This window comes from Kosakonia sp. BYX6 (genome assembly GCF_038449125.1).
Taxonomy (GTDB): Bacteria; Pseudomonadota; Gammaproteobacteria; order Enterobacterales; family Enterobacteriaceae; genus Kosakonia; species Kosakonia calanthes.
Genome location: NZ_CP151800.1, coordinates 57,672 through 115,342 on the forward strand (window position 1 = coordinate 57,672; position 57,671 = coordinate 115,342).

Genomic DNA, 57,671 nt, shown 5'->3' on the forward strand with positions numbered 1-57,671 from the left:
GTCAGCAACGTGGTGATGAACCAGACCGGCAACCGCTACCTGAACGGCATCGGCTCTGATCTTGCGCAGATGCAATACCTGATGGATAACGCCGCGAACGCGCAGCAAGCGCTGGGCCTGCAATTCGGCGTTGCCCTTTCCGCCGATCAAATCGCCGCGCTCGACCACAGCATCCTGTGGTGGGAAAGTGCGACGATCAACGGCGAAACGGTGCTGATCCCCAAAGTCTACCTGTCGCCAAAAGATGTCACCGTCAATAACGGCAGCGTGATCGCCGGGAACAACGTCAGCCTTGATGGCGGCAGTGTAACCAACAGCGGCAGCACCTTGCTGGCGAAAAACGATCTCAGCGTCAGCAGCGCGTCGCAAATTATCAACACCAACGATGCCCTGCTAAAAGCGGGCGGCAATGTCGATCTCAGCGCCGTTGGCGATATCAACAACCTCAGCTCCACCATCAGCGGCAAAACGGTGGCGCTGGAAAGCCTCGACGGCAGCATCAATAACATCACGCTGGCTGACCAGTATTCGCTGGAGACGCAGAGCAAACGCGGTTCGGTGAGCCTGCAGGACACCACGCTTGGCAGCATTGCCAGCATTACCGCGCAGGATGGGCTTTCGCTCACAGCCGGAAAAGATATCACCCTCACCGGCTCGACGCTGGCAGCGGGCGGCGATCTGCTAATGGACGCCAGCGGCAATATCGCCGTTAACGCCATTGAGAATAACGACGCGTACAGCCAGTCGGGCTTTAAACGCCAGACCGCGACCAGCAATGCCAGTGTGACTTATCAGGGCAGCGCCATCAGTGCAGGCGGTGGCTTGGCGATGCTGGCGGGTAACGATCTGACGCTCAGCGCCAGCGATGTGAGCGCGGGCAAAAACGCGCAGCTTTCTGCCGGTAATGATCTCAACCTGAACGCAGAACAAACCCGGCAGAACAGCCGCAACGGCAACAGTGAAAGCCACAGCACGGGGCTGGATCGCACCACCGTCAGCGCGGGCGGCAACCTGACGCTAACGGCAGGCCAGGACATCAATACGCAGGCCGCCGGGCTGGCGGCAGAGCAGCAGGTGGGCATGCAGGCAGGCCGCGATGTGAATCTGCTGGCTGAAGAGACCACCACTGGCGACAGCTATAAGGCCAGCAAAAAAACGGTGATTAACGAGCAGGTGCGCCAGCAGGGCACGGAGATTGCCAGCGGCGCGGGCACGACCATTATCGCCGGGCGCGATATGAACGCCGAAGCGGCGCAGGTCAATGCGCAGGGCGATATTGGCGTGCAGGCCGGGCGGGATATCAACCTGACGACCGCCACCGAGAGCGATTACCACTTTAAAGAAGAGACCAAAACCAAAAGTGGTTTTCTGAGTAAAACGAAAACGCACACTCTTTCCGAGCAGAGCGCGACGCGCGAGTCCGGAACGTTGCTGAGCGGCGATAACGTCACCCTGAAATCCGGCAACGACCTGCTGGTGAAAGGCTCGGCGGTGGTGGGCGACGGCGATGTGGCGCTGAACGCCGGGCATAACGTCAGCATCGAAGCGGCCACCAACACCGACTCCAGTTGGCAGTTCAAAGAGAAGAAAAAAAGCGGCCTGATGAGCTCCGGCGGTATCGGCTTTTCCATCGGCACCAGCAAAACTACCCAGGACCTGAAAGAGAAAGGCACCACCCAGAGCCAGAGTATGAGCACCGTTGGCAGCAACGGCGGCAATGTCACCCTCACGGCGAGCGAGCAACTGCATGTCGGCGGCGCGGATCTGGTGGCGAACAAAGATCTCACGCTAAGCGGCGACAGCGTGGTTATCGAGCCGGGCCACGATAAACGCACCAGCGACCAGACCTTTGAGCAGAAGAGCAGCGGCCTGACCGTGGCGCTCTCCGGTGCGGTTGGGGATGTGGTGAATACCGCCGCCACAACGGCAATGGAAGCAAAAGCGCAGAGCGACGGGCGGCTCGCCGCGTTGCAGGCCACCAAAGCCGTGCTGTCAGGTGTTCAGGCCGGGCAGGCGGGCCGCCTGGCGGAGGCCACGAGTGGCGGCGATATGACCCGGAACGGCGCCTTCGGCGTGATGGCCTCCATTGGCGGGCAGTCGTCCAAATCCACCTCACATTCGGAGCAGGACACCACCACCGGCAGCACGCTCAATGCGGGCAGTAACCTCAGCATTACCGCCACCGGCAAAGGCCAGACGGCGAACAGCGGCGATATCGCAATTGCCGGCAGCCAGCTGAAAGCCGGGAAAGATCTCACCCTGGACGCAGCGCGGGATATCACCCTGACCGGCGCGGCCGATACGCAGCAAACCACCGGCAGCAACTCCAGCAAGGGCGGTTCGCTTGGCGTTGGCATCACCGCCGGGCCAAATGGCGCCGGGTTCAGCGTCTCTGCCAGCGTTAACTCAGCGAAAGGCGGTGAGAAAGGTAACGGCACCTCCTGGAATGAGACCACGCTGGACGCCGGGCAGAACGTCAGCCTGACCAGCGGGCGCGACACGCTGTTGCAGGGCGCGCAGGTTAATGGCGACAAAGTGACGGCGGATGTCGGGCGTGACCTGACATTAAGCAGTCTGCAGGACAGCGACGATTACAACAGCAGGCAGCAGAGTGCGAGCGGCGGGCTGAGTTACACCTTTGGCGGCGGCGGAGCGGGTGCCAGCTTCAGCTACAGCCGCGACAAAATGAACAGCAACTACGATTCCGTGCAGGAGCAGACCGGCATCTTCGCCGGAACGGGCGGCTTTGACGTGACGGTCGGCAGCCATACGCAACTGGACGGCGCGGTGATTGCCAGCCGGGCGGATGCCGACAAAAACCGGCTCGACACCGGTACGCTCGGTTTCACGGACATCAGCAATAAAGCGGATTACAAGGTAGAGCACCAGGGCGCAGGGTTCAGCACCGGCGGCAGCGTCGCCGGCAATGTGATTGGCAATATGGCGAGTACCCTGCTGACGGGGCTTGGCGGCAGCGGTCACGCCGAAGGCACCACGCAGTCCGCCGTGGCCGACGGCACGATTATTGTGCGCGACAGCGCGACCCAGCAGCAGGACGTCGGCACGCTCAGCCGCGACACCGAACACGCCAACGGCAGCATCGACCCGATCTTCAACAAGGAAAAAGAGCAACAACGCCTGCAGACCGCGCAACTGATTGGCGAGATTGGCAACCAGGTGGCGGATATTGCGCGCACGCAAGGGAAAATCGCCAGAGAGAAGGCGATGAAAGACCCTGCGGCACTGAAAGCGGCGAAAGAGACACTGGCAGGACTTGGCAAGCTTGCACCAACGGATAAGGAGATTGCCGAACAGGCGGGCAGAACCGCAGAAGCACAGTATGGAACAGGAAGTGCACTTCAGCGTGGCATCGCCGCTGCAACAACGGCGGTGCAGGCGCTGTCAGGCGGTGATTTTAAATCTGCGCTTGCAGGGGCGGCGGCACCGGAAATCGCCTATCTCATCGGGCAGAACGTCAAGGATGACGCCGCAAAAGTGATTGCTCATGCGGTGGTCAACGCCGCGCTGGCGGCAGCTACCGGGAAGAACGCTGTGGCAGCGGCTGCCGGTGCGGCAACCGGTGAGATTACGGGCAAACTAGCGCTCGAGCTGTACGACAAACAAGTCGGAGACCTAAGCGAGGAGCAAAAACAGACGGTGAGCGTCTTGGCGACACTGGCATCGGGACTTGCTGGTGGTCTGGTGGGTGACAGTGGTGCGAATGCTGTAGCAGGTGCGCAGGCCGGGAAGAATGTGGCTGAGAATAACTCGCTTGCTCATGTCCTCGCAGCTGCTGAAAAACAGAAGCCGGGAACTATAGACAATTTCATTGAGGCTAGAAAAGCGGCATGTGAGCGATCTCCAGATATGTGTCAAAAGGCTGGAGCAGTCTTGATTGCTGGAACAGAATTTTTGCCGATAGGGGGAACAATTCTGAGTCTTGCAGAGGCTGAATCTGCTCTTGATTACCTAAATGTTGCTGCCTCAATGATTCCTGGCGAGAAAATTGTATCGGGCATCCTAAAAAACGCTGAAAAAGCAATAGCTAAAGGAGATGTTGCTGAGGCGTCAAGCCTTATCAAGAAAGCCAGTGATGAAATCTCAGCAAAAACACCTACTGGTTCAAAAGGTAATCCGCTAAACGTTATTGATGGTTCGAATAAACCAATGACTATTAACAATCGTGATTATTCAAGCCATTCCTTAGATCGTATGCAACGTCAAGGCATTACACCAACCGTAGTAGAAAATACAATTCGACCTGAAAATGCGGTGGCAGGAAAAAGAATAGGTACAACAGCTTATTACGATAGCAAAAATAATATCACTATAATCACAGATACCAAAAGCGGAACTGTGGTTACTGTTGATTATGGGAAAATTAAACAATGAGTTCACTTTCTGATATGACCCTAAATGAATATGATCAACGTCAGCTTTCTTTGATGGAAGAAATGTTGTGCTCATATTCGTCGGGTAAGATAACGCTTAAACAATTGATTGATAACCTAGAAGGATTGCTGTTTTTTTTGCAATCCGTTGATGTTGAATGGAAAAATGATTTTCATGAGCATTGGTTTGTTTTAGAGCAGGTCTATGCAGTTGCATTATTTAGAAATGAAAGCATTGATCCTGACGATCCGGATATACAAGAGTCGTTAAAGCAATTGAGAAGATTATTAAAATATTAATTTCATGGCCCGATTAGTGAGGCTGGATTGTAATTATTAACCATCACCGGGATATTGACTGTGCTGTTAAGCGTTCCCGGAAAAGTCTTGATCCGCGGGCTAATCTCTTTCTTGTTGACGATCTCACCCTGGACGCAGCGCGGGATATCACCCTGACCGGCGCGGCCGATACGCAGCAAACCACCGGCAGCAACTCCAGCAAGGGCGGTTCGCTTGGGGTTGGCATCACCGCCGGGCCAAATGGCGCCGGGTTCAGCGTCTCTGCCAGCGTTAACTCAGCGAAAGGCGGTGAGAAAGGTAACGGCACCTCCTGGAATGAGACCACGCTGGACGCCGGGCAGAACGTCAGTCTGACCAGCGGGCGCGACACGCTGTTGCAGGGCGCGCAGGTTAACGGCGGGAAAGTGACGGCGGATGTCGGGCGTGACCTGACATTAAGCAGTCTGCAGGACAGCGACGATTACAACAGCAGGCAGCAGAGCGCGAGTGGCGGGCTGAGTTACACCTTCGGCGGCGGCGGAGCAGGTGCCAGCTTCAGCTACAGCCGCGACAAAATGAACAGCAACTACGATTCCGTGCAGGAGCAGACCGGCATTTTCGCCGGAACAGGCGGCTTTGACGTAACGGTCGGCAGCCATACGCAACTGGACGGCGCGGTGATTGCCAGCCGGGCGGATGCCGGAAAAAACCGGCTCGACACCGGTACGCTCGGCTTCACGGACATCAGCAATAAAGCGGATTACAAAGTCGAGCACCAGGGCGCAGGGTTCAGCACCGGCGGCAGCGTCGCCGGCAATGTGATTGGCAATATGGCGAGTACCCTGCTGACGGGGCTTGGCGGCAGCGGTCACGCCGAAGGCACCACGCAGTCCGCCGTGGCCGACGGCACGATTATTGTGCGCGACAGCGCGAACCAGCAGCAGGACATCGGCACGCTCAGCCGCGACACCGAACACGCCAACGGCAGCATCGACCCGATCTTCAACAAGGAAAAAGAGCAACAACGCCTGCAGACCGCGCAGCTGATTGGCGAGATTGGCAATCAGGTGGCGGATATTGCGCGCACGGACGCGAAGATCACGGCAACGGAAAAAGCCAGAGCGCACATGGAAACCGCGACGGCAAAAGACCGCGCAGATGCCATCAGCCAGCTGAAAAAAGAGGGGAAAGCGGTCACAGATGAGGCCATCAGTGACCAGATGTATCAGACCTTCTATAACGCTGAATTTGAGAAAACGAAACAGGGGACGGGCGGAAGTGTTCAGCGAGCCATCACGGCTGCAACCGCCGCCGCGCAGGCACTGGCGGGCGGCGATATCAAATCCGCCATTGCCGGTGGCGCAGCGCCTTACCTGGCGAATGAAATTGCCCGGCTGATACCGGAGACTGACCCGACCGGGCGCATTCTGGCGCATGCCGCCATCAATGCCGCGCTGGCGGCCGCCAGCGGAAAAGATGCGGCTTCGGCAGCGGCGGGAGCCGCAACGGGTGAGCTGGCGGGCATGATTGCTGCCGATGCATACCATAAAAACGTCAGCGAACTGAGCGAGGAAGAAAAACAGACCGTATCCGCGCTGGCAACCCTGGCGTCCGGGCTGGCGGGTGGTCTGGTGGGGAACAGCGGCGCGAATGCGGTCGCTGCGGCGCAGGCCGGGAAAACCACGGTGGAGAATAATGTACTGAGCGTGATAGCGGCGGAAGCAGCGGCTAATACGGCAGCAGCAGTGGCTGGAGCAGCTGGAAATGCCAGCAAAGGTACTGTAAATGGTGATGACTGGGATGCCGGTGGTGGCTGCGAAGGCAGCCGTGAGCAGTGCGCCGTGCGTGACGGAACTCGTGGGCCGGGTCATGTAATGAATGGTAATGGTTCGGAAGAGAACGACCAGCCTAATATTGCCAAAGATCTGACTGCTGACGAGAAAGCTGAGCTGGGTGGTACTGGCTCGGGAACGGGTACGCCTCCTCCACCAGAAAATGATCCCAGGCAGCAAAATGGGAAGCCTGTAGAAAAACTTAATCAGAAGCAAGAAAGTGCTATCAAAAAGATTGATAACACTATAAAAAATGCTCTGAAAGATCATGATATAACTGGAACTATCAAGGATATGGATGGTAATCCAATTCCCAAAGAGAATGGGGGGTATTGGGATCACATGCAGGAAATGCAAAATACTCTCAGAGGGTTGAGAAATCATGCGGATACGTTGAAAAATGTGAATAACCCTGAAGCACAGGCTGCATATGGCAGGGCAACCGATGCCATTAATAAAATAGAATCAGCTTTAAAAGGACATGGAATATGATGACCTTTCGTAAATTGATAGGAAATATCAATGTAACGAAGGAACCAAGCCAGCAATCTTCGCTTGAACAATGGTTCGAACGTATCATTGATATACCTATCGAAGAATTGACAGTGGAAGATCTTTGTCGTGCTATTCGCCAGGAATTATGCATTGCTCAGCTTATGCCAAGAGTGTTGGAAGTTATGATTGATGATCCATTGGCTGGAGAATATTACGATGGAGAACTAATAGCCGCCTTGTCGACGATAAAAGAAAGTGATCTGAAGGATCAGAGAAATACTTTTATCCAAATTCAGCAGGTTATAAATCAACTGTCGTCTTCAGATGTTAATGATGATCTAAAAAAAGACATATTAAAAATCAATCAGATAGTCTCATGATAAATTTCGGTCATTGAGCCAGGGTTTTTACTTTACCGGTCAGGACTTGCCCCGCTTCAGGCAGTCATAGCGGGCTACTTCCGCCGGATAACCGGAATATCGGCGGTATAGTTCAGCGCCCCCGGAAAGTCCTTGATCCACTGGTTCATCTTCTTTTTGCTGAAATAGGTGACGCTTAACCCTTCTGCGCAGCCCCACAGCTCGCGGCTGTTTTGGGTGGTGATAACGATACAGTCGGGCATCACCCTGATCTTAATCGCCATACCCGGCGTAAAGCCCGCCTGCGAAATCCATGCGCCCTGTAGCGGCAGATAGTCATACCAGACCACGCTGGACGCCGGGCAAACGTCAGCCTGACCAGCGGTCGCGACACTGTTGCAGGGCGCGCAGGTTAATGGCGACAAAGTGACGGCGGATGTCGGGCGTGACCTGACATTAAGCAGTCTGCAGGACAGCGACGATTACAACAGCAGGCAGCAGAGTGCGAGTGGCGGGCTGAGTTACACCTTCGGCGGCGGCGGAGCGGGTGCCAGCTTCAGCTACAGCCGCGACAAAATGAACAGCAACTACGATTCCGTGCAGGAGCAGACCGGCATCTTCGCCGGAATATTATCGGCGCTTCTTTGGCTGGCCTTAGCGACGCGCAGGCGACAAATATCCTCAATCCACCACCGCAGCGCGGGTTGTAAGCCGCTTTGCCAAAATCAATCATTGCTTAGCTGTAACTTTGCTAAGGATTTATCGCTATAAGCCATACATTTTCGTTGTTAGACAGGGTGGGACGCGGCTCTTATCTTTCGTCATGATTTGTAAATTTCACGCAATCATTTGATGAGGGAGCAATTTTGGCCAGGTTACTGAATCGCTTAACAACAACACCCACGCATTTCACCCTTGCTCTGAAAATTGCTCTGCTCAGCAGCGTAGTCGCTTTTTCGGGTGCCGCTTTCGCCGATGAACCCCTAAAAGAGGGCATTACGCCCGCGACGGACGCCAGCCAAGTCCCGGCGGCGGCGAAGCTGCGTAAAGACACGGTGGTGGCGGGTATTTCTGAACCGCAGGGGATTTTTAACCCCTACTTCTTCGTCAATGGTTGGGATGAAAACGTCACCAACGTCATCTTCTCGCGCCTGATTGACTGGGACAGCCACGGCAAGCTGGTGCCGGGCCTGGCGGAAAGCTGGACGGTCAGCCCGGACAACAAAGTCTATACCATCAAGCTGCGCCCCAATTTGACCTTCAGCGACGGCTCGCCGCTCACCGCCGAAGATGTCGCTTTCACTCTAACCGTGCTGTACGACCCGAAATATGACGGCGATACCGATATCACCCTCGCCAATATCGCGGGCGGTGCGGAATACAAAGCCGGAAAAGCCGACAGCGTCAGCGGCCTGAAAGTGATCGACCCGCTGACCCTGCAAGTCACCACTACCCAACCGGGCGCGACCACGCTGTCTAAAATCGGCGGGCCGGTACTCTCCAAAGCGTATTACGGCAAAGATTACCAGCGCGGGAACCTTGATTATCTGCGCACGCTGCACGGCAAGCCGCTCGGTAACGGGCCGTATGTCTACGAAAAATACATTCCCGGCCAGGAAATCCGTTTCCACGCCAACACCCATTTTTATCGTGGTACCCCGCCCACACCGCGCTTTATTTACCGCGTGACCAACCCCTCGACCAACTTCCAATTATTCCAGACTGGCGAAACAGATTATGACGCCTTCACCTCGCGCCCGGATGATATCGAACAACTGAAATTGCTCGGCTTCGCCAACATCAATCTGTATGGCTCCAGCGACTACAGCCAAGTGGAGTTCAACGTGCGCCGCCCGGCCTTGCAAGACGTGAAAGTGCGCCAGGCGCTGATTTACGGCCTCGATCGCCAGAAACTGATTGATGTGGTGTATCAGGGCTACGGCAAAGTGGCGATTGAGCCGATTGCGCCGATCTCCTGGGCGTATAACGCCGACGGCGTGAACCCGTACAAATTCGACCCTACACAGGCGAAGAGATTGCTGGATGAAGCAGGCTGGAAACCGGGGCCGGACGGCATCCGCGTGAAAGACGGTAAACGGCTGGAACTGACGCTGCTGGCAAGCAAAAAAGTGCTCAATGACGCATTAATCCCGATTGCCAAAGAGAACTGGCAACAGATTGGCGTGCTGCTAAAACCGCAAGTTGTCGACTTCAACGCGCTGATGGCGCAGCGCAAATCGGGCAATTATGACCTCGCGTCTTTCAGCACCAGCACGCTGAACGATCCGCATGATGGCGTGTGGGATTTTTACAGTACGGAAGCGAAAGAGTCCGGCTATAACAATCCACAGGTCGACAAGCTGATTAACGACGGCAATGCGGTGCTGGATATCGAAAAACGCAAACCGATTTATCACCAACTCTACACCGTGTTGGCGGAGGATCCGCCGGTAATTTTCCTCGGTTATCGCCAGATTTTGTCGGCGAGCAGCGCCCGCGTCACCGGCTTTAAGCCGGATATTTACAACGGGCTGACCGGCAGCCTGCCGAATGTGAAAATCGTTAAGTAACACCGTTATAACTGCCGGGTTTTCCCGGCAGTTGCCATGAGAAAGCCATGCGAAATTTTATCCTCAGGCGACTGCTGCAAACCGTGCCAATGCTGCTGCTCGCGTCGCTGATCATCTTTATGCTGTTCGCGAAAACGCCCGGCGATTTTATCGACGGCAATATCACGCTGACCGCCGCCCGCGCGGCGGAACTGAAAGCCATTTACGGCCTCGACCAACCGCTGTTCACCCGCTACCTGCACTGGCTCGGTCAGTTGTTGCGCGGCGATCTCGGTTTCTCGCTGCAATACCAAATCCCGGTCAGCCAGTTGCTTAACCAATACATCTGGAACTCGTTTTTACTGGCAAGCGTCGCGTTAGTCTTTTATTGGGGAATTGGCCTGGCGGTAGGCATTGCGTCGGCGCTGAAACCCAATTCGTTATTCGATCACCTGGTCAGCGTCGCGGTGTTTGCCGCCATGTCGTTTCCGACCTTTTTTCTCTGCCTGCTGCTCATCAAATGGTTCGCGGTGGATTTGCATTGGCTGCCCGTTGGCGGCATGACCAACACCGGCAGCGACGACAGCGGCTTGGCGTGGATGATGCAGGTCGCGGCACACCTGGTGCTGCCGGTGATGGCGCTGGTGATGTTGCAGGCGGGCAGCCTGACGCGCTATTTCCGCGCCAGTATGTTGGACGTGGTGAAGATGGATTTTATCCGCACCGCGCGCGCCAAAGGGCTGCGCGAACGCACGGTGATTTTCAAACATGCGCTGCGCAATGCACTGTTGCCGATTATCACCCTGCTCGGTTTTGAACTGCCGGGGCTGTTTTCTGGCGCGATCATCACCGAAAAGGTGTTCAACTGGCCGGGCGCGGGGCATATCCATATCGATTCGCTGGCGGCGCGTGATTACCCGGTGCTAATGGGCTTCACCCTGTTTCTGGCGGTATTAACTATTCTCGGTAATTTGCTGGCCGATGTGTTGTACGCGTGGGCCGACCCGCGTATTCGGGTGAGGTCGTGATGCTCGGTTCTCTGTTCTCCACCCATCGCCGCCTGCGCAAAGCGGACATCCCGGCGTTGGCGCAGGCCACGCCTTCGCCCTGGCGACAGGCATGGAAAGCGTTGCGCCACAATCAGCTGGCGATGCTGTGCCTGGTGTTGCTGGTGGCGATGGCGCTCTGGTGCATGCTGGGGCCAATCTGGTCGCCGTGGAAAGATGACGCCACCGACGCGCTGATGATCAACAAACCGCCCGGCGCCGAACACTGGCTGGGCACGGATTTTCTCGGCCGCGATGTTTACACCCGGCTGCTGCTGGCGGGGCGCATTTCGCTGATTATTGGCCTGCTCACCATGCTGCTGTCGGTGGCGCTCGGCTATTTGCTCGGCGCGGTGTCAGGTTATGCGGGCGGCTGGACCGACAAACTGATTATGCGGCTGGCGGATCTGGTGATGACCATCCCGAGCTTGCCGTTGCTGATTGTTGCTGGCGCCATGCTCTCAGAGCTGGATTTCTCCGCAGAATCGCGCATCTACATGGTGGTTATCATGCTGAGCCTGTTGGAGTGGCCAAAGCTGGCGCGGCTGGTGCGCGGGCAAATTTTGTCCCTGCGCGAGCGCGATTTTATGCTGGCAACAAAGGTGCTTGGCCTGTCGGCGCGCCGCCGCCTGTTTGGTCATTTGCTGCCGAACACGGTGCCGATTCTGGTGGTGATGGCGACGATGGCGGTGGCAAACGCCATTTTGATGGAATCCGCGCTGAGCTACCTTGGTCTGGGCGTTGTTCCGCCGACGCCATCGTGGGGCAATATGATGGACGCCGCCAACAGTCTGATCGATTTTCAGCGCCGCCCGTGGCTGTGGATGCCGCCGGGCATCGCCATTTTTATCACCGTGATTGCCATCAATGTGTTGGGTGACGGCCTGCGCGATGCGCTCGATCCGAAAATGAAACGGAGCCTGAAATGAGCGAACCGCTGGTCGCTTTCAACCAATTATCGGTCTCCTTTGCCGCCGAACAGGGTCGGGTGCGGGCGGTGCAGGAGGTGTCGTTCATCATCAATGCCGGGCAGACCATTGGCGTGGTTGGTGAATCCGGCTGCGGCAAAAGCGTCACCGCCCTGTCATTGATGGGGTTGTTGCCCCCGCAGGCGGCACGCATCGACGGCGGGCAAATTCTCTTTCAGGGCAATGATTTGTTGCGCCTGAAACCCGCGAAGATGGCCGATCTGCGTGGCAATCAACTGGCGATGATTTTCCAGGAGCCGATGACGGCGTTAAATCCGGTGCTGACCATTGGCGAGCAGCTTTGCGAACCGCTGATCCGCCATCGCGGTGAAACACCGAAAGCGGCCTGGCAGCATGCCACGCAATTGATTCACGAGGTCGGGCTGGCGCGCGCGGAAAGCCTGATGAGCAGTTATCCGCATCAGCTTTCCGGCGGCATGTTGCAACGTATCATGATTGCCATGGCGTTGAGCTGCCAGCCAAAACTGCTGATTGCCGACGAACCGACCACCGCGCTGGATGTCACCGTGCAGGCGCAAATCTTGCGGCTGCTGCGCGATCAGGCGCGGGCGCAGCAGATGGCGTTAATGCTCATCACCCACGATTTAGGCGTGATTGCGCAGATGGCGGAACATGTGGTGGTGATGTACGCCGGGCGCGTTGTTGAGCAGGGGCCGACCGCCGAGGTGCTGCGTAACCCGCTGCATCCGTATACCAAAGGGCTGATTGCCTCGCGCCCGGTGCCGGGCGAGCGGCGACGTCGGCTTTATTCCATTCCCGGCCAGGTGCCCGATCTCGCCGCGTTGCCGCCGTATTGCGCCTTTTACGATCGCTGCGAACGCGCCACGGCGCAGTGCCGTCGCGGGGTTCCGCCGTTGATCGGCCAGACCCGGCAGGCGGCCTGTATTCACAGTGAATTCGCGGAGCCGGTCGCATGAGCCACCCTTATGTTATTGAAGTTGACGGGCTGAAAAAGCACTTCCCTCTGCGTGAGGGGGTGTTTGGACAGGAAACCGGGCAGTTACGCGCAGTAGATGGCGTCAGTTTCAAGATTCGTCAGGGCACCATTTTCGGGCTGGTGGGCGAATCCGGCAGCGGAAAAACCACCGTCGGGCGCACGCTGCTGGGGCTGTACGATAAAACTGCCGGCAGCGTGAAATACCGGGGCCAGGAGCTGCATGATTTGTCGCCGAAAGCGCTGCGCGCCCTGCGCCCGAAAATCCAGTTGGTGTTTCAGGATCCGTACAGTTCGCTGAATCCGCGGATTCGCATTGGCGATGCGATTGGCGAAGCGATGCTCGAACACAAGCTGTGCAGCCGCGCCGAGTTGTACGACAAGGTGATTGCGGTGATGAAAATCTGTGGGCTGTCGCCACAGCATTACAACCGTTTTCCCCATGAGTTTTCCGGCGGCCAGCGTCAGCGCATCGGCATTGCTCGCGCGCTTATCCTCAACCCGGATTTTATTATTGCCGACGAGCCGATTTCGGCGCTGGATGTCTCTATTCAGGCGCAGATTATCAACCTGTTCGCCGATCTGCGTGACGACCTCGGCGTCACCTTTCTGTTTATCTCGCACGATCTTGGCGTGGTGGAGCATCTGTGCGATGACGTGGCGGTGATGTATCTCGGACAACTGGTGGAAACCGCCAGCCGCGATGCACTGTTCAGCCAGCCGCTGCATCCTTACACCCAGGCGCTGCTGGCGGCGGTGCCAACACTGGATCCCCTGCGCGAGCCGGTTGCCGTGGTGCAGGGCGAAATTCCTGACCCGTCACGTCCCCCGTCGGGTTGCCGGTTTTCGTCTCGCTGCCCGCTGGCAACCGCGCAATGCCGTCAGGATGTTCCGGTGCTGCGTGAAGTCGCGCCCGGACACCGTGTGGCCTGTCATTTGGTGGATTAACTGCGTCACATATTCACCGCTCGAATGTGTGATCGCGTCCGGAGAACGCTTATGATAAGCCCATAAAAAGCAGGCTTATTACGAGGAATGCCGGTGGAACTTCATCAGCTCAGGTGTTTTATCGCCGTGGCGGACGAGCTGCATTTTGGCCACGCGGCGCAAAAGCTGGATATGCTGCCTTCCGCGCTTGGCCGTTACATTAAGTTGCTGGAAGAGGATCTCGGCACGCGTTTACTGACGCGTTCAACACGCAATGTTGCTTTAACCGCGCACGGCACGCTGTTTTTACCGGAAGCGCGGGAACTGATTGAGCGCGCTGATGATATACAAAAACGTTTTCAGAAACTGGCGCGGCAAAATGCCGGTCGCTTGCGCATCGGCGCGATCGACAGCGCGGCTGTCAGCCTGATCCCCCATGTGCTGCACCATTTTCGCGAGCAATGGCCAGAGGTAGAACTGAGTTTTCTGGAAGATAAATCGTCGCGCCTGTTGCCGAAGTTAAAAACCGGCAGGCTGGATCTGATATTCATTCGCCCGCAAAGCCTGATGGACAGTGCGCTGTTCAGCCAGTTCTTATTTTACGAAGATGTGGTGCTGGCGATTTCTGAAAAGCATCCGCTGGCGAACCGCACAGAAATAAATGTCGAAGACCTGCGCGATATTCCTCTGATCGTGCCGGAAAAACGCGTGCGTCCGCACAGCTACGATTTAACGCTGAGCCTGTTTGATCATGCGGGCTTTAAGCCGAATCTGATGCAGATTGCTGATGAAAAACAAACCATCATTAATATGGTGGCGGCGGAACTTGGCGCGGCGGTAATGCCGCGTTGGGTAATGCGCATGGCGTCGCTAAATATTAAATTTCTGCCGATTGGCCAGGGCTACGAAAATATCCGCAGCAAGTTACCGATGTCGGCCGTGTGGGTAAAAGGGGCGCGGGACGATGCGCGGGACAATATGATGAAAATCGTCATGGACGAATTGCCGGTAATTGCGGGTCTGTATTAGAGCTGTAGGTCGGATAAGATTTGTAGGCCGGGTAAGCGTTAGCGCCACCCGGCGATATTGCCGGATGGCGGCTTCGCCTTATCCGGCCTACAGACGATAAACGGCGCTACGCCATTGCGTTCGACAAGGCGGTCACCCGGTTTACCAGGCGGCCAATTTTGCCGATTTCCACTTCGATAACGTCGCCTTCTTGCATAAACAACGGCGGCGTTCGTTTCTTTCCCACTCCGCCCGGCGAGCCGGTAATAATCACATCACCTGCCTGTAGCGGGCTAAAACGGGAGATGTACTCCACCAGTACCGCGACGGAATTGATCATATTGTGGGTCGAATCGTTCTGCACCCGGTTGCCATTTAACCAGGTGCTGATGGCGAGATCTTGCGGGTCATTGATCTCATCGCGGGTCACCATCCACGGCCCGAACGCGCCGGTTTTTCGCCAGTTTTTGCCAGACGTGAACCAGGTATACTGCATATCACGAACCGATCCGTCCATAAAACAGCTGTAACCGGCGACATGCTCTAACGCCTTGTCACGGCTCACATTGTCCGTTGGCTTGCCGATCACCACCGCCAGTTCACCTTCGTAATCAAACTCATTGCTGCTGTCGGGTTTGCACACCGCTTCGCCATGGGCGCAGAGGGTATCCGGGAAGCGAACAAACAGGGTCGGCGCATCGATAGTTTGTTCAAACTCGATCCGCTTTTCCATGTAGTTCATGCCTACGCAGAAAATCTTATTGGGGTTTTCAATCACTGGCAAAAAGTGAATTTCGTCGGCGTGAAAATCGGCCTGCGCCGGAATAATAGACGCTAATTCCGCCAGCGCATTACCGGCAATCGCCGATTTCAGATCCGGGAAATACGCCGATAAGCGTTTACCTAAATCAAAAACCTGCTCGCCGTCGATGCAGCCCCATGTTTTTTCACCGGATGTCGGATTAACAAAACTGAGTAACTTCATGATAATACCTGTGCCTGAACGGCGATTTATTTAATAAATTTAATCTGCTGATTAATCTCTTCAATAATCGGCAGCTTTCGCGCGTTATAAATCTTCTTATTCTCTTCGAATAAATTATTGCCTTCACAGTCGATGGAAATAATTAACGGACCGAACTCTTTGACCTTATTCACCCACAGGGTTTCCGGCATGCCGAGATCGCGCCACTGAGCATCTTCGATTTTCTCCACGCAGGTGGCGGCCAGCACCGCGCAGCCGCCAGGGAACACCGCATGTACCGCTTTATGCGTGCGGCAACCTTCTTCAGTGTTCGGCCCCATGCCGCCTTTGCCGACAATCAGCTTCACGCCGGTTTGCTCGATAAACTCTTTCTCGAACTTCTCCATGCGCATGCTGGTGGTCGGGCCGATAGAGATCATCTCGAACTCGTTTTCCCCTTTTTCCACCACGATCGGGCCTGCGTGGAAAATCGCCAGGCCGTTCAGATCCACCGGCAACTCGCGTTTTAGCTCAATCAGACGGCGGTGCGCCACGTCACGGCAGGTCACCAGCGTCCCGGTCAGATAGACGATTTCACCCGGCTTCAGCGCCAGCAAATCTTCGTCTTTGATTGGCGTGGTCAGCACTTTTTTCATAATACAGCCCCCTGATGGGAAAGAATTTCGTAAGAGAGATCGGCGCTAAAGCGGATGGCGCCGCGACGGTGCGCCCAGCAACCGGTCGAAACTGCGACGCCAATGGTCGATGGATGGCGCGCGGACGATTCAATATTTACCCCCATCACCGAGGCTTTACCGCCCATGCCCTGCGGCCCCAGCCCAACTTTGTTCAGCCCCTCTTCCAGCAGCGCCTCCATTTTGGCGGCGTCCGGGTTTGGGTGTGTGGAGTCGACCGGGCGCAAAATCGCTTTCTTCGACAGACGCGCGGCGGTTTCTACCGATGTCGACACTCCAACGCCTACCAGCAGCGGCGGGCAGGCGTTCACGCCGTAAGAGGTGATAACGTCAAAAACAAACTGGTTCACGCCTTCATAGCCCTGGCCCGGCATCAGCACTTTCGCCGCGCCCGGCAGCGAGCAACCGCCGCCGGCCATATAAACTTCAATGGTGCAGCTGTCGTCATCGGGAATGATGTCCCAGTCCAGCCAGGGAATGCGCGAGCCGGTATTGGTGCCGGTGTTTTTCTCGATAAAGGTTTCCACCGCGTTATGGCGCAGCGGCGCTTTTTTGGTGGCTTCCAGCGTGGCGGTTTTGAGGATCGATTCCAGGCCGCTCAGGTACGGGAATTTCGCCCCGCAGGTGATGAAATACTGAATCACGCCGGTGTCCTGGCAACATGGGCGATCCAGCTCGTCGGCCCGTTTTTGGTTTTCGAACATTGAGTCGTAAACCGCCATTGCCAGCGGCGCGTCCTCTTCGGCACGCAGTGCTTCAAGTTTTTTCATAACATCGGTCGGCAGGCGTTTGCCAACATACCCGGTAAAGCGGGTCATCACGTCAGTTAATGACGAAATTGCTTCAGATGTGCTCACAATATGCTCCATTTCTTTTTTCAGGCTAATGCGTTTTTCATTGCCTTGCGTTTACGGCTGATTTCGATAGAGAGGGTCAAAACAGCGGAGACCACCAACATGCCCGCCACGCAGTAAAGGGCGAGGGAGAAGTCGCCGGTGGTCTCTTTCAGCCAGCCGATGACCGCCGGGCCAGCAAAGCCGCCGAGGTTGCCAATTGAGTTGATTGCCGCCAGGCCAGCCGCAGCGGCCGGGCCATTCAGGAACAGCGACGGAATGCTCCACAGCGGCGGTTTGCAGGAAGAGATGCCGACGTTCGCCATTACCAGTGCGAATATCGCCAGCGGCAGGCTGTGAACCGAACCGGCCAGCACAAAGCCCAGGCAAGCGAACAGACACGCGCTGACAACGTGCCAGGTGCGCTCTTTGGTTTTATCGGAATGCTTCGCCCACAGGATCATCGCGACAATCGACAGCGCGGCGGGAATCGCGTTAATAAAGCCGATTTGGAAAGTACTTAAGCCAAAAGATTTAATGAATTGTGGCGACCAGATATTCAGGGAATAAAGGCCTGCGGAGGTGCCGAAATAGACCACGGCCAGCGTCAGCACGCGGATGTCAGTCAGCCCTTTCCAGATACTGGTTTTGGCCTGGCCTGCTTTGTTCTGATTTTCGTCCGCCAGTGTCGTAATCAGCCACTGGGTCTCTTCTTTATTCAGCCAGCGGTTTTTCTCCGGGCGATCGTTTAAGTAGAAAAAGGTGAAAATGCCGAGCAGGACTGCGGCCACAGAATCCAGCATAAACATCAGCTGCCAGCCTTTCAGACCGAATGCGCCATGCATGCTCAAAATCGTGCCCGCCAGCGGGGAACCGAGCATCGAAGAGATCGGTGCGGCGGCCATAAAAAAGGCAATCACCTGCGCACGGCGTTTAATGGGAAACCAGGTGCTCAAATAGAGAATAATGCCGGAGAAAAATCCTGCTTCGGCAACGCCTAATAAAAAACGCAGAATATAAAACCCTGTCGAGGTTTCAACAAGCATCATGCAAGCGGCAATAATTCCCCAGCTCACCATAATGCGCGCCAGCCAAATACGCGGCCCGACTTTTAGCAGAATAACGTTTGACGGAATATCCGTTAAGAAATAACCAATAAAAAACATGCCCGCGCCAATACCAAAAACCGTGGATGAAAATCCCAGATCTTGATTCATAGTCAGGGCGGCAAAACCGATATTTATACGATCAAAAAATGCAATAAAATACGCGAACATCACGAAGGGTACGATCCGCCAGGATATTTTCCTGAGCGTGACCTGTTCAGTTGTAGAGTTCATAACATTGTTTTCCAGCAGTTAAAATAATAATGACAGGCAACGTTAAGGAATAAAAATGCGACCTGCTGACGGGCTTACTATGGGAGGAATAAAAGCGGGGATCATCCGAGGTCGATTATATAAAAAATGCGAATAATCACGGCGTAATAAAAAACAGCGGCAGAAATACCCGCTGCGATCAATAAAACCCTAAAAACCGTGTGATTATTAACAGGAATGGGTGAGAGTTTTTACTTTAAAGAAACATGTCCCGCAGAGCGGAAAAGAAGGGATATGTGATACGGCTCAAAAATCGAAACGATAAAAAACCCGGCGAACCGGGCTTTCAGGCATGTTTTAGCTCTTCAAAGAGTTCTGGGTGCTTATCCAGTGCTTTGAACAACAAGACTAATGGTTTAGGGGGGGCAACACGGCCGGTTTCATAACGACTGAAGGCGTTAGCTCCGCCACCAAAAATCTCAGCCGCCTGGCGCTGATCCAGGTTGAAACGCTTACGTATCGTAGCGATAAAATTTGGGTCTACCTCATCAGCGTTAACTTTTCGCACAAATGCGGCGACCTGTTTTGAGTAGAGTTCACCATTAAGACGATCAAAGATGATTTCCCCACATGCGTCGCAATAGTCGCCAGTAACCTTGGTAATCATTGTTATGTGGCCTTTGTACCCGTATTTAACGTCGCGGGTTTCGTGTTTGAGTTCCGCGCCGCCACAAATAGGACATTTCATGTTACCTCTCCTTAAAGGATACGATCAGCACGTCGTTAGACACGATCAATTTCAGATACAACTGCTGTCCATTCCAGGTAGGACGATAAACATCATGCCAAACAGTGTGATCCGCATACGCTGTCATGCTTTTAAAAAAATCTTTTAAACTCAAAGCTAAAATCACAGCACACATTTCATCAAAAGGTGGTGAAGTGAAGCCCAACTCGATTGCCCCAGCAACGGCACTGGCCGTTGTTTTGACTTTTCCATCCATGACCATCTGCTTAACGATGTGTAAGCGGATGTGGGGAGTTCCTTTCTCCATAGTGTTAACCTAAAAGCAAAATTATGCAAATAGGGTAAATTTAAAGTACGTGATTCGAGTGGTCAAAGCCTCAAAGATAGAATTGCGAGCGAAGCAAAATTTTGGATGTAAATCCGATGTAAGCAATAAAAAACCCGGCGAACCGGGCTTTCAGGCTTAGATAAAGGTAAAAATCTCGTCGCGCGGCAGGCGGGATTTTGGCAGTGCGGCGTTGAAGTCCTGCTCGCTGCGATAACCCAGCGACACCAGCACTACGCTGGTCAGCCCTTTTTCACGCAGGCCCAGCGAAAGATCCAGCGCGCGCGAGTCAAATCCTTCCATTGGCGTTGCGTCAATGCCGAGCATCGCGGCGCCGAGCAGCAAACCGCCGAGCGACAGGTAAACCTGTTTTTCCATCCACTGCGGCATATCGCGCTGTTCATAGCGGTGAAGATCAACATAGGAGCGACGGCTCTTGTCCTGGCCCGCTTGCGCGCCTTCTGCGACAAAACGGCCATCTTTTTGCTCTTGCGCCAACACATTTTGCAGATGTTGCTCATCAAGATCGCTACGCATGCAGAGCGCAATCACATGCGAGGCATTCAAAATTTTCGGTTCGTTATAGGCGAATGTGTTGGTGGCGGCTTTCGCCATCGCAGCGCGGCCTTCTGCTGTTGAGGCGACAACAAAGTGCCACGGCTGGGAGTTAACGGAAGAGGGGCTGTTTTGCAGAACGTTCAGCAGCGTGTCGATTTTATCCTGCGGCAGCGTCTTGCCGGGTTCGAAGGCTTTCACGGTATGGCGGGCAATTACGGCATCATCAAGGGTCATCGTATTTCTCCTGGCGCAAAATAAAGAAGTGTGTCGAGAATAAACGCAAAACTCAGCCAGATAAATCGTTGTAAAAAGGCAACACTTTCACTCAATAAGTGAAAATGCGGTTTGCCTGCGCGGCGATTTCTGGCACAACAGAGTCGCCATATTTATTACCTTCGGAGAAACCATGATTCGGCTGGAAGATATCACGCTGTTCGTTCGCTCGGCGGTGCTGGGCAGTTTTTCAAATGCCGCGCGCGAAGCGGGGTTGCTGCCGGGCCAGGTCAGCGCCGCGGTTCACCGGCTGGAGCGGGATCTGGATAAACGCCTGTTTGTGCGCTCGACGCGCAGCCTGCGCCTGACCGCCGAGGGTGAAAAATACCTGCCTTTCGCGCAAGAGATGCTGGCGGTAGTGCAAGCCGGCGCGGAAAGCCTGCACAGCGGCGATAACGAACCGCAGGGCGAATTGCGCGTCGCCATGCCGTCTGATTTGGGCCGCAACGTGTTGCTGCCGCTGATTACCCGCTTTTGCGAGCAGTACCCGAAAGTGTCGCTGCGCCTCTCGCTTTCCGATCAGATCAGCGATGTGTTTCGCGACCCGGTGGATATCGCGATCCGCTACGGCGTACTGGATAACAGCAGCTATGTCGCGCTGCCGATCGCCGAGGATAACCGCCGCGTGCTGGCTGCGTCGCCGGGCTACCTGGCAACGCATGGCCGGCCGCAAACGCTGGACGAGGTCGTGAATCACCACTGTTTGTTGTTCACCATGAACAGCCAGGTGTATGACAAATGGAGCTTTCCGGAAAACGGCATGCGCCGCCAGCTTATCGTCAAAAGCCGCATGCTGTGCGATGACGCCGATGTTGCTCGCCGCTGGGCGCTGGAGGGCATGGGCATTGTTTATAAATCGTGGATTGATATCAGCGCCGATGTGCTGGCCGGGCGGCTGGAAGTGCTGCTGCCACAGCACCCTGGCGAGGCCGCGCCGCTGAACTTAATTTGCCCGCACCGCAAGCAGTTTTCCCCGGCGATCCGCCATCTGCACGGCGTCTTGCGCGAGCACTTGCAACCCACCACCGCGCTGCTTCATAACGCTTCAATTTTTAAACCGCACATATGAACAAAAAGTGTACATTTATTCGGACCAGGATTAAGCCTCTGTCTTACAAAGGAAAAACTGGCTATGACTTTGCGTTCATTAGGTACGACGGGTTTACAGATTCCCTCATTGGTGTTTGGCGGTAACGTTTTTGGCTGGACCGTTGATGAAAAACAGAGCTTCAGCTTGCTGGATGCGCTGCTGGAAAGGGGCTTCAACGCCATTGATACCGCCGATGTTTATTCGGCGTGGGCGCCGGGTAATCAAGGTGGTGAATCGGAAACCATTATTGGTAAATGGCTGGCCGCGCACCCCGGCAATCGCGAGAAAATCACGCTATTTACCAAAGTCGGTTCTGACCTCGGCGAACCCGGCAAGAAAGGCCTTTCCGCCCGCTGGATAGCACAGGCCGTTGAAGATTCGCTGCGCCGCCTGCAAACCGACTATATCGATCTCTATTTCTCTCACTGGCCGGATAGCAAAACGCCGTACGATGAAACGCTGGGTGCGTATGAAAAACTGCTGAAGGCCGGGAAAATCCGCGCGATTGGCGCGTCCAACCTCAATGCTGAACAGTTGGCGGAATCGTTGAAAGTGGCCGACGCGAAAGGTCTGCCGCGTTACCAGGTGCTGCAACCGGAATATAACCTCTACGATCGTTCCAGCTTCGAAGGCGCGTTGCAGGACTTAACGGTGCGGGAGAATATCGGCGTGGTGACCTATTACAGCCTCGCGTCCGGCTTCCTTTCCGGCAAATACCGCAGTGAAAAAGACCTCAGCCAAAGCCAGCGCGGCAACGGTATTGCCAAATACCTGAACCCGCGCGGTTTTGCCCTTATCGACGCACTGGAAACCGTGGCGGCGAACCATAATGTGAAACCCGCCGAAGTGGCGCTGGCCTGGCTTATCCGACAACCGGGCGTCACCGCACCGATCGCCAGCGCAACGAAAATCGCCCACGTCGACAGCTTCGTCACGGCGGTATCGTTAACACTCTCCTCAGACGAGATTGCCGCGCTGAATAAAGCGGGCGCGTAAGCTTGAGATGCCCGGAAATAACGCCGGGCTTTTAATAATATTTAAATGCTCATTCTTTGAATCTTGCCTATAAAAAGGTGTGATGTTCGCGATAAATTATTCAGGAACTCATTTCAATGGATATGTGAAAAAAGATGAAACGGACACATCAGCATAAGCCCCTTATACCGAGGGTTTTTCGCCTCTCATCAACAGTTGGAGAGTGTGGTTTTAACGATCCTGATGATGTTAAAGCGCTTCAGATACAAATCAAAAATGCAGGCTATTCGCAAGCGACAGGACGTACCATTAATACTGATGGTCAATGCATAGCAGATACTTTAGAAGCGATACGCTGGTTTCAGCAGTTGGTTGGTATGCCTGCTTCGGGGCTTGTATACCCTACTGACATGTGGTTTATGGAGGCGTTAGAAAATGCGACGTCTTTGCGCTGGCGGGAAAGACACATTGGTGGACCTTTGCAGGTGCCAGAAGGTCAGTTAACTTTTGACTATGAAGGGGTTGATTATGTTACTGCCGTTGAACCTTTTCGACAGCCCGTTCGTATGCCTTGGTTTTCGCGGATCTTGCACCATCCCTCTTCTGACTCAGGTGTAACGATTGGACGCGGTTACGATATGAAAAAACGTAGCGGCGGCAGTATCTTATATATGCTCAGGCAATCAGGTATAGAGGAATATAAAGCCCAAATATGCGCTAAAGCTGCCTGGCTGCAAGGACGACAGGCGGATATTTTTATTAGCGTTTATGATCCTTTGGTCGGGGAAATTACGCATCAACAACAAATACGCCTTTTTGAGCTTTCATATCGGGAGAAAAAGGATTATGCCAAAGGCGTATATAGACGAAATAGTGCGAAGTTATTTAAATCATTATCTTGGGATCAGATTGATATAAAAATAAGAGATGTATTTGTTGATACGATTTTTCAGGGAAATCAGACAGCTACAACCATGGTGAAAATTATGGCTGAGAATGGAACGCGCAAAGATATTATTGAGTACCTCAAGTCTGATTTATATCAATCACGAGATCCGCAACGCTTATCGCTAAGGTTAAATTACTTAAGATGAAAGTTATAATTTTATTTATATCGCTGCTATTTCTTGGAAATAGCGCATGTGCGGCAACTAAAAGCATCAGTGAAAATAACGATGTTTCGCAATGCATAAAAAAATATGGCGAGAGTAATGATGAATGCTTGGGTATTCTTAATGAGAAATCTGAGAGTAAGCTAAATAGTGTATATAATACTAAGTTGAATGAAATTGCCTCCTATGATTACACCCGTTGGTGGCGAGGGACACAGGAACAGAAAGATCGCATGCTGGCGACTTATAAGCAGAATCAGAAAGAATGGATTCAATATAGAAATAATTATTGTGAACTGGTTAGTACCCAAGCAATGGGAACCCATGCTTTTGGAGAAGATATGCTAGGTTGCATTTTGAATATGAATACGTTGAGGATCGATCAGATCACCAGGATCAAGCTCTGATACATTCTCATTGCGTTACCGGGCCTACACTCCCGTAGGCCACCATCCGGCATAACATCCCTCTCCGCTGACATACCCTGTCAGCGCGATCGTTTATCTTTCCCTTAGTGAAATCAGGGAATTACATGAATCCCACCTGTAAGCGCAAAATTTCATTTTAGTTTTCCGGTTTGCTGCCGTTAACCACTATGAGCAAAAACAAGGTTTTACCTATAACAGGGCCGTGGCGCGAGGGTCAGGCCGTAACCGTTAACGTCTTCTGAGACTTCGTATTCCGGAACGAGTAAATGAAGGAAAGTCACGACAGAAAACACGACCCGCTGATTGAGCGGCTGTGCGAAATTTTCGCGGCGCTCTACCAGGGAAGAACGATTGATAAAGCGTGGCTGTGCGATAAATTCGGCATCACGGAGCGCACGGCCTACCGCGATCTCGCGAGACTCGGGCACATCCTCGATCAGGTTTCTCCGGGGCGCTATAAACTCAGCACTCACCTTCTTCCCACTTTGCACAACGGCCATTTGGCGGAGTTCGCCGATTTTACCGGCGTGGCGAACCTTTTTCCGCGCACTGACGGCCAGTCGTTGCGTAATAGCCTGCAAAACCGCGGCAATATCGCGTTTCATGCCGCCAGTAGCCGGGAAAATCGGCTGATTGAAGAGAGTCTTCGGGTGTTAAATCAGTCGATTACGGAACGTTGTGAAGTGGAATATCACTATCGCGACAAGGTGCGACGCGCGCAGCCCTATCGGCTGATTAATCAGTACGGATTGTGGTACCTGGCGGCGGTAGAGAAGGGGCAGCTCAAAGCCTTTGAAGTCGCGCGCATTGAGCGCCTTAAAAGTACTACGACGCGTTTTGAACCGCAGGCGGAGGTGGTCGCCGAACTGGAGAGTGGCGTCGGTATCCGTTTTGGTTCACGGGTGGAGACGCAACTGCGCGTTTCGGCGCACGCCGCAGAGTATGTTACTCGCCGGGCGCTGTTTCCGTCTCAGCGTATTATTGAACAGCATGACGATGGTAGCCTGACGCTCTCCACCGCCATTAGCGATCCGCATACGCTGTTTCGCTGGCTGCGTTACTGGCTGCCGGATATCGGCATCCTTTCCCCGACTACGCTGCGCGAAGAGTTCGAGCAGGATTTGCAAAAGCGCTACGACCAGGCGTAATGGAGTTAAAGGGGATGAGCGGCTATTGTGGTCTTCCATCCTCAATCCATTTTTTAACCAGCCCCATCGACAAGTGATAGCGTGCGCAATTATAGACTTCAAGAATGCGCAACTCTTCCTGTAAGAGCGTTCGGAACTGGTTTTTTTCATTCTCATCCAGTGTGATGGATGTCATGGCGGCTTCAATACTTATTCTTTCCCGAACGATATGGCAAATGACCTCATTCAACGTTTCACGGTGTCGATAGCGGAACGGATCAGGTACACCCATGGCTTCAAGTGTGACGGCGTATTTTTTAATCGAGCGACGGTATAAAAATTCGAAAAGCTCAGCGGCAAGTGAAGCATCTTGCTTCTCATAAATCCCCATCATTGCATAGGCGTATCCGGTTGGTTCCGCATCAAGAAAGGATAGAGGGGCACTGTTATACATCATCAAAGGGATATTGGCTGCCAGGCGGCTTGTCCGTTTGTTGCCATCTTCAAACGGTTGCAGGTAAGCAAGATTGACCCATAAAAAGAACGCTGATTCCACGGGATTCTTTATTTTGCGCGCTTTTTCAATGATGGTTTCAAACATATCCTGGAGTAGTACTGGTGTTTGTAAAGGCGTATAGGTTGTACCGCTGATATTGACGATTTTTGTTCTTATACTCCCAAGTCCCGTTGAATCTGACAGCAAATCACGCATGAGTATTGAATGTAAGTTACTGATTACTGCTGCGGTAAGTCCATATTGCGGAACAGCATCAACAAGAAACTCAATAGCTTGCTTATGGTTTAACAGCATGACAGCATCCAGGTCTTCTGCATCCATCCCGCTGCGGAATAATTCCTCTGTTGCCAGTAAGGAGTAAGTGTTTCCTTCCAGCCGCGAGGATGACCACGATAGATCGACCAGCAATGGTTCCAGAACCTTCCGGGCATAGGTTCCGGCCGGCTGTTGTCCAGCCATTCGCCCTTCATTCAACAAAGTTTGAGCCAGATCCTCTGGTAATAAAAACGTTTTATTAGGGATATAACTATCGACGAATTCCCGGACATAACCCGTTATTTCACGTGTGGTCAGTGGAGACTGGAGATACGTCAAAAGAGCCTGAGCATCAGAAATTTCAACTGACTCATCGGGTATCGCCACAGCGGTTACAGATGAATAGCGGGTTGCCTTGCCGATCCCTTGTCTGAGTAAAGAACCTTCCCTGACAAGCACGTCCACATGGCGTTTGATGGTTGACTTACCTACGTTGAGTGCCTGTGCTAGTTCGCTGGAACTAACGGGTTTATCCTTCATACGAACAGCATCAAGAATATTGTCTTTTACAGGCATCTCCCCCCCTTTTTTCGATCGGCTTAACGTCTCTGATATCTGGGCCGTAAATTCAAATACGGTCCATCATAACTAAAATACGTCCCAAGAAAATCAAATACGGCCCATTTTAGGAAAATACGGCCCGAAATGGGCCGTATAGGAAAGAAGGTGCTCTGTTACGAGAAGGTAATGTCTACAACTCTTGCGTCGTCGGGCGAAAGAGAATTTCGTTGATATCCACATCGTCAGGCTGGCTGATGGCGAAAAGCACCATGCTGGCGAACGAATCGGCGGAGATCGCGTTCTCCTCGTAGAGCTTTTTGACGCCCACCGCCATGTCCGGATCGGTCACGCTGTTTGGTAACTCGCTCTGCACCGCGCCGGGCGAAATGATCGTCGTGCGAATATTGTACGGCTTCACTTCCTGGCGCAGCCCTTCGCTCAGCACCCGCACTGCCGTTTTGGTGGCGGCGTATACCGCGCTGCCTGCGCGCACTTTGTGCCCGGCTACCGACGACGTGTTGATGATATGCCCGGACTTTTGCTGCTCCATATACGGCAGCGCAGCGGCGATACCGTACAGCACGCCTTTCAAGTTGACGTCGATCATGGCGTCCCAGTCGGCTATGCGGCGTTTGCCGAGCAGCGAATGCGGCATCAACCCGGCATTATTGACGATCACGTCAATGCGGCCATGCAGTTTGACCGCGCGATCGACCAGCGCCTGTACTTGTTCTGCGTCGGTAACATCGGTTTGCACTGCCGCTTCGGCGGGCAGGTTCAGCTCCTGCGCCAGTTTTTGCAGGCGATCAACACGACGTGCGCCAAGCACCACTTTCGCACCTTCTTGCACCAGACGGCGGGCCAACGCCTCGCCCAGGCCGCTGCTGGCGCCGGTGATGACCACCACTTTATTCTCTACGTTTTTCATAACCTCTCCTGATTAACCGCGATACTGCTCGTCGGTGACGTGCTCAAGCCAGGTCACCGGGCTGCCGTTAAGCGATTCGGCAATGGCGATATGCGTCATCGCGTTCGTTGCCGTCGCGCCATGCCAGTGTTTAACCCCTTCGGGGATCCAGACGATATCGCCCGGGTTCATCTCCTGAATCGGCTCGCCTTCGCACTGAATCCAGCCTTTGCCATGGGTCACGATCAGCGTCTGACCGAGCGGATGCGTGTGCCACGCGGTACGCGCGCCCGGCTCAAATGTGACGGTCGCGCCGCCGACTCGCGCGGGTTCGTCGGCTTTAAATGGCGCGTCAATGCGCACGCGACCGGTGAAATACTCTGCTGGCCCCTGCGCGGACGGAACCGATGCACTGCGGATGATTTTCATGTTGTTCTCCCGTTTTCAGAACGTATCGCTAAAGCGTAGCTGGACTTCAATCCGCGATCATAATCCTCGCCCGCTATGCGCACTATTGGGGAAAACCAGCATGATCTTATGAGCTTTGCTCATGAATAGGGCGCCATGCCATCACCGCGCTGGCAACGGCGAACAACGCCATAATCCACGCCATCGTCCACGGCGTGCCGTCGCGAAACCACGTCAGTAACAGCGAAGAGATAATCCCGCTGCCATATTGCAGCGAGCCGATCAGCGCCGAGGCGGATCCGGCAAACGCGGGTACGGTGTCGAGCGCGGCGGCGGTGGACGTCGCGGCAATAATGCCGTTCATCGAGAAAAAGAAGAACACCGTGACCATCACCGCAACCATCCCGCCGATGTGCATTTTCACCAGCATCGCCAGAATCACGCCAGCAATGGCGGCAAGTGCGACGGCGATTTTCAGCAGTTTATCCAGCGGATGGCGCTGCACCAGCCGCCGGTTCGCCGCGCTCATCCCCATCAAGCCGACAATATTGAGCGCAAACAGCCAGCCAAAATGTTGCGGTTCCACACCGAAATAACCGATATAGACGAACGGCGAACCGGTCACAAAGGCGTAGGCCGACACATAGAAAAACGTCAGGCACAGGGTGTAGCGCATAAACGCGCGGTTACGCAGCAGGGTGGTGTAATTGCGAAATACGCCGGGCAGCGAGGCTTTGACGCGTTTCTCAGCGGGCAACGTTTCGGGCAGGGCGAACAGGGAAAAAAACATCAACCCGCCAATGACCACCAACAGCCAAAAAATCGCATGCCAGGTCGTAATCTTAATCATCTGCCCGCCCGCCAGCGGCCCGATGATCGGCGCTATCGCCATAATAATCGTCAGGGTGGAGAGCATTTGCGCGGCGCGGGTGCGGACAAACAGATCGCGAATCATCGCGCGCGCCAGCATTGGCCCGGTGCAGGCGCCAAACGCCTGGAAAACCCGCCAGAACACCATCTGGTGAATTTCGGTCGACAGCGCGCAACCGGCAGAACCAATGACAAACAACACCATGCCGATAAACAACGGCGTGCGGCGGCCAATCGCATCACTCACTGGCCCCCACACCAGTTGCGCCAGCGCAAAACCAATCAAAAAGCCGGTGATCGTCAGTTCAATATCACCTTGTAATTCCCGCGCCATCAATGGCATGGCGGGCAGGTAAATATCTGTCGACAGAGAGGTGAAGGCCATCAGCGCGCTGAGGATCGCGAGAAACAGCGGCCCGTGTAGCTTAGTAGACATAAGATCCTGATTAAGTAACGAAGGGGGGATCCGACAAAGCGGAACGTTATCTTAAACAGGGCGACACAAATGATAAGGTCATTAAATCACAATGACGCTATGAGCCAGATTCATAAGCGGCTTCGGCGTAAACGCTTACAGCGAGACGGCGTGGTACCGGCAATTGACCTGGCGGTGGATCTCTATAACGCCATCTGATTGCGCTACGCTATTACAGTTGGTGGCGTGTCGGCGCTGGCTCCCGCGCTCAGGACAGCCAGAGCGGCTACATTATGTGAGGCAGGCGACGAACTGTGATCGGGTGAGCACGTATGATGCCGGGCTGCAATATCGATAAAACCATGCTCGGGTTTGAGCAATGAGGGGGAAAGAATGGATTTCACAGGATTAAGCGCGTTTGCGCTAACGCCGCTTCTCGACGACCGCCTGGATGAGGCGGCCTATGTCAGGCTGATTGAAAACCTTCGCGTGGCTGGTGTGGATTCCATCGGTGCGTTGGGTTCGACGGGGTGCTACCCCTATTTCAGCCGTACCGAACGGGCCAATGCGCTGCGCCTGGCGACGGAACATTCCGGTGCGATTCCGGTGATTGCCGGGGTTGGCGCGTTGCGTACCCGCGATGTGCTGTGGCTGGCAGAAGATGCGCAAAAAGCGGGCGTCAGTGCCGTTCTGCTGGCGCCGGTTTCCTACCATGCGTTAACCGAAGATGAAGTGTTCGATCTGTTCGAGGCGGTGACCCGTGAACTGTCGGTGCCGCTCTGTGTGTATGACAACCCTGCCACCACGCACTTTTCCTTTAGCGATGGGCTGATTGCCCGCATCGCGCAACTACCGAATATTGGCTCGATCAAAATTCCCCCGGTTTCCGCTGAGCTTGCCCCGCAACGGGTGGCGAAACTGCGTGCTGAAATCCCGGCGCATATTCGCTTAGGCATCAGCGGCGATGCCAGCGCGGTCGACGGCCTGAGTGCCGGTTGCGCAATCTGGTATTCGGTGACCGGCGGATTGTTCCCGCAGGCGGCATTGGCCATTTCCCGCGCGGCGATGGCGGGCGATATGGCACTGGCGCGTGCGCATTCGGCTGCGCTGCAACCGCTGTGGGATCTTTTCAAACGTTATGGCGGCAGTTTGCGCGTTATCGCCACGGCGGCAGAGCTGCTGGGCGCAGTCGCAGAACCCTGTTTACCACCGCCAGTCCAGACGCTAAAAGGCGCCGCGCGCCGCGATGTGGCGGAAGTGATAGAGACGTTGCGGTTAGTGGTTTGATGTTTTCGCCGGATGGCGGCTGCGCCTTATTCGGCCTACAGGCATTTGTATATCCCATTGACATATCCCAATGCTGAATTAAGCTGTGTCAGTATGAAATTTCATCAATGGAGGATCGAATGGAAAAAACGACACTCTTCAAAAGTAACCGTAGCCAGGCCGTGCGTTTGCCAAAAGCGGTGGCGTTACCGGAAGACGTTAAACACGTTGATATTATTGTCGTAGGCCGTACGCGCATTATCACCCCCGCAGGCGAAGGCTGGGATAGCTGGTTTGAGGGTGAAAATGTATCACCAGATTTTATGGCTTCACGGGAACAGCCGGGAGAGCAAGACAGGGAAGAGTTTTGATGCTCAAATTTATGCTTGATACAAATATCTGTATTTTCACCATAAAAAACAAACCTGACATCGTACGGCAGGCCTTTAATCAACATAGTGGGCAGATGTGCATCAGTTCCGTCACATTGATGGAACTGATTTACGGTGCTGAAAAATCGGCCATACCTGAAAAAAATCTACGTGTAGTCGAAGGGTTTACAGCGCGTCTGGAGGTTCTGCCATACAGCATCGAAGCGGCGGTGCATACCGGGCAATTACGTGCTGAACTGGCAAAAGCAGGAACCCCCATTGGCCCGTATGATGCCATGATCGGGGCGCATGCCCGCTCGCTCGGGCTGATACTTATCACCAACAATACACGCGAGTTTGTGCGTATTCCTGGCCTGCGTTTGCAGGATTGGACGACGCATTAACCCATCATGTCCCCATCCGCTTCGCCACAAACCGTGAGATCGCCGGGCCGGTGATCAGCACCAGAATAAAACGCCCGGTCTGCATCGCCATCACAAATGAGATATCAACCTGGCTCGACGAGGCGATAATCGCCACCGTATCGGCCCCGCCGGGGCTGGTGGCGAGGTAAGCGGTGAGCGGATCGATACCGGCGTATTTGACCAGTAAAAAAGCGAAACTGCAGCACACCGCAACCAGCGTCAGTACTGAGAGCAATACGCGCGGCAACGCGCGGGCGGCGTGCATTACAATCTCACGCGTAAAACGCAGGCCGATGGTCCAACCGATCATCGCGTAAGAAAGTGCCAGCAACCACGGCGGCAACTCCAGCGTTAACAAACCGGTATCTTCAACGAGGATTCCCAGCGCTAAGGTGATGAGCATTGGCCCGGACGGCATTTTCACCCACTGTGCAATCAAATAACCTGCCGCAATGACCAGCAATGTTCCGGCGAATGATAACCCGCGTATTGGGCCAAAAAGTGTAAACGCTGCCACCGCGTGATCCGGGCTGTCCGCGCCCATCCAAATGCGCGTCACTAATACAGCAAGCAGCGCGACAATCATTACCCGCAGATATTGCATGAAAGCGACAAGACGAACATCCGCGCCAAAACTTTCGGCCATTATCGTCATTGCCGCCGCCGCACCTGGCGAAGAGCCCCAAATAGCGGTGGAACCGGGGAAGACCTGTAATTTCGCCATAATCCAGCCGAGGATTGCGCTGGCGAAAATCACCGAAACAATACAGAGAATAAATACCGGCCAGTCGGCGGCAATCCTGCCAAATATCGAGGGTGGAATAGCATGCGCAATCATTGCGCCGACCACTGCCTGCGCGGCTCTGAAACATTTTTTACTGATGATGACCGGGCGTTTGAAAATAGCGAGAACAATGCCGGAAAACATTGGGCCAAGCAGCAATGCGGCAGGAAGATGAACAAATTCCATCAATGCCACTAAAACCACCGACAGCGCAATAAGCTGTAACCAGTGACAAAATGTGGGCGTGAATCTCGCCATTAGCGGCACCCCCTTTGCGCCGCAGCAACGGCGCTAAAACCCAGAAATGACATAACGCTTCCCGCAAAATAAAGAGTTGAAAAGCCAGGCATCGCTATCGACTGTAAGCGTTAACTTTCCGACCTGCAAATTTTCCTGGTGCCAATGTAAAGCGCTCTGCAATAAATCTGAGAAAAAATGGGCGAAATCAATATTTTTTAATATGAAACTTAACGTGATGATTAATATCTTTTTATAGGAATTGAAATTTACCTTGGCATGAAAATTCCTAAACTATCTTCGATATCCTTGCCAGATACAAACCTGCTAGCTAATTTCTTATTACCTTCACTGTGACCGTGTTTGTTAGAGCACTAATCATATTATAACCAGTGCAATTAATTGATTTAATTGCGCCCTAATGCTTTTTTCTCATTTTTTACTTCACATACACCAGGCATGATTCAGGCATGATCTCGGGCTTATTTTTCTTGAAACGAACATCGAATCATTCTTTGGCGGTTAGCTATGGGCGGTAGCGTGCCTGTTTCTAAGCAGGGGTGTTTTTAATATCGCTCCGCTATAAATGAAAGAATGACTCGATGTCGGTTTTACCGGCATACGCTGCGCGCTGTTCATCTGCGCATGAGAATTGACTTAGAAGGAAAATAGATATGGCTACCACTCCAGAAGATATCGCAAGCTTGTATCCGATTCCCACTTATCGCTTTATCGTTGCGCTTGGCGATGACCAGGTTCCTTTCTCCAGTGCCTCCGGGCTGGATATTAATTACGACACCATTGAATACCGCGACGGTATTGGTAACTGGTTTAAAATGCCAGGGCAACGGCAATCCGTCACGATTACCCTTTCTCAGGGAATATTCCCCGGACAAAACGCGCTTTACGAATGGATTAATTCCATTCAATACAATCGTGTAGAGAAAAAAGATATTTTAATTAGCCTGACTAATGACGCCGGGACAGAAGTCTTAATTAGTTGGGGAGTGTCGAATGCCTTTCCGACGGCGCTGTCATCTCCTTCGTTTGATGCCACCAGTAATGAAGTTGCTGTTCAGCAACTTACGCTGATGGCTGACCGAGTGACCTTGCAGGCGGGCAGTTAACACAGGAGTTGACGTATGGCGACCACCACCAGTTATCCCGGTGTTTATCTTAGCGAAGAGGCGGTGTCCAACTTTGTCGTGTCGTCTGCGGCCACCGCCGTGCCAGCGTTTGCGTTTCGGAAATATGCATGGGAACCTTCACATGATGGGAACATTTTCGTTTTCAATAACTGGGCTGAATTTCTCAAAGGCCAACATGGGAATGAGGGAGAATTCACGTATGCTGTTTCCATAAAGCTATGGTTTATGAATGGCGGCGGTAAGTGTTATCTGTTCCAAAAAAGTTACCTGGATGAATTATTGAATAAGTACGATGACATTACCTTAGTCGTCGCTGCGGGCACTGAAACCGATATATTTAATCAGATCACCAATTTCTCAAATCGAAGTGGTTATCAGGTTTTTCATTTGCTCGACTCGGCAAATTCGAAAATTGGCCCGGCGGATACGCAAAGCACCATTATGACGAATTATCCCGTTCTGGCGAATGCGGCAGTTTTTTATCCCTGGGGAAAATCTCAATTAGGGAATGATATTCCGCCCAGCGCCATGGCCGCAGCGGCAATTGCGCAAGCTGACAGCACACTCGGTGTCTGGAAAGCGCCTGCTAATTTGATAATCAATGGTGTGGCTTCGCTGAAATATCCGGTCAGTGATGACTTGCAAGGACGATTTAATCAGGGTAAAGCGCTGAATATGTTTCGTGAATATCCAGGTTCTGGCGTTATTTTATGGGGTGCCAGAACACTGGAAGACAGTGATAATTGGCGGTACATCCCCGTGCGTCGCTTATTTAATATGATTGAAACGGATGTTCGTCGGTCGTTAAATAAAGTGGTATTTGAAACGAATAATCCACCTACCTGGCAGCGCGTTAAATCTGCATTAAATAATTATCTCTACAGTTTGTGGCAGCAAGGGGCTTTGGTGGGAAATAGCCCGCAAGAAGCCTGGTTCGTTGAAGTGGGTAAAGGCATCACGATGACTGAAGGGGATATTAATCAGGGTAAGCTTATTATCAACCTTGGTCTGGCAGCCGTGCGTCCCGCTGAATTTATCCTCCTGCAATTCTCCCAAGATATTGCTCAATAATTTACAGGAACAAAATTATGTCAATCGAAACCATTGTCCCCGGTGTGTATATCGAAGAAGATGCCACCCCCGCGCTCTCCGTCAGCCTGGGGGCGACCGCGGTGCCACTCTTTGTCGGCAATTTTACACCCCTCACCAGCAATAGCAGCATTTCGGGTAAGGTTGTTCGCATCGCCGGCTGGTTGGATTTTACACAACTCTTTACCGTCAATAGCTCCGGGTATTCCGGCTCGGTGAAATTCATCTCTACTCCCCCTGCCGCGAGTAGTACATCGGCTGAAGTACCCGCTGAGGGTTCGGGAACCGACACTGGCACAGAAACAGATGGTGCCTCTGCGACGTCAGCGGCGGCAGATGATGAGGATTCGGGCGCTTATACATACCGGATCGATGAACCTGAAATCACCTCGACAACCGCGACGCTGGCATTGCAACTCTACTTTCAGAATGGTGGCAACCCTTGCTATGTTTATGCCCTTGCAGACGCCACCGCCGGCGAGGATCTCGACGCTCTGCTTCCGGCGATGGAAGAAGTTGATGACATCACCTTACTGGTGGCGCTGGACGCGGATGGCACTTATCGTGAAGCGGTCTACGGTGCTGTCGCCAGCGCGCTGGGGCAAAGCAAAGGTTATTTTCTGATTGCCGACAGCGCAGACGGCGCAGTACCCGCTTCCGTGAAAGGAACGAGCCACGTAGGGGTTTATTACCCCTCGCTCAACGTGACACCGGGTAAACTCAGTGAAAGGGATGTCACCGTCACAGACTATCTTGACGCAAGCAACCCAACAAACTCGGTGATTAAGACCCTTGCGGATCTGCGTGTAGTAAATGCGGAGCAAGCAAATAAAGTGGTTGAAACGCTGACCCCCCTCATTCCGACAGTGATCAATGTCCCTCCCTCTGCGGCGATTGCCGGTATCTACTGCAAAACTGACCGCGAGCGCGGTGTGTGGAAAGCGCCGGCCAATGTGATTCTCAATGGTGTGTCGGACGTCAGCGTGCGCGTCTCCGATGATAAACAGGGGACGATGAACGAAGACGGGGTGAATGTTATCCGCTACTTCAGCGATCGCGGCGTGGTGGTTTGGGGTGCCCGTACCCAGCAGAACGACGATAACTGGCGCTATATCCCGGTGCGTCGGCTGTTTGATACCGCCGAGCGCGATATCAAAAAAGCGATGCGACCGGTGGTTTTCGAGCCGAACAGCGCCCCGACCTGGACACGCGTCTGGGCGGCCATCGACAGCTATTTGTATGGCATCTGGCAAAAAGGCGGTCTGGCGGGAAACAGCCCGGAAGAAGCCTATTTTGTGCGCATTGGTAAAGGGATAACCATGACCGAAGAAGATATCAACCAGGGCAAGATGATTGTTCAGGTTGGGATGGCTGCCGTGCGTCCTGCGGAATTCATCATTCTGCAATTTACACAAAATATGGCGCAGTAACGCGCTGGCTACTGCTCTATTTCCCGCACAAAAGGAGCCATTCTGATGGCAATGGTACTCCCGAGGGTATCGGTTGGCGGTACCCTTTTAACGGCCGAATCTTCTGATGATCCGGTGACAATACCGCTCTTTATCGGCTACACCGCGAAGGTGGAAAAAAGCGGGTTGCCTGTCAGCATCTCTTCACTCGCCGAAGCGAGCGCAGTCTGGGGTGATACCGGCACAATGGCCTGGTCTTTACGTCACTTCTTCGACAACGGAGGACGGCTTTGTTATGTCCTTTCGCTCGGCGACACGGCGCAGTGGAGCAGCGCCGCCGACAGATTAGACGCGCTGGTGGCGGCGTTACAGACACCGGAAGTGATGTCGGCGGTGATTGAAGATAACCATACCGGGTTGCTTCTGGCGCCTGAACTCAGTGAGTTGAACGACATCGAAACGGATACCGTCGATCTCTGGTATCAGGGATGGCAGGCGCTGCTGGAGCTGGCGGTGTATGAACGCCGTTTCGCGCTACTGGAGCTGCCCGAAGTCCCGGGAACCGCCGTTAAGCTGGCGCAGATGTCATTTTCCGCAGACTACTGCCGCAACGCTGCGGCATGGTGGCCGCGTCTTGAAACCAGCTATGCCGATGATCTCGACAGCACCATCAGCCATCGGTTGCTTTCAGCGTTGCCAGCGGTGGCGGCGGCGATTCAACGCAGCGCGAAAGCGTATGGCGTCTGGAAAGCGCCCGCCAATATCGCCCTGACCAAAACCATTCGCCCGACCAATGACGCGGCGTTGTCGCAGACCCTGTTTACCCAGACAGGCGTCTATGCGAACCCGATCTGTAGTTTTCCCGGTAAAGGCGTCTATTTATGGGGCTGCCGCACATTGCTGAACGATGCCGGCTCGCCCTGGCGCTTTATCCAGATTCGCTTGCTGGTCAACAGCATCGAAAACCGACTGAAATTTATTGCCCGTGCATTTGTGTTTGAACCGAATAATGCGCTGACGTGGATGAAGCTGAAAGGGCAAATCTGGTCCTGGCTGCGCCAGCAATGGCTCGCCGGCGCGTTTTACGGCACTCAGGAGGAAGACGCGTTCAGTGTCGCCGTTGGGCTGGATGAAACCATGACGGCGGACGATCTCAGCGCGGGGAAAATGATCGTCAACATTCAACTGGCGTTACTCGCCCCCGCTGAGTTTATCGATCTGACGATCACGCTGGATGCTCGCGCCAGCGCCACACAATTTGAGGAGAGCGCATGATGGAAAACCTACCGGCTGTCTCTCACCGATTTATGGTTAATTTCCTTTTTAACTACATTCCCAGCCCGCTGGATATCGCCTTTCAACGCGTCTCCGGCCTGGGGCGTGAACTGTCTGTCACCCAGCATCGTGAAGGGGGTGAAAACGCCCAAAATATCTGGCTGGCGGACAAGGTTGAACACGGTTCATTAGTGCTGGAGCGCGGCGTGATGATGCTTTCTCCGCTCACGCTGCAATTCGACCGCGTGTTACGTCGGGAAAGTACGGCCTGGGCCAACGTCGTCATTATGTTGCTGGATCACAACATGCTGTTGCCCGTGACGGTCTGGACCATCAGCAATGCGCTGCCGGTGAGTTGGCGTATGGGCGATCTGGATGCCAACAGTAACTCGATATTGATCAACACGCTTGAGCTTCGTTATCAGGATATGCGGGTACTGGGGACCAAACTATGACCATTGAAATCAATGAGCTCATTATCGAGGCGCACATCACCGACTCGCCGCCAGCCGACACCGGGCCGCGGTTTTCGCCGGTATCGGGCGCGTTAGACGAAGAGTATCTGATTGAAAAACTCAAACAGGAAATCGTTGAATACCTGATTGAACGGGAGTTGCTATGAGCTTACTCGACCGAAGCCTCGCAAAACTGACGATCTCCGCCTGGAAAGATCGCGAGGGGAAAATCCCCGCCGGGAAAATGCAGGTGATGTACAACCCGGAAAGTATCCAGCTCGATTATCAAACGCGCTACAGCACGGAGGAGACAATTAATAAATCCGTGCAGACTAATCGCTATGTGATTTCGGAGCCCTCCGGGCTTGGGTTGAACCTGTTATTCGATGCCGACTTACCGGGCAATAGCACCTCCATTGAAAGCCAAATGGAGATGCTGAAATTTCTCTGCGCGGTAGATGCCTCGACCGATACGCCCCATTTCCTGCAAATCACCTGGGGCAATATGCGTTGGGAAAATAAAGGGTATTTCGCCGGACGTGCCAGTGAATTATCGATTAATTACACCCTGTTCGATCGCAACGCGGCGCCGCTGCGCGCCACGGCGCGTCTCTTGCTGGTGGCGGATGCCAGTATCGTGATTCAAAACGCGGAGAAACAGTTACTGTCGCCAACCAGTACGCTGCTCAATATCGCCGATAAAGCCACTCTCGCGTTGATGGCAGTAAGCGCCGCCGCATCGCTCGCCGCGAATATCGATTACCTCTCCCTTGCCTGGCAAAACGATATGGATAACCTGGACGACTTCAGCATCGGCGGCAGTTTGCTGGTACAAACGGGGGCGGGCAATGAATGACATCGCGTTGAAAATTGGCAATCAAACCAGCTCGCTGGGTATCCGTTGGCTGCGCGTGTTGCAGCAAATCAACGAAATACCTGCCGCCCGGCTGGAGTTGATTTTGCCCACCGACAATAACGACACCAGCGATACCGCCCTGGCAACGGAAGTCGGCCGCCTCTCGCCTGGCGTCAGCATCGAAATTAGCCTCGACAAAGTCGCGCTGTTCACCGGTTTTTTAACCCAGAAAAAAGTGCAACTTCGTGGGGCGCAGCGGGTAATAAAAATTGAAGCGCGCCATGCATTACAAAAGCTGGCGTGGCCGCCGCGCAGCGACCTTTATCGCCAACAAACCGATCGGGCGATCCTGACCTCGCTGTTTAACAAGGCCTCGGTGAAAACCACCGTCAATGTCGACGCAAAATTAACGGCGGTTCATGAGCAGATGGTGCAATACCGTGTCAGCGACTGGAATTTTATCTGCCGACGCATGAAAGCCTCCAACTGCTGGCTGGTACCGGACGCCGCCAGCAATGCCGTGACGGTGAAGGCGCTGAAAGTCCCCGCCTCGGCGGCGCTCACCTTTAAGCAGTATGACGAGAAAGAAAAATATGCCCTGTATGAGCTGGATCTCAGTTTCGACAACCGCTTTGTTCTCGATACCCTGGCAATACAGGGCTGGGATGTGAGTGAGCAGTCGCTCAATACACCGCAGTTGGCAAAAAACGACGCTTTTGTCCCCTGGAAACCCGCCGCAAGTGCAGCCACTTCGCCGCAAAGCGGCGGCACCCATGATTACAAGCTGGCATTTAGCTACTTCCCGGAGAACGACCTGAGCACGTTATCGCGTTCATGGGTGAATTATCACCAGATGAGCGGTGCGCAGGGATCGCTGGTGATGGAAGGTTCGCGCAGCATTGCGCCCGGCGACAGTATTGCGCTGGATGATTTTGGTGCCGGGCTGGACGGCACGGCGCTGGTTTCTGGGGTGGAACAGATAATTGATACCGAAAATGGATGGCGCACCCGGTTGCTGATCGGCATGCCTGTCAGCCAGATGGAGGCTGATATCACCGGCACGTTGCATATCGGCACGGTCGCTGATTACAACCCCGACCCGCAAAATATCGAGCGTATTCCAGTGGTTATTCCGGCGCTGAATGTCGCGGGGGAATACCTGTTTGCCCGCTTGGGTAAACCGTATGCCAGTAAAGCGAGCGGTTTCTGTTTTTACCCGGAGCCTGGCGATGAAGTGGTATTGGGGTTTATTGAAGGCGCGTACTGCTACCCGGTCATTCTCGGTTCAATGCACAACCCGAAAAATAAATCGCCGTTTGCTCCTGATAAAAAGAACAACCAAAAAGCCCTGGTGGTGAACAAAAACAACATTACGCAGCAGTTCTTGATCGATCTGGATGCGAAAACGTTAACGCTGTCGGCGGATAACGGCAGCAAAGTGGTGGTGGACGCCAATACGCAACTACAAGTCAATGCTCAGGATATGACCTGGCAGGCCGCCAACAAATTTACGATCAACGGCAAATCGCAAGTGGAAATCATCAGTGCCAGCATCAACATGAAAAATTAACCATTGGGCTTTGGAGGAACGATGAGTAGCGAAAAATATGTTGAATCTCTTGGCCGCAGTTGGGCGTTTCCGCCGCAGTTCAGCGTGGCTGAAGGCGTCAAAATGGCAGACGGCGTCGATTCGGTATTACAAAGTCTGGTGGTGCTGTTTATGACCGAGCCTGGCGAGCGAATCATGCGTGAAACCTACGGCGGCGGGCTGAATGAATTCCTCTTTGAAAACATTACCGATGAGTTGCTGGCCTCAATTCGTAACCATATTGAAGACGCCGTGCTGCTAAATGAACAACGTGCGGAAGTCAGTGAAATTCTTATTCAACAAGCGAAAAACGATGTGAGTCGGTTGCTGATTCAAATCACCCTGAAGCTCATCGGCAGCGATATGACCGAGACCGTTTCCGGCACGCTGGATGTCAACGAAGGTTATGCGCTGAGGTTGTTATGAGCTATTTCGTGATTGTCGACAACGACACGCTGCAGTTTGGCACCACCTTTGGCATGTATACGGTAACACCCACCGAGCCGTGCATGATCAAAGCCTCCGGGATTGCGCAGATCCTGAATAAAAAAGTGTGTGTGGTCGGTGATGAAAAAAAAGTGTCGATAAAGGCAACGTATATGAATGCGACCTACCCAACACCGGGTACCGGTAGCATCACCATCACCAGCCTGGCGGCGGATCAGCAAGCCACATTTGCCCTGTCGACGGCACCGCTTATCGTTATCGGCAGCCAGTTTATTGCGCTGTTTACACCCCAGGCGCCAGCCAGCAATCCGCAGGGGCCGGAAGCGGCGCCGTCGCCGCAGCCGGGTAACGGCAAGTTCATGAATTCTCAAACCTTTGTCACGACGGGATAAGTTCACCTGTTATTGCATTCAGCACGCGTTACGACCATCCCGTTTTTACTTAACTGAGGGCGGATAATGCCATGCCTGATTTAGACGAACTAAAAGCGAAACTGGCGGATGTTATTGTCGATGACTCTTTCCAGCTCGAAGAGAGAACGCCAGCACAATTACTTGAATTTGTGGATCAATATACCAACCTCGTCCGTTTCGCCAGCGACGATAATAGCTTGTGGAGTGATTTCTGGTTTACCAATATCACCGCGCAGCAATTGAGTGATATTTATCTCAATGTGGCGCTGGACAATAAAATTTTGCCAGTGCAACAGACTTTTCTATTGCTGTTATTAGGCTTGCTGGAAACGCCGAAATTATTACTGAACACGGTTCCCGACAGGCATCGCACCCTCTATTACCAGCAGCTATTGGGCTTTAAAACGGGAGCGATAAAACCGGATACGGTGGCGGTCAGTTTTAACCTCAAAAGCAACAGCAAAGCGTTCTTGTTACCCGCGGGTACGCTGCTGGACGCCGGGCAGGATGCGGCGGGCAACAATATTACTTACCAGACCGACGCCGATGTACTGATAAACCACCAACTGCTTAACAGCCTGTGCTGGACAACGCAGGATGCGAGCGGCAATTGGCAATTGATGACGGCACTGGATGTCGATAACAATATTGCCTTGCCGGATGGCGGCATCCGCCTCTTCGGCGAGGCCGATAGCATGGAAACGCTGCAACGCAATGTGGTGATTGATGCCGCTTTAATCCGCCTCAGCGGCGATATCAGCGTCACGGTCTTCTCCGGCGATGTGACCCGCAGCGCCAGCGAAATCACGCCGATCCTTTCCCTGCAAGGCCAGCAACAGACGCCGCTGGTTTTTCGTGCCACGCGCGCCAGCGGCGGTGAACTACTCTACCGTCTGCCTTCAACCCTGCTACAAAAAGACTGGCACCAGGATGCCATCGCCCGGACGAATGCTTCCCTGCAACTAAAATTCCCGGCCGGGAAAGCCGCTGCGCTACCCACGTCTTATTCCGTCACCATTAGCCAGTCGCAGGAAATTGGTTATATTCCTCAGGAAGGCCAGGGCTATATCGATAGCTTCAGTTATCCGTTTGGCAGCCAGCCTGTTCTCGGCAGCAGTTTTGAACTCACGTTGCCCACTGCGTTTATCGAAACCGGCGGTACGCTGACCATTTCACCCCAATGGGCCAGTCTGCCAACGGAAAACTTCGCGCTGTGGTACGCCCGTTACAGCAATCCTCCGGCGGATAACACCGTCTTTATGGCCAACCTCTATTTGGTACAGCCGTCCGGTGAAATGACTTTGCTTGGGGAACAGTCGCTCTTTTCCGGCAGCGCCGCGCCGCAGATGCAGCCGCTCACTGTCACGCTTCCTGACGATTTGGATGCCGATTCAGGGGATTACAGCATCCGGGTGGAACTCAGCGGCTCGGATTTCCATCATCAGGAGTGGGCCAATGATCCCGCGGGGAAAAATGCCCCCTGGACACCGCAAGTCAGCCGCATTGACACGCAGTTCTCACAAACCTTCACCCTTGCGCAAATCCTCGACCGCTCGGTTTTGCTGCGCGATGGCGACGTGATGCAGCAGGTCATCTATGTCGGCCTGAGTAACGTTGCGGATGGCGATTCCATCTCCATTTACTGGGACTTGCAATCGCTGGTCGCCCTGCCGCTGACCTGGTATTACACCACCGGCGAAGGGGTGTGGCAGGCGCTGGATGCTACCCTCAACGATGGCACGCAAGGGTTATTCATCAGTGGGTTATGGCAGGCAATTCTGCCGGGTGACGCCGGGACCGGCGGCGATGGTTTGTCGGAGGACTATTTCTGGCTAAAAGGCGTGCCGACAACCAGCATCAACACGGATGACGTGCCGAAAGTCCGCGATTTGTTTACCAATGCGGCGACCGCCACGCTCAACCTGAGCGGCGATGTCGACAGCAGCCACTTTGATCAGCCGCTACCGGCGGGCAGCATCAGCCAGTTAGTCTCACCGCTTGTTCAGATCAGTAGTATCAGCCAAACGCGACCGTCTGTTGGAGGCCAGGCTCGGGAAACCACCGCCGAACTGTTTGAGCGCGCCGCCGGGCGCATTGCCACCCGCCATCGCGCCATCACCTGGCAGGATATGCGCCATATGCTGCTGGATCAGTACCCTGAGCTTTATGACATCCATTTTCTTGATGTGAGCAAATTGCTCACGATTCCCGCCCTGACCGAGCAGGTACTGGTGGTGATTCCCGGCAGTAACGCCAGTGATAATGACGACACCTTGCGCCCGGCCTTGAGCGCAGGGCGACTGCAGAAAATGGGTGAGTGGCTTAAACAGTTCACCAGTCCGTGGGCGAACCCGGAACTCATCAACCCGATTTACGTCAATGTTATCGCGCGTTATCAGGTGACTTTTCTTGATGATGTGAACCCCAATTACGGTTATCAGCAGTTGTCGGAGTGGTTGCAACAACGCTATATGCCCTGGGGCTCAGATGTGAAGCAGGTGGTGGCACCGGGCAACCAGATTGATTACTACCAGCTTCTTGCCACCATTCAACAACACCCACTGGTAAAAAATGTGGTGGCGCTTGAACTGGTCGATGAGAGCGGCGCCACGCATCAGGAAACGATCGTGGCAAAAGAAAACGAGGTGTTAATTCTTACCCCACAGGTAAAAGCTTAGCGCCTGAATGGAGCCGCATATGTCTAAAGAAAATGCCTTATTCACGCTGGTTAAAGAAGATATCGATTTCGACACGCTGTGGCAGCAGGTCACGGAAAGCCTGGATGCCCTGTGTGGCGATCTCTGGACCGACACCACGGATCACGATCCCGGCGTCACGCTGCTGCAGGCGACGACCTGGAACGATTCCGATATTGGCTATCGCTTATCCCTGTCGCTCAACGATTTATTAACCGAGGCGGGGAAAAGCACCCTGTTTCCGCCCGACTTCGGGCCGCAGGGAACGCTATGTTGCAACACGGTCACCGCCGAGGATTACCGCCGCGCGATACGTGATATTCACAGCAGTGATATCGGACTCGGCAGCCAGGGATTCATCTTCGACGATTGCGCCCTCATCAGAGAGCCGGAGGACAGCAGCAACACGTATCGCTGGTGGTATGACAAAGTCAACCGGGACTATACCTTTACCAGGCCGGATGACGCGGACGACACCGAATGGCAGGAATTAACGCTGCGCGGCAATAACTGGCTCTATCTGGTGCCGTCCCGCTACACGCTGGCGCTTTCAACGGCAGACCGGGCAACTGTGGATGCCTGGCTGGCGGATTTCCTCGCCAGCCACCGTAATCTCGGCGAGTTTTTCGCCCGGGTTATCTGGATGCAGCCCGTTGATTTTAATCTGCAACTGGAGATTGGCCTGAGCAGCGATGTGGCGAACGTCGCGGCGGTTGTCGCGCAAATCTATGAAGCGACCAGCATGCAGCTTATTACGCCTGCTGAACGCTACACCACCGCGCAGATGCGCGAAAAAGGCTACCTTGATGAGGAGATTTTTGAGGGGCCGTTCCTGCAGCATGGCTGGCAGGTTGATGAACCGACGCGTATCTCAGACGAGGGCATGACGGTGAGTTTAAGCTCACTGGCTAACCGTCTGTTAAAAATTGACGGAGTGGAAAGTGTGAATGCCGTTTCGCTGCCGTCACTGCCGGTGCATGTATGGGCAGTCAGTACCGATAAATGGGCCTGGCGATTTGACGCCGGTTACTACCCCCGGCTGTGGGGGGCCGATCCGCTTGCCTTGCTGGCGGGCGACACCAGCCCGCTGACGTTGGTGATCAAAGGGGGGATTTACCAAAAGCCGGATGCCGCGACCATCAGCCAGAACCTCAGCATACAGCAATTGATTGTGACGACCCCGGAAGAGCTGCCTGCGGGAACCCGGCGTGATTTCAGCCGTTATGTCCCCGTGGGCGACCGGTTGCCTGCCTGTTACCAGTTGCAACAGCCACTGCTCCAGGCAGAGAAAACGGTTCCGGAACTTCATCAGTTTCTGCTACCGGTGGATCAACTGCTGGCGGATATGTGTGCCGAAATCGCACTGATACCGCAGCTTTTGTCGTTTGACGATCGCAAAGGGGTGATTCGCGGCACGCAGTGGCCCTACAGCAGCGGCAGCGTGAATGGGAACGTGCATGTCGCTTATGAGCCGAGTCTAAAAACATACCTGGAAAGCGATGTCGCCATCTTTGGTGCCGATGGCAAAACGCCATTAAGCGCCAATTTCTCTCGCGAGCTGGCGTTCTTACAGTATCTGCTGGGTTATTTTGGTACCTCGCGCGCGTCGCGTCCGTTAACCCTGGATTTGTTCGATTTCCTGCTGACGCAACGTGCTTATCTCGCCCAGCAACCCGAACTGGGCTATGACCGCATTAACATTCAGATCAATAAAGTTTCCGCCCTGCAAAAGCGCATTACCGCCATCATTGGCCTGAATGGCGAATGTTTTAAAGAAAACCCAGACTTAAGTAACCTTCCTTTTTATTTGCTCGAGCACAGACAATTAATCCCTCTTGTGTCATCTGACGAGTATGCCGAAGAGCAAACACCGTCGAATTTTCAGATCAATGGTGCTGTTGTCAGCATTACCCAGCCAGGGAGTGCAGGGAAAATTGTGGTCGGCCAGTTAATCGATCTCATCGCACTTGTGGGGGACAGAAAAGAGTCGGCAAAACAACAAATGGTCACTAGCGTGAATGGCGACACATTTACGCTCAATGTGGATACCAGTTATCAGTTGGAAAGTAATCTTGCTGTCTTCCAGACGGCATGGAGCAGCCACCTTTTGACCTGGCAAAACAGTACGACCTGGCTGCAGGATATGAGTTTCCCACTAAACTATGCGCCGGCCGCACAGCAGCCCGCCGACACTTCGCAGCGGCTATTGCTCAGTAATGATCAAAGTCCTTTTCCTTCCATGGTTACGGTAGGGGATGAAATCACCATTGAACTGGCGAATTTGGCTACAACGCCAATGGAGGCGGCGAGTGCCACTATTGTCCCCGCCGCTGATGAAGACTGGTTTTTGAATGCAACGGTCATCGCGACAGATCCGCTTCAGGGCACATTGCTGATTGAGAAAGTGGCAGGCAGCCAATACGATTTTCCGGATGCCCAGGGCAGTTGGCGTTACCAGTGGTATTTTACAGATTCAGCCTATGCAACCACCGATCGTTTCTCTTTTGTTATTAGCCTGGTACTTAACCGCAGTTTATTGCTCAATCAAAATATCGTGCCCGATAAATTAATTACCTGGATGCTACAGGTCGTCATGGAGCAATTCCCTGCGCATGTATCGTTAATCAATCACTGGATGAGCGATTCTGCATTTAAAAACTTTGCACAAACTTATGCTCGCTGGCAGAACGGCGGTAATCCATTGGGTGACGATGCGTGGTCCATTTTGCAAATGCTAACGCTGGGTCATTTGCCTGTAACCGTGTTGGGGATCGGTTCAATGCGTATTGCCAGCGCTGAACAAGCGAGCCAGGTCGTCGGAACTGACGGGAGCCAATGGAATACGGCTGTCATTACCCAGGAACAGCTGTTCTATATCCCTCTGATAGCTGAAGCCGCTTAGCCACTTATAGCAGGAGAAAAATTATGGCAGACACGAAAGCATTGCCTTCGGTAGATGACTTAAAAGAACGCTTTGGCGAAGGGAATATTCCTTTGCAGAGTGATTTCGCGGATTTAATCGATCTGGCAAACATTGGCCGTGTTATTTATGGCAACGGAAGCCCGGGTTGGGGGTTGGCATTAGATGATGAAGGCAAACTCGCGATAGATATGAGCAAAACATTTACCGCGACCTGGGATTTATCAGAATCGTCTGGCAGCACACAGCTTAATGCGGATAGCTATTCCATTGTTGATAAAAGCCAGCATCCGAAAATTGCATATTTTGCGTTAAATGGACAAGGTCCTACTGAAGCGACAACCACGCTGTCAGGAACCTCCACCGTTTTTTATCTCCCTGCGACAAAAATCACTTCCGATAAAAAGAGAATATCAACAACTGTGCAAATTATTGCCGATAAAACAATTGGTAAAGGTGATGACCCCTTGCCTTTAGAATATGTTCAACCTTCAACGGATAAGTGGTCTATATGGTGGCGCTTTACATTAGGTAGTGTAACGGATGATGGTTCATCCGATAATTCAAAAAGCTACACGTTGGTTATTGAGCCTTTAACCATTGCGACTTATCTTATTACTGATTTTTCATCAACACCGCCACAAGGTGAGCTGCAATCAATCACTACCGTTAATTTTGTTTATAACAGCGATATGCTCATTATCCCGCAAGGATTAATTAGTATGTTTTCCGGTGATGTTATTCCTGACGGTTGGGCGTTATGTAACGGATCTAACGGTACGCCGGACTTACGAGACAGATTTATCGTTATGGCGGGCAGCAAATATAAAGGAAAGGGTGGCGGGGCGACGACAACAGATTCAACAACAATAACAGGTAAGGTGACGATCGGTTCAACCAAGTTAACTGTCGCGCAAATACCGTCTCATTCCCACACAGCGAAAACTGTTTCAGCGACGACCTTGCTTGCCACGATAGCCGGTGGGGTTGTTAATGTTGCGCTAAAAACAGCAGATGCGAATTCAGGATCAACTGGCGGTGGTGAGGGGCATACTCATAGTGCAACGTTTTCCTCAAATGCTCATACCCATACTATTGATGTAACGCCGCCATATTATGCATTGGCATTTATCATGAAATTATAAATTTAATTTAACCTCACCTTTCACTTTAGACCCGAGGGTAATGGTATGACAGATATAACGAACTTACCGTCAGTCCAGGATTTGAAATTGCGCTTTCAGACTGGTCGGGTTCCTCTAAATGCTGATTATGCAGATTTGATTACATTAGCCAATATCGGCCACACATTAGGCGGAGATGATATTCCCGGTAATGGGCTGGTTTATGACACAACAGGCAGGTTACATCTTAATATCAATAATTTTTATAGTGCTGCATGGGATTTATCTCTCTCGTCAAATGATGTTGAAATAACGATAAATGAAAAAGTGGGTACGGATAAATCGCAGTTCCCCAAAATTGCTCTTCTCTCGCCTGAACATGGTGGGCCAACTGCAGCAACCACCACACTTGAAGGCATATCGACAGTATTTTCTTTGCCAGCAACTAAAATTAGTTCGAATAAAGTAATAACCAATACAACGGTAAATATTATAGCGACTAAAAATATTGGTGTGGGATCAAAGGATTATACTCCTCTTGAGTACGTGAAAAATGCGACAGATAGCTGGTCCCTGTGTTTGATTTTTAAACTCGATACCACTACGGAGGATTTTAATAATTGCATTCTGATGGTCGAACCATTGCGCCTGGCGGTTTACAAAATAACTGACTTTACCTCAACGCCACCTCAAGGTTCGTTCCAGTCTATTATTACAGTCTATTTTACTTATAACAGTGTGGTGCAGATTATCCCTCCGGGTTTAATTCAAATGTATTCAGGTTCTGTTGCGCCAAAGGGGTGGGTAATATGTGATGGAAATAACGGTACACCTGATTTACGCGACAAATTTATTGTTATGCAAGGCAGCAAATTTACCGGTAGCGGGAATGGAAACACCTCCACAGGAGGGACGACTGTCACAGGAAAAGTTGCCGTAGGTTCAACCACCTTGACGGAGAAACAGTTGCCGGAGCATGCCCACTCCCTCCACACACCCGTACAAGCTATGCCAGCTTCGGTTAGTCGTGATTATCTCTTGCATTCGCAAGATGATCGGACCACGTCGGTAGGGGGAGGCCAGAGCCATACTCACAGTGCAACCTTTTCTACCTCTTCACATACGCATACATTTGACGTTAGTCCGCCTTATTATGCTCTGCTACTAATTATGAAATTATAAACAGTGCCGTTGTAATAAAACTCGGACCGAAATAGTTCATTTGTGTGCCTCTTTTGCGGTATTTATTTTTTTGCGGCTAAAACAAGAAATATTTTTTTCGAAATAAGTCGATAACTCAGTATCAATAATTTTTCAGATTCAACTTATTTCTCTGACTGAGCTGTATTGCTGACTAATAACGGCGAAACGCATGAGGAAACAATCGTGGCAAAAGAAAACGAGGTGGTAATTCTTATCCCGCAGGTGAAAGCCTGGCGCCTGAATGGAGCCGCATATGTCTAAAGAAAATGCCTTATTCACGCTGGTTAAAGAAGATATCGATTTCGATACGCTGTGGCAGCAGGTCACGGAAAGCCTGGATGCTCACTACGGCGATATCTGGACCGATACCACGGATCACGATCCCGGTGTCACGCTGCTGCAGGCGGCTGCGTGGAATGTTTCCGATGTCGGGTATCGCTTATCCCTGTCGCTCAACGATTTATTAACCGAGGCGGGAAAAAGTACCCTGTTTCCGCCCGACTTCGGGCCGCAGGAAACGCTGTGCTGCAATACCATAACCGCCGAGGATTACCGCCGCGCGATACGTGATATTCACAGCAGTGATATCGGCCTCGGCAGCCAGGGATTCATCTTCGACGATTGCGCCCTCATCAGAGAGCCGGAGGACAGCAGCAACACGTATCGCTGGTGGTATGACAAAGTCAACCGGGACTACACCTTTACCAGGCCGGATGACGCGGACGACACCGAATGGCAGGAATTAACGCTGCGCGGCAATAACTGGCTCTATCTGGTGCCGTCCCGCTACACGCTGGCGCTTTCAACGGCTGACCGGGCAACTGTGGATGCCTGGCTGGCGGATTTCCTCGCCAGCCACCGTAATCTTGGCGAGTTTTTCGCCCGGGTTATCTGGATGCAGCCCGTTGATTTTAATCTGCAACTGGAGATTGGCCTGAGCAGCGATGTGGCGAACGTCGCAGCGGTTGTCGCGCAAATCTATGAAGCGACCAGCATGCAGCTTATTACGCCTGCTGAACGCTACACCACCGCGCAGATGCGTGAAAAAGGCTACCTTGATGAGGAGATTTTTGAGGGGCCGTTCCTGCAGCATGGCTGGCAGGTTGATGAACCGACGCGTATCTCAGCCGAGGGCATGACGGTGAGTTTAAGCTCGCTCACTAACCGGCTGCTAAACATTGCCGGTGTGGAAAGTGTGAATGCCGTTTCGCTGCCGTCACTGCCGGTGCATGTATGGGCAGTCAGTACCGATAAATGGGCATGGCGATTTGACGCCGGTTACTACCCCCGGCTGTGGGGGGCCGATCCGCTTGCCTTGCTGGCGGGCGACACCAGCCCGCTGACGTTGGTGATCAAAGGGGGGATTTACCAAAAGCCGGACGCCGCGACCATCAGCCAGAACCTCAGCATACAGAAACTGATTGTCGTCTCACCGGAGTCGCTGCCTTTGGCCACCCTGCGAGATTTCAGCCACTACGTCCCCGTGGGCGACCGGTTGCCCGCCTGTTACCAGTTGCAACTGCCACTGAATCAGGTGGAACAAAACGTCCAGGAACTGCACCAGTTCCTGCTACCGGTGGATCAACTGCTGGCGGATATGTGTGCCGAAATCGCACTGATACCGCAGCTTTTGTCGTTTGACGATCGCGCTGAGGTGGTTCGCGGCACGCAGTGGCCCTACAGCAGCGGCAGCGTGAATGACAGCGTGCATAGCGAGTATGCCGCCGCGCTGCAAAAGTTTTACCTGTCGGATGCCTCCATTTTTCAACTTGATAAGAGCACCCCGCATACGCTCAATTTCTCCCGCGAGCTGGCATTTTTACAATATCTGCTGGGTTATTTTGGCGCGTCGCGGGCCGCACGTCCGCTAACCCTGGATATGGTCGATTTCCTGCTCACCCAACGGGCGTATCTCGCCCAGCAGCCGGAGCTGGGCTACGACCGCATTAACATTCAGATCAATAAAGTTTCCGCCCTGCAAAAACGCATTACCGCCATTATCGGGCTGAACAGCGAATGCTTTGCCGAAAACCCCGATCTCAGTAACTTGCCCTTCTATTTGATTGAGCACAGGCAATTGCTGCCCCTTGTGCCTACGACGGGCTACGACAGCGACCAGACGCCGCAAAATTTTGTGGTGGATGGCAAGACAGTCACCATTACTGCGTCAGGTAGTGCGGGAAAAATCGTGGTAGGTCAGTTGATTGACATTATCGCCATCGAAGGTGAGAGCCGTTTGATTGTCGGCCAACAGATGGTCGCCAGCGTTAGCGGTGACACCTTTACGGTGAGTACCGATAACAGCCAACAACTGGTCAACGATCTTCAGCGCTTACAAACCGCCTGGTCAGGCGGCAATCTGCGCTGGCAGAGCAGCAATATGTGGCTGCAGGATATGGACTTCACCTTAAGTTATGCCCCGGCTGACCAGCAGCCCGCGGACACGTCACAGAAGCGGCTGAGCAGCAGCGATCAAAGCCCCTTCCCGGCAATGGTGAATGTCGGGGACACCATAGTGATCCGCGCTGCGTCGCTGGCCTCATCGATGGTGGGCAGCACCCTGAGCGCTACCCTCGAACCCGCCGCAGCGCAAGATTGGCAAATCAACGCCACTATTCTGGAGGTGAACCCGCTGATGGGAACCCTGCTGATCGAAAAAAGCGCCGACAGCACCAATGCCTTTCCGGCGGACGCGGACGCCTGGCGCTATATATGGAATTTCGATGAGTCGGCCTACGCCACTACCGACCGTTTCTCGTTTGTGATTAGCCTGGTGCTAAACCGCACCCTGATTGCCAGCCAGAATATTGTGCCCGACAAGCTGATCACCTGGATGTTGCAGGTGGTGATGGAGCAGTTCCCGGCGCACGTTTCACTTATCAATCACTGGCTGAGTGACTCGGCCTTTCAAAACTTCGCTTCAACCTACGCCCGCTGGCAAAACAACGGTAACCCACTGGGGGATGACGCGTGGAACATTCTTGAGATGTTAACCCTCGGTCATCTGCCGGTAACCACTCTGGGGGTTGGTTTAATGCGCATCGCCACCGATGAGCAGCAAACAGAGGTTATCGGCACTGACGGTAGCCAGTGGAGCACTGATGTGATCGTGCATGAACAGCTTTATTACGTTCCGCAAGAAACGACAACTGCTAACTAACTGAGTTCGGGAGAAGATTATGGCCGATACAAAAAAATTGCCCTCCACTGATGCATTAAAAGAGCGGTTTAAGGCTGGCAGCATTCCGCTACAAAGTGATTTTGCCAATTTGATTGATATGGCGGCGGCGGGGGCGAGTACAACAGGTGTTGCCTCTGATCAGGACGGTAAACCGGGCTTGGGGATGCGACTTAACGCTAACGGCAAACTGGAACTTAATGTTGATCAAAGTGGTTTTGACTATACAACAGAGACTGATGGGTCTGTATTTATTGCTGTTGATAAAGGGACGAACCAACTGGTTTTGGATCTGGGCCTTGGCTTGACCAGGGCATCCAGCGTAGTCGAAGTCAGTGTGAAAGCCGCAACGGGGATCACTGTCAATAAGGATGGCGTCAGCATTAGCTCAGATAACCTCGCATATATAGAAGCGGCCGCGAGGGGCGTGGGCCAGTTTCACGGTCAGGATGGTAAGGCCGGATTAGGGATGAAGTACGGTAGCAATGGGAAGCTTGAGCTAAATGTGGGTACCTTTAATTATGGTACTACTGGTGGGTACATGCCTGTCTCGGTAAACACCGCGACAAATATGCCAGTGATCGATCTTTACTATGGTATGCAACAGTATTCGGGGGGGTTGGGCATCCATCCATCCACGGGAATTAAGCTCGATGCCAGTGGCGTTAGTGTGGATATGGGTTATGTTGTGCCGCGCGGAATTATCGTTGCATTTTATGGCAGTTCCGCGCCTGCGGGATGGGCATTCTGCGATGGTAATAACGGTACGCCGGATTTGCGCCATCGGTTTATTAAAGGTTCAGAAGGTTTTAACACCTATACGGGGGGGACAGGCACCAATACCTATACGCCAGGCGGGACAGTAACGGTTGACTATCATGTGTTGACCGTCAATGAAATGCCAGCTCATAGTCATCGACTTATTAAAAAAACTGTTGGGAATTATGGTAATGGGTATTTTACTCCTTATGCGGAGCAAGGACCGGTTGAAGATTTAGCTTATATAGGTGCATTTTGGTCCGACTGGCTGGAAAATACCGGCGCCAACTGGGGCCATAACCATACCGCTTCATTTAGCGGAAAAGCCTGGACTCAAAATAACGAACCGCAATATTACGCCATCGCCTATATTATGAAGTTATAAGCGTTTTCTTTATCACCGGTAATAAGGCGGAAATATGACGAAGCCTGATATCTGCGTGAAGGTTATTCGCATGGCATTTACCGTTGACTCGCTATCAACACAAAAATTAGTCAGAGAAAGACAGATACTGAATAAAAATACACTCGCTTCTTTGCTGCAAAATAGTAAAAACGCATATTCGATTACGGACGATTTTATTATTCACCGCGTGGTGTTGGATTTGGGTTTAATTCCGCATCAGCACTTTTCTATTTATTTTCATCAGCGGCTGCATTCGGCGCTGGTGAAATTGTTTATACAGTTACAGGCCGTCGCGCGTAATGCACCGCTGTCGGCGGGCGAGGTTATGCAACACGCGAAAGAGGATGCGGATGTCGCGCTTGTCTCACACGCGATCGCTTGCCTGCAACCCACGGCGTTAGCCCCGGCAGGTCTGCTCGCGTTAACGCTGGCCGTGCGCTATCAATCACTTTTGCGGGCGTTAAACGCGCGCAGCGCTGCTACTCCCGCGCTCGCGACATCCTTAACCGGTGTTCTGGATCATTCGATCACTGCTTTGCGCTCAACACAGCAGGAGGAAAATCGATCGGGCGCGATACCAACGCGCCTGACACCACAGCACCTTGCCATGCTGGCGCTGCGTTTTTTGCTGCTGGAAGGAGAGGGCCAGCGCTGGCTGAGCCAGCACAGCTTGACGCATGAACAGCGCGATGCGCTGGCCTCGGCCATCGTGCGGCGGGACATCCCGGTTGAGCAACTGTTGCAGTGCATCGCCTACCTTGAACCGTTGCCGGTGGCGCAAGCGCGTTTGATTGCCGGGCGCTGGATTATTCCGTTATGGCGCTACCCGGGCATGCCTCAGGCGGTACTGCAGCAGGCCGGAAAAACGGTGATGCGGCAGAACGAGCGGTATCTGGCGTCGTTACTGCCAGGCCGAATAGCGATGCCTGTGCTGATGAGTGAAACAGCAGAAAACATATTGGCTACTCGTTCGGATCAACAAGCCATCGATAACGCTGCCTCCCAGCGAGGGCCGGATGTTGCAGGCAGGCAGATTCGCCCATCCGCTGATTCCTTATCGACCCCAGGCCTGCCAGTTGCGAACGCCGGCGTGATTCTGTTCTGGCCGTTGTTCACCCAGTGGTTTACGGCGTTGGGGTTAATGGAAGAAAAACATTTCCTGAGCGATGAGACGCGCTGGCAGGCGGTGGTGGCGATCGACTGGCTGGTCTGGCAACAGGAGACACCGGACGCGCCGCGGCTGGTGGTGAATCAGTTTCTCTGCGGGTTGCCTCTCAGTGAGCCGCCTTCGTCGCTGGCTGCGCTGCCGGAGGATTTACAGCAGCGCACGCTGGCGTGGGCCGCGGCGGTTAGCCAACAGCTCTCCGCATTCGAAAAAATGAGCCTCACCGATATTCGCCAGCTCTTTTTGCAGCGTCCCGGTGAGCTTTTTACCGACCAGATTCCGGCGGTGCTGAACGTCCAGCCGGAGCCGTTCGATGTGTTACTGACGAAATGGCCGTGGCCGTTGAACCTCGCGTATTTGCCCTGGTTTGACGTCCCGTTAATCATTGAATGGCCTGGCAGCGAGCCAGCAGGAGTACGCCTGTGACTTTATCCCCGCTGTTTGAGAACCCGCCTGCCTGGACAGAGGACAACAACATCCTGCGCGCGCAGTTTGATCGGCTGGCAAAAGTGGTAGCGGCCTGGAGCCAGCGGATGGCCAGTCCCATCTATGTTGATAGTGACGAAATCACCCCAGAAGAGCGCGCGATCGATAACGAAGAGTATGAAGATCCCGCAAGAATTACGTCCGACTGCCGTTTAGGAAAATTGCTCGCCCGCTTTCAACTCTCCGGGCTGGAGCGGGACGTGCTACTGCTCAGCTTGTTGCCGGAATACGACATTGTTTACGGTGAGTTATATTCCAGGACGCAGATGGTCAGCCCCGGTATTCGCCCGTGTGTGGCGACGTTGATGGCGATCCTCTGCCCGGACTGGTCCTCGCGCGCCCAGTTTCACGCCTGCCTGCTGGCGGACTCCCGCCTGATGCGCTCAGGTTTACTGATGCTGCAGCAAAAAGAGCATGCGACCTTATCTGAAGCGGTAGTGCTGGCGGACAACGCCCTCTATTTATGGCTGTTGGGCCATGATGCGCTGACACCGGAGTTGGCGCTGTTCGCCCGCTGGTTCAAGGTCCCGCGCTTGCCCGATTTAACCTCAGGTTTAACGGACAAATTGCTGCAATGCTGCCTCGAAAGTGAGGAGGCGCCGGTGGTGACGGTGTTACGAGGGCCTAATACGCAAGAGCAGTTAACCTCGATTGCCCGCGCGATGGGCATGCGCAGCAAGCAGGTGCTAAGCCTTGATCTCACCCATCTTGCCGAGGGGCTGCGAGTCGAAACGGTACAAAAAGTTTTGCGTCTGGCGATTCGCGAAGTGCGGCTGAATGACGGTTGTCTGGCGATCAGTTCTGCTGAAAGGCTGGTGGCGACGTATCCGCTGTTGTGGGACTGGCTGGCGCAGATGCTGAGCGAACTGAACGTGCCGGTGATGCTGCTTATGCCTTCCACCGGCACGTTACCCCGTTTAGAGGGCGTCAGCCAGATTGAGGTGACAATGCCGTTGGTCGCAAGCGATGCAACGCTCAGGCTGTGGCAGCGCCAGCTAAGCGACATCACCACCGCGCCGGAACTGGATATCGCCCCGTTGTTGTTGCGTTTTAACCCCGACCGACCCTCCATCCCGCGGCTGATTAGCGAAGCCCAGCTTTACCAGCGGCTACGGGACGAAGGGTACGCCCACGCGCCGCTTGATAGTGACGATTTACGCCACGCTTTTCAGCTCCATACACAGCAATCCTACGGCAAGCTGGCGCAGCGCTACACGCCGTTACGGAGCTTTGACGATGTCGTGATTGATGACGAGGCCCGGCAACATATTGACGAGATGCTGGCGGCGGTTCGCCAAAGAGAAACGGTGTTAGAACAGGGGTTTGCCCGCAAACTTGCCTATGGCACCGGCATCAGCGCGCTGTTTTATGGGGATTCCGGTACCGGGAAAACCATGGTAGCGGAAGCGCTGGCCGGAGAACTGGGCGTTGACCTGATAAAAATCGATTTGTCCGCCGTGGTGAATAAGTACATCGGCGAAACGGAAAAGAACCTCGCGCGTATTTTTGATATCGCCGGGCAGGACGCGGGCGTGCTGTTTTTTGATGAAGCCGACGCGTTATTCGGTAAACGCAGCGAAGTGAAAGACGCCAAGGATCGCAATGCCAATATTGAAGTCGCCTATTTGCTGCAACGGCTGGAAAACTACCCAGGCCTTGTGATCCTCGCCACCAACCACCGAAATCACCTTGATTCGGCGTTTAGCCGCCGTCTGACCTTTATGATTCGCTTCCCCTTCCCGGATGTGATCCTGCGGGAGCGGATGTGGCGGGCTATTTGGCCAGGCGCGATTTCCCTTGCGGAGAATATCGATTTTCATCAGTTGGCGCTGCGCGCCGAAATGACCGGGGCCAGCATTCGTAACGCCGCCCTGCTCGCCAGTTGGCTGGCGGCGGAAGAGGGCGATTCCCACATTCAGCTTCATCACATCGAGCGCGCCATAAAACGCGAATTAGCGAAGATCGGCCGCGTATTACGCTTTTGATCGGGAGAACCATCATGGCTGACGAACCCACTGAAATTGCCGTATTGAATGAATTGATTGCGAAACATATTGGCGAACACGTCGCGGATGTCGATATCCGCTTCGATGCGCCCAACGCGCAGGAAGCGCCGACGACACCGACACTGCACCTGTTTATGTACCTGATTCATGAAGATCTGTCGATTCGCCAGAGCATGCAAAACAGCTACAACCCGCAAACCGCCACCTATGACACGGCTTATGCCCGCATTCGTTGCCTCTACCTGGCAACTTATTGGGACAGCAGCAGCGGCGATGCCAGCTCCCCCGATACGCAGGCCAGCAGCCAGACCATCCTCAAGCTGACAGAAACCTTGCGTGCGTTGCTCTGCATGCGCCGCCATGACGATTTCAAGAATTACCAGATTCGCGTTATCGAACCCGAAGCGCTGAACAGTTTAGGGAATTTCTGGCAGGCGCTGGATAACAAACCCCGCGCGATTATCAATTTCGCCGTCACGTTGCCGGTCAGTATTGTGCACCCTGCAACGCCTGCCGAAGCCGGGCAACCCATCCTCGAAACCATCATGCAGACCACCCAGCAATCCGCCGCGGTGCTCGAAAAGCTCGAACAACTGTTGTTTAACCGCTTAGTCGCGGCGCTCGGTAATACCAGCGCGGCACGTACGCAACTGGCGAAGGTGGCGGTGCATGTGGCGCCTCTGCCCGCATCAGATGATGACACCGTGCAGAACATTCAGGTGATTGTGACGGGCGTGACGCAGGATGCCAACCTCGCCGCATTAAATACGGCAATC

Annotated in this window: 49 protein-coding genes and 2 pseudogenes (2 of these 51 cut by a window edge); 38 read left to right on the plus strand and 13 right to left on the minus strand. The window is 53.5% G+C overall.

The window, feature by feature from the left end; all coding sequences use genetic code 11:
• The 4 genes and pseudogenes from AAEY27_RS00245 to AAEY27_RS00260 form a co-directional block, all read left to right on the plus strand.
• Positions 1–4,392 carry the end of a hemagglutinin repeat-containing protein gene (locus AAEY27_RS00245; RefSeq protein ID WP_342322975.1) on the plus strand. It extends 6,519 nt beyond the left edge of the window, so the window shows 4,392 of its 10,911 coding nt (coding positions 6,520–10,911); its start codon lies off the left edge, out of view; it ends in the stop codon at positions 4,390–4,392.
• Complete coding sequence (locus tag AAEY27_RS00250; protein WP_342322976.1) at positions 4,389–4,691, plus strand: hypothetical protein; 303 nt, start codon at positions 4,389–4,391, stop codon at positions 4,689–4,691. Before AAEY27_RS00245 ends, AAEY27_RS00250 begins: the two co-directional genes overlap by 4 nt.
• Positions 4,692–4,810: 119 nt before the next feature.
• Positions 4,811–6,994, plus strand: a pseudogene (locus tag AAEY27_RS00255) (hemagglutinin repeat-containing protein); the annotation flags it as partial.
• Positions 6,991–7,377, plus strand: a complete 387-nt coding sequence (locus AAEY27_RS00260) for a contact-dependent growth inhibition system immunity protein (RefSeq protein WP_342322977.1) — start codon at positions 6,991–6,993, stop codon at positions 7,375–7,377. The pseudogene AAEY27_RS00255 and the gene AAEY27_RS00260, both read left to right, overlap by 4 nt.
• A gap of 74 nt (positions 7,378–7,451) precedes the next feature.
• Here AAEY27_RS00260 and AAEY27_RS00265 read toward each other — a convergent pair whose 3' ends face one another.
• The gene (locus AAEY27_RS00265; protein ID WP_425294649.1) at positions 7,452–7,706 is read right to left on the minus strand and encodes a SymE family type I addiction module toxin; all 255 of its coding nucleotides are present in this window, start codon (positions 7,704–7,706) and stop codon (positions 7,452–7,454) included.
• Here AAEY27_RS00265 and AAEY27_RS22370 point away from each other — a divergent pair.
• From AAEY27_RS22370 to AAEY27_RS00300, 7 genes and pseudogenes are all read left to right on the plus strand, one after another.
• A pseudogene (locus tag AAEY27_RS22370) lies at positions 7,699–7,983 on the plus strand (hemagglutinin repeat-containing protein); the annotation flags it as partial. The gene AAEY27_RS00265 and the pseudogene AAEY27_RS22370 overlap by 8 nt on opposite strands.
• 239 nt (positions 7,984–8,222) lie before the next feature.
• Complete coding sequence (locus AAEY27_RS00275; protein ID WP_342322979.1) at positions 8,223–9,926, plus strand: ABC transporter substrate-binding protein; 1,704 nt, start codon at positions 8,223–8,225, stop codon at positions 9,924–9,926.
• 47 nt (positions 9,927–9,973) lie between these two features.
• Positions 9,974–10,933: an ABC transporter permease gene (locus tag AAEY27_RS00280; protein ID WP_342322980.1), complete on the plus strand. Its 960-nt coding sequence runs from the start codon at positions 9,974–9,976 to the stop codon at positions 10,931–10,933.
• Positions 10,933–11,880 (plus strand): oligopeptide ABC transporter permease, encoded by a 948-nt coding sequence (gene opp4C, locus AAEY27_RS00285; protein ID WP_342322981.1) that lies wholly within the window; start codon positions 10,933–10,935, stop codon positions 11,878–11,880. Before AAEY27_RS00280 ends, opp4C begins: the two co-directional genes overlap by 1 nt.
• Positions 11,877–12,857, plus strand: coding sequence for an ABC transporter ATP-binding protein (locus AAEY27_RS00290; RefSeq protein ID WP_342322982.1), 981 nt, complete (start codon positions 11,877–11,879; stop codon positions 12,855–12,857). Before opp4C ends, AAEY27_RS00290 begins: the two co-directional genes overlap by 4 nt.
• Positions 12,854–13,822, plus strand: coding sequence for an ABC transporter ATP-binding protein (locus AAEY27_RS00295; RefSeq protein ID WP_342322983.1), 969 nt, complete (start codon positions 12,854–12,856; stop codon positions 13,820–13,822). The genes AAEY27_RS00290 and AAEY27_RS00295 overlap by 4 nt, the downstream gene beginning before the upstream one ends.
• 93 nt (positions 13,823–13,915) lie before the next feature.
• The gene (locus AAEY27_RS00300) at positions 13,916–14,830 is read left to right on the plus strand and encodes a LysR family transcriptional regulator (RefSeq protein WP_425294650.1); all 915 of its coding nucleotides are present in this window, start codon (positions 13,916–13,918) and stop codon (positions 14,828–14,830) included.
• A gap of 106 nt (positions 14,831–14,936) precedes the next feature.
• On the opposite strand, the gene AAEY27_RS00305 is transcribed toward AAEY27_RS00300, so the two are convergent.
• From AAEY27_RS00305 to nfsB, 7 genes are all read right to left on the minus strand, one after another.
• On the minus strand, positions 14,937–15,794 hold the full coding sequence (locus AAEY27_RS00305; protein ID WP_342322985.1) for a fumarylacetoacetate hydrolase family protein: 858 nt from the start codon (positions 15,792–15,794) through the stop codon (positions 14,937–14,939).
• A 26-nt stretch (positions 15,795–15,820) separates the two neighbouring features.
• Positions 15,821–16,429: a L(+)-tartrate dehydratase subunit beta gene (ttdB, locus tag AAEY27_RS00310; protein ID WP_342322986.1), complete on the minus strand. Its 609-nt coding sequence runs from the start codon at positions 16,427–16,429 to the stop codon at positions 15,821–15,823.
• Positions 16,426–17,325, minus strand: a complete 900-nt coding sequence (gene ttdA / locus AAEY27_RS00315) for a L(+)-tartrate dehydratase subunit alpha (RefSeq protein ID WP_342322987.1) — start codon at positions 17,323–17,325, stop codon at positions 16,426–16,428. Before ttdA ends, ttdB begins: the two co-directional genes overlap by 4 nt.
• 20 nt (positions 17,326–17,345) lie before the next feature.
• Positions 17,346–18,641 (minus strand): MFS transporter, encoded by a 1,296-nt coding sequence (locus tag AAEY27_RS00320; protein WP_342322988.1) that lies wholly within the window; start codon positions 18,639–18,641, stop codon positions 17,346–17,348.
• A gap of 325 nt (positions 18,642–18,966) precedes the next feature.
• Complete coding sequence (locus tag AAEY27_RS00325) at positions 18,967–19,368, minus strand: type II TA system antitoxin MqsA family protein (protein WP_342322989.1); 402 nt, start codon at positions 19,366–19,368, stop codon at positions 18,967–18,969.
• A gap of 1 nt (position 19,369) precedes the next feature.
• Positions 19,370–19,675 carry a type II toxin-antitoxin system MqsR family toxin gene (locus tag AAEY27_RS00330; RefSeq protein WP_342322990.1) on the minus strand — a complete coding sequence of 102 codons (306 nt, stop codon included), beginning with the start codon at positions 19,673–19,675 and terminating at the stop codon, positions 19,370–19,372.
• Between the two features lie 156 nt (positions 19,676–19,831).
• Positions 19,832–20,485: an oxygen-insensitive NAD(P)H nitroreductase gene (gene nfsB, locus AAEY27_RS00335; RefSeq protein WP_342322991.1), complete on the minus strand. Its 654-nt coding sequence runs from the start codon at positions 20,483–20,485 to the stop codon at positions 19,832–19,834.
• Positions 20,486–20,657: 172 nt separating this feature from the next.
• Between nfsB and AAEY27_RS00340 the strand changes: the two genes are divergently transcribed.
• The 5 genes from AAEY27_RS00340 to AAEY27_RS00360 all read left to right on the plus strand — a co-directional run bounded on the left by AAEY27_RS00340 (position 20,658) and on the right by AAEY27_RS00360 (position 25,277).
• Positions 20,658–21,593 (plus strand): LysR family transcriptional regulator, encoded by a 936-nt coding sequence (locus tag AAEY27_RS00340; RefSeq protein ID WP_342322992.1) that lies wholly within the window; start codon positions 20,658–20,660, stop codon positions 21,591–21,593.
• A 63-nt stretch (positions 21,594–21,656) separates the two neighbouring features.
• Entirely contained in the window at positions 21,657–22,610 is a 954-nt protein-coding gene (locus tag AAEY27_RS00345; protein ID WP_342322993.1) for an aldo/keto reductase, read from the plus strand.
• A gap of 134 nt (positions 22,611–22,744) precedes the next feature.
• The gene (locus AAEY27_RS00350; RefSeq protein WP_342322994.1) at positions 22,745–23,683 is read left to right on the plus strand and encodes a peptidoglycan-binding protein; all 939 of its coding nucleotides are present in this window, start codon (positions 22,745–22,747) and stop codon (positions 23,681–23,683) included.
• Positions 23,680–24,108 carry a lysozyme inhibitor LprI family protein gene (locus AAEY27_RS00355; protein WP_342322995.1) on the plus strand — a complete coding sequence of 143 codons (429 nt, stop codon included), beginning with the start codon at positions 23,680–23,682 and terminating at the stop codon, positions 24,106–24,108. Before AAEY27_RS00350 ends, AAEY27_RS00355 begins: the two co-directional genes overlap by 4 nt.
• A gap of 287 nt (positions 24,109–24,395) precedes the next feature.
• Positions 24,396–25,277 (plus strand): helix-turn-helix transcriptional regulator, encoded by an 882-nt coding sequence (locus tag AAEY27_RS00360; protein WP_342322996.1) that lies wholly within the window; start codon positions 24,396–24,398, stop codon positions 25,275–25,277.
• A gap of 22 nt (positions 25,278–25,299) precedes the next feature.
• On the opposite strand, the gene AAEY27_RS00365 is transcribed toward AAEY27_RS00360, so the two are convergent.
• From AAEY27_RS00365 to AAEY27_RS00380, 4 genes are all read right to left on the minus strand, one after another.
• Entirely contained in the window at positions 25,300–26,604 is a 1,305-nt protein-coding gene (locus AAEY27_RS00365) for a Fic family protein (RefSeq protein ID WP_342322997.1), read from the minus strand.
• 175 nt (positions 26,605–26,779) lie between these two features.
• On the minus strand, positions 26,780–27,517 hold the full coding sequence (locus tag AAEY27_RS00370) for an SDR family oxidoreductase (RefSeq protein WP_342322998.1): 738 nt from the start codon (positions 27,515–27,517) through the stop codon (positions 26,780–26,782).
• 12 nt (positions 27,518–27,529) lie between these two features.
• A complete protein-coding gene (locus AAEY27_RS00375; RefSeq protein WP_342322999.1) occupies positions 27,530–27,925 on the minus strand; it encodes a (R)-mandelonitrile lyase in 396 nt (131 codons plus the stop codon).
• A 106-nt stretch (positions 27,926–28,031) separates the two neighbouring features.
• Positions 28,032–29,210 carry a multidrug effflux MFS transporter gene (locus AAEY27_RS00380; RefSeq protein ID WP_342323000.1) on the minus strand — a complete coding sequence of 393 codons (1,179 nt, stop codon included), beginning with the start codon at positions 29,208–29,210 and terminating at the stop codon, positions 28,032–28,034.
• Positions 29,211–29,582: 372 nt separating this feature from the next.
• Between AAEY27_RS00380 and AAEY27_RS00385 the strand changes: the two genes are divergently transcribed.
• The 3 genes from AAEY27_RS00385 to vapC all read left to right on the plus strand — a co-directional run bounded on the left by AAEY27_RS00385 (position 29,583) and on the right by vapC (position 31,230).
• Complete coding sequence (locus AAEY27_RS00385; protein ID WP_342323001.1) at positions 29,583–30,476, plus strand: dihydrodipicolinate synthase family protein; 894 nt, start codon at positions 29,583–29,585, stop codon at positions 30,474–30,476.
• Between the two features lie 119 nt (positions 30,477–30,595).
• Positions 30,596–30,826, plus strand: a complete 231-nt coding sequence (gene vapB / locus AAEY27_RS00390; RefSeq protein ID WP_342323002.1) for a type II toxin-antitoxin system VapB family antitoxin — start codon at positions 30,596–30,598, stop codon at positions 30,824–30,826.
• Positions 30,826–31,230 (plus strand): type II toxin-antitoxin system tRNA(fMet)-specific endonuclease VapC, encoded by a 405-nt coding sequence (vapC, locus tag AAEY27_RS00395; protein ID WP_342323003.1) that lies wholly within the window; start codon positions 30,826–30,828, stop codon positions 31,228–31,230. The genes vapB and vapC overlap by 1 nt, the downstream gene beginning before the upstream one ends.
• Positions 31,231–31,234: 4 nt before the next feature.
• Here vapC and AAEY27_RS00400 read toward each other — a convergent pair whose 3' ends face one another.
• Positions 31,235–32,293, minus strand: coding sequence for an AbrB family transcriptional regulator (locus AAEY27_RS00400; RefSeq protein WP_342323004.1), 1,059 nt, complete (start codon positions 32,291–32,293; stop codon positions 31,235–31,237).
• A gap of 653 nt (positions 32,294–32,946) precedes the next feature.
• Between AAEY27_RS00400 and AAEY27_RS00405 the strand changes: the two genes are divergently transcribed.
• From AAEY27_RS00405 to AAEY27_RS00495, 19 genes are all read left to right on the plus strand, one after another.
• The gene (locus AAEY27_RS00405; RefSeq protein WP_342323005.1) at positions 32,947–33,399 is read left to right on the plus strand and encodes a phage tail protein; all 453 of its coding nucleotides are present in this window, start codon (positions 32,947–32,949) and stop codon (positions 33,397–33,399) included.
• Between the two features lie 15 nt (positions 33,400–33,414).
• Positions 33,415–34,491, plus strand: coding sequence for a phage tail sheath family protein (locus AAEY27_RS00410; RefSeq protein WP_342323006.1), 1,077 nt, complete (start codon positions 33,415–33,417; stop codon positions 34,489–34,491).
• Between the two features lie 17 nt (positions 34,492–34,508).
• Positions 34,509–35,939, plus strand: coding sequence for a phage tail sheath family protein (locus AAEY27_RS00415; RefSeq protein WP_342323007.1), 1,431 nt, complete (start codon positions 34,509–34,511; stop codon positions 35,937–35,939).
• Between the two features lie 45 nt (positions 35,940–35,984).
• Positions 35,985–37,193, plus strand: a complete 1,209-nt coding sequence (locus tag AAEY27_RS00420; protein ID WP_342323008.1) for a phage tail sheath C-terminal domain-containing protein — start codon at positions 35,985–35,987, stop codon at positions 37,191–37,193.
• Positions 37,193–37,648 carry a phage tail protein gene (locus tag AAEY27_RS00425; protein WP_342325682.1) on the plus strand — a complete coding sequence of 152 codons (456 nt, stop codon included), beginning with the start codon at positions 37,193–37,195 and terminating at the stop codon, positions 37,646–37,648. The genes AAEY27_RS00420 and AAEY27_RS00425 overlap by 1 nt, the downstream gene beginning before the upstream one ends.
• The gene (locus tag AAEY27_RS00430) at positions 37,645–37,815 is read left to right on the plus strand and encodes a DUF5908 family protein (protein ID WP_342323009.1); all 171 of its coding nucleotides are present in this window, start codon (positions 37,645–37,647) and stop codon (positions 37,813–37,815) included. Before AAEY27_RS00425 ends, AAEY27_RS00430 begins: the two co-directional genes overlap by 4 nt.
• On the plus strand, positions 37,812–38,504 hold the full coding sequence (locus AAEY27_RS00435; protein WP_342323010.1) for a hypothetical protein: 693 nt from the start codon (positions 37,812–37,814) through the stop codon (positions 38,502–38,504). Before AAEY27_RS00430 ends, AAEY27_RS00435 begins: the two co-directional genes overlap by 4 nt.
• Positions 38,497–40,074 (plus strand): phage baseplate assembly protein V, encoded by a 1,578-nt coding sequence (locus tag AAEY27_RS00440; protein WP_342323011.1) that lies wholly within the window; start codon positions 38,497–38,499, stop codon positions 40,072–40,074. The genes AAEY27_RS00435 and AAEY27_RS00440 overlap by 8 nt, the downstream gene beginning before the upstream one ends.
• Before the next feature lie 21 nt (positions 40,075–40,095).
• Entirely contained in the window at positions 40,096–40,518 is a 423-nt protein-coding gene (locus AAEY27_RS00445) for a GPW/gp25 family protein (protein ID WP_342323012.1), read from the plus strand.
• Positions 40,515–40,931 (plus strand): hypothetical protein, encoded by a 417-nt coding sequence (locus AAEY27_RS00450; RefSeq protein WP_342323013.1) that lies wholly within the window; start codon positions 40,515–40,517, stop codon positions 40,929–40,931. Before AAEY27_RS00445 ends, AAEY27_RS00450 begins: the two co-directional genes overlap by 4 nt.
• A 71-nt stretch (positions 40,932–41,002) precedes the next feature.
• Entirely contained in the window at positions 41,003–43,630 is a 2,628-nt protein-coding gene (locus AAEY27_RS00455) for a hypothetical protein (RefSeq protein WP_342323014.1), read from the plus strand.
• A gap of 19 nt (positions 43,631–43,649) precedes the next feature.
• Positions 43,650–46,550 (plus strand): hypothetical protein, encoded by a 2,901-nt coding sequence (locus tag AAEY27_RS00460; RefSeq protein WP_342323015.1) that lies wholly within the window; start codon positions 43,650–43,652, stop codon positions 46,548–46,550.
• A 23-nt stretch (positions 46,551–46,573) separates the two neighbouring features.
• On the plus strand, positions 46,574–47,713 hold the full coding sequence (locus AAEY27_RS00465) for a hypothetical protein (RefSeq protein WP_342323016.1): 1,140 nt from the start codon (positions 46,574–46,576) through the stop codon (positions 47,711–47,713).
• A 45-nt stretch (positions 47,714–47,758) separates the two neighbouring features.
• Positions 47,759–48,874: a hypothetical protein gene (locus AAEY27_RS00470; RefSeq protein ID WP_342323017.1), complete on the plus strand. Its 1,116-nt coding sequence runs from the start codon at positions 47,759–47,761 to the stop codon at positions 48,872–48,874.
• Between the two features lie 274 nt (positions 48,875–49,148).
• Positions 49,149–52,055 carry a hypothetical protein gene (locus tag AAEY27_RS00475; protein ID WP_342323018.1) on the plus strand — a complete coding sequence of 969 codons (2,907 nt, stop codon included), beginning with the start codon at positions 49,149–49,151 and terminating at the stop codon, positions 52,053–52,055.
• 19 nt (positions 52,056–52,074) lie between these two features.
• Entirely contained in the window at positions 52,075–53,217 is a 1,143-nt protein-coding gene (locus AAEY27_RS00480) for a hypothetical protein (protein WP_342323019.1), read from the plus strand.
• Positions 53,218–53,251: 34 nt separating this feature from the next.
• Positions 53,252–54,829 carry a contractile injection system tape measure protein gene (locus tag AAEY27_RS00485; protein WP_342323020.1) on the plus strand — a complete coding sequence of 526 codons (1,578 nt, stop codon included), beginning with the start codon at positions 53,252–53,254 and terminating at the stop codon, positions 54,827–54,829.
• Positions 54,826–56,874: an ATP-binding protein gene (locus AAEY27_RS00490; RefSeq protein WP_342323021.1), complete on the plus strand. Its 2,049-nt coding sequence runs from the start codon at positions 54,826–54,828 to the stop codon at positions 56,872–56,874. The genes AAEY27_RS00485 and AAEY27_RS00490 overlap by 4 nt, the downstream gene beginning before the upstream one ends.
• A gap of 14 nt (positions 56,875–56,888) precedes the next feature.
• Positions 56,889–57,671, plus strand: the 5' portion of a protein-coding gene (locus AAEY27_RS00495) for a Pvc16 family protein (RefSeq protein ID WP_342323022.1). 105 nt of this gene lie beyond the right edge of the window; the window shows 783 of its 888 coding nt (coding positions 1–783); its start codon is at positions 56,889–56,891; its stop codon lies beyond the right edge, outside the window.

Coding starts and splice junctions, on each gene's coding strand:
- AAEY27_RS00250 (WP_342322976.1), top strand. CDS start 4,389: ATGAGTTCACTTTCTGATATGACCCTAAATGAATATGATCAACGTCAG.
- AAEY27_RS00260 (WP_342322977.1), top strand. CDS start 6,991: ATGATGACCTTTCGTAAATTGATAGGAAATATCAATGTAACGAAGGAA.
- AAEY27_RS00280 (WP_342322980.1), top strand. CDS start 9,974: ATGCGAAATTTTATCCTCAGGCGACTGCTGCAAACCGTGCCAATGCTG.
- opp4C (WP_342322981.1), top strand. CDS start 10,933: ATGCTCGGTTCTCTGTTCTCCACCCATCGCCGCCTGCGCAAAGCGGAC.
- AAEY27_RS00290 (WP_342322982.1), top strand. CDS start 11,877: ATGAGCGAACCGCTGGTCGCTTTCAACCAATTATCGGTCTCCTTTGCC.
- AAEY27_RS00295 (WP_342322983.1), top strand. CDS start 12,854: ATGAGCCACCCTTATGTTATTGAAGTTGACGGGCTGAAAAAGCACTTC.
- AAEY27_RS00305 (WP_342322985.1), bottom strand. CDS start 15,794: ATGAAGTTACTCAGTTTTGTTAATCCGACATCCGGTGAAAAAACATGG.
- ttdB (WP_342322986.1), bottom strand. CDS start 16,429: ATGAAAAAAGTGCTGACCACGCCAATCAAAGACGAAGATTTGCTGGCG.
- AAEY27_RS00320 (WP_342322988.1), bottom strand. CDS start 18,641: ATGAACTCTACAACTGAACAGGTCACGCTCAGGAAAATATCCTGGCGG.
- AAEY27_RS00325 (WP_342322989.1), bottom strand. CDS start 19,368: ATGAAATGTCCTATTTGTGGCGGCGCGGAACTCAAACACGAAACCCGC.
- AAEY27_RS00330 (WP_342322990.1), bottom strand. CDS start 19,675: ATGGAGAAAGGAACTCCCCACATCCGCTTACACATCGTTAAGCAGATG.
- nfsB (WP_342322991.1), bottom strand. CDS start 20,485: ATGACCCTTGATGATGCCGTAATTGCCCGCCATACCGTGAAAGCCTTC.
- AAEY27_RS00340 (WP_342322992.1), top strand. CDS start 20,658: ATGATTCGGCTGGAAGATATCACGCTGTTCGTTCGCTCGGCGGTGCTG.
- AAEY27_RS00345 (WP_342322993.1), top strand. CDS start 21,657: ATGACTTTGCGTTCATTAGGTACGACGGGTTTACAGATTCCCTCATTG.
- AAEY27_RS00350 (WP_342322994.1), top strand. CDS start 22,745: ATGAAACGGACACATCAGCATAAGCCCCTTATACCGAGGGTTTTTCGC.
- AAEY27_RS00355 (WP_342322995.1), top strand. CDS start 23,680: ATGAAAGTTATAATTTTATTTATATCGCTGCTATTTCTTGGAAATAGC.
- AAEY27_RS00360 (WP_342322996.1), top strand. CDS start 24,396: ATGAAGGAAAGTCACGACAGAAAACACGACCCGCTGATTGAGCGGCTG.
- AAEY27_RS00365 (WP_342322997.1), bottom strand. CDS start 26,604: ATGCCTGTAAAAGACAATATTCTTGATGCTGTTCGTATGAAGGATAAA.
- AAEY27_RS00370 (WP_342322998.1), bottom strand. CDS start 27,517: ATGAAAAACGTAGAGAATAAAGTGGTGGTCATCACCGGCGCCAGCAGC.
- AAEY27_RS00375 (WP_342322999.1), bottom strand. CDS start 27,925: ATGAAAATCATCCGCAGTGCATCGGTTCCGTCCGCGCAGGGGCCAGCA.
- AAEY27_RS00380 (WP_342323000.1), bottom strand. CDS start 29,210: ATGTCTACTAAGCTACACGGGCCGCTGTTTCTCGCGATCCTCAGCGCG.
- AAEY27_RS00385 (WP_342323001.1), top strand. CDS start 29,583: ATGGATTTCACAGGATTAAGCGCGTTTGCGCTAACGCCGCTTCTCGAC.
- vapB (WP_342323002.1), top strand. CDS start 30,596: ATGGAAAAAACGACACTCTTCAAAAGTAACCGTAGCCAGGCCGTGCGT.
- vapC (WP_342323003.1), top strand. CDS start 30,826: ATGCTCAAATTTATGCTTGATACAAATATCTGTATTTTCACCATAAAA.
- AAEY27_RS00400 (WP_342323004.1), bottom strand. CDS start 32,293: ATGGCGAGATTCACGCCCACATTTTGTCACTGGTTACAGCTTATTGCG.
- AAEY27_RS00405 (WP_342323005.1), top strand. CDS start 32,947: ATGGCTACCACTCCAGAAGATATCGCAAGCTTGTATCCGATTCCCACT.
- AAEY27_RS00410 (WP_342323006.1), top strand. CDS start 33,415: ATGGCGACCACCACCAGTTATCCCGGTGTTTATCTTAGCGAAGAGGCG.
- AAEY27_RS00415 (WP_342323007.1), top strand. CDS start 34,509: ATGTCAATCGAAACCATTGTCCCCGGTGTGTATATCGAAGAAGATGCC.
- AAEY27_RS00420 (WP_342323008.1), top strand. CDS start 35,985: ATGGCAATGGTACTCCCGAGGGTATCGGTTGGCGGTACCCTTTTAACG.
- AAEY27_RS00425 (WP_342325682.1), top strand. CDS start 37,193: ATGGAAAACCTACCGGCTGTCTCTCACCGATTTATGGTTAATTTCCTT.
- AAEY27_RS00430 (WP_342323009.1), top strand. CDS start 37,645: ATGACCATTGAAATCAATGAGCTCATTATCGAGGCGCACATCACCGAC.
- AAEY27_RS00435 (WP_342323010.1), top strand. CDS start 37,812: ATGAGCTTACTCGACCGAAGCCTCGCAAAACTGACGATCTCCGCCTGG.
- AAEY27_RS00440 (WP_342323011.1), top strand. CDS start 38,497: ATGAATGACATCGCGTTGAAAATTGGCAATCAAACCAGCTCGCTGGGT.
- AAEY27_RS00445 (WP_342323012.1), top strand. CDS start 40,096: ATGAGTAGCGAAAAATATGTTGAATCTCTTGGCCGCAGTTGGGCGTTT.
- AAEY27_RS00450 (WP_342323013.1), top strand. CDS start 40,515: ATGAGCTATTTCGTGATTGTCGACAACGACACGCTGCAGTTTGGCACC.
- AAEY27_RS00455 (WP_342323014.1), top strand. CDS start 41,003: ATGCCTGATTTAGACGAACTAAAAGCGAAACTGGCGGATGTTATTGTC.
- AAEY27_RS00460 (WP_342323015.1), top strand. CDS start 43,650: ATGTCTAAAGAAAATGCCTTATTCACGCTGGTTAAAGAAGATATCGAT.
- AAEY27_RS00465 (WP_342323016.1), top strand. CDS start 46,574: ATGGCAGACACGAAAGCATTGCCTTCGGTAGATGACTTAAAAGAACGC.
- AAEY27_RS00470 (WP_342323017.1), top strand. CDS start 47,759: ATGACAGATATAACGAACTTACCGTCAGTCCAGGATTTGAAATTGCGC.
- AAEY27_RS00475 (WP_342323018.1), top strand. CDS start 49,149: ATGTCTAAAGAAAATGCCTTATTCACGCTGGTTAAAGAAGATATCGAT.
- AAEY27_RS00480 (WP_342323019.1), top strand. CDS start 52,075: ATGGCCGATACAAAAAAATTGCCCTCCACTGATGCATTAAAAGAGCGG.
- AAEY27_RS00485 (WP_342323020.1), top strand. CDS start 53,252: ATGACGAAGCCTGATATCTGCGTGAAGGTTATTCGCATGGCATTTACC.